At 46.1% G+C, this 57,671-nt stretch carries 48 protein-coding genes (1 of these 48 cut by a window edge); 4 read left to right on the forward strand and 44 right to left on the reverse strand.

The features are described from left to right. The 14 genes from HFE01_RS27335 to HFE01_RS14655 form a co-directional block, all read right to left on the reverse strand. A partial coding sequence (locus tag HFE01_RS27335) for an S-layer homology domain-containing protein (RefSeq protein WP_243208201.1) occupies positions 1–2,009 on the reverse strand: 2,009 nt, incomplete at its 3' end. 844 nt (positions 2,010–2,853) lie between these two features. Continuing rightward, on the reverse strand, positions 2,854–3,099 hold the full coding sequence (locus tag HFE01_RS14595; RefSeq protein ID WP_107734147.1) for a type B 50S ribosomal protein L31: 246 nt from the start codon (positions 3,097–3,099) through the stop codon (positions 2,854–2,856). Positions 3,100–3,275: 176 nt separating this feature from the next. After that, on the reverse strand, positions 3,276–3,404 hold the full coding sequence (locus tag HFE01_RS27625) for a hypothetical protein (protein ID WP_258957352.1): 129 nt from the start codon (positions 3,402–3,404) through the stop codon (positions 3,276–3,278). 205 nt (positions 3,405–3,609) lie between these two features. Then, positions 3,610–3,759, reverse strand: a complete 150-nt coding sequence (gene rpmG, locus HFE01_RS14605; RefSeq protein WP_013370941.1) for a 50S ribosomal protein L33 — start codon at positions 3,757–3,759, stop codon at positions 3,610–3,612. A 69-nt stretch (positions 3,760–3,828) separates the two neighbouring features. Continuing rightward, the gene (locus HFE01_RS14610) at positions 3,829–4,398 is read right to left on the reverse strand and encodes a hypothetical protein (RefSeq protein ID WP_107734148.1); all 570 of its coding nucleotides are present in this window, start codon (positions 4,396–4,398) and stop codon (positions 3,829–3,831) included. Positions 4,399–4,483: 85 nt separating this feature from the next. Beyond that, positions 4,484–5,860: an MFS transporter gene (locus HFE01_RS14615; RefSeq protein WP_107734149.1), complete on the reverse strand. Its 1,377-nt coding sequence runs from the start codon at positions 5,858–5,860 to the stop codon at positions 4,484–4,486. Between the two features lie 91 nt (positions 5,861–5,951). After that, positions 5,952–6,419, reverse strand: a complete 468-nt coding sequence (locus HFE01_RS14620; RefSeq protein ID WP_016821155.1) for a MarR family winged helix-turn-helix transcriptional regulator — start codon at positions 6,417–6,419, stop codon at positions 5,952–5,954. Positions 6,420–6,630: 211 nt separating this feature from the next. Further along, positions 6,631–9,660, reverse strand: coding sequence for a GAP1-N2 domain-containing protein (locus HFE01_RS14625; protein ID WP_167438418.1), 3,030 nt, complete (start codon positions 9,658–9,660; stop codon positions 6,631–6,633). Continuing rightward, positions 9,657–10,922 carry a TRAFAC clade GTPase domain-containing protein gene (locus tag HFE01_RS14630; RefSeq protein WP_017428407.1) on the reverse strand — a complete coding sequence of 422 codons (1,266 nt, stop codon included), beginning with the start codon at positions 10,920–10,922 and terminating at the stop codon, positions 9,657–9,659. Before HFE01_RS14630 ends, HFE01_RS14625 begins: the two co-directional genes overlap by 4 nt. A 16-nt stretch (positions 10,923–10,938) precedes the next feature. Next, positions 10,939–11,580, reverse strand: coding sequence for a beta-mannanase (locus tag HFE01_RS14635; RefSeq protein ID WP_107734151.1), 642 nt, complete (start codon positions 11,578–11,580; stop codon positions 10,939–10,941). An 18-nt stretch (positions 11,581–11,598) separates the two neighbouring features. Further along, positions 11,599–12,888, reverse strand: coding sequence for a vWA domain-containing protein (locus tag HFE01_RS14640; protein WP_107734152.1), 1,290 nt, complete (start codon positions 12,886–12,888; stop codon positions 11,599–11,601). A 45-nt stretch (positions 12,889–12,933) separates the two neighbouring features. After that, positions 12,934–15,300 carry a transcription initiation factor TFIID gene (locus HFE01_RS14645; RefSeq protein ID WP_107734153.1) on the reverse strand — a complete coding sequence of 789 codons (2,367 nt, stop codon included), beginning with the start codon at positions 15,298–15,300 and terminating at the stop codon, positions 12,934–12,936. Between the two features lie 2 nt (positions 15,301–15,302). Beyond that, positions 15,303–18,692, reverse strand: a complete 3,390-nt coding sequence (locus tag HFE01_RS14650) for a tubulin-like doman-containing protein (protein WP_107734154.1) — start codon at positions 18,690–18,692, stop codon at positions 15,303–15,305. A 24-nt stretch (positions 18,693–18,716) separates the two neighbouring features. Next, entirely contained in the window at positions 18,717–20,519 is a 1,803-nt protein-coding gene (locus tag HFE01_RS14655) for a vWA domain-containing protein (protein WP_107734155.1), read from the reverse strand. A 318-nt stretch (positions 20,520–20,837) separates the two neighbouring features. Here HFE01_RS14655 and HFE01_RS27630 point away from each other — a divergent pair, with 318 nt between their 5' ends. Next, positions 20,838–20,972, forward strand: a complete 135-nt coding sequence (locus HFE01_RS27630; RefSeq protein WP_279288082.1) for a hypothetical protein — start codon at positions 20,838–20,840, stop codon at positions 20,970–20,972. Then, the gene (locus HFE01_RS14660) at positions 20,965–21,882 is read left to right on the forward strand and encodes a hypothetical protein (RefSeq protein WP_107734156.1); all 918 of its coding nucleotides are present in this window, start codon (positions 20,965–20,967) and stop codon (positions 21,880–21,882) included. The genes HFE01_RS27630 and HFE01_RS14660 overlap by 8 nt, the downstream gene beginning before the upstream one ends. A 138-nt stretch (positions 21,883–22,020) precedes the next feature. Here HFE01_RS14660 and HFE01_RS14665 read toward each other — a convergent pair whose 3' ends face one another. The 3 genes from HFE01_RS14665 to HFE01_RS14675 all read right to left on the reverse strand — a co-directional run bounded on the left by HFE01_RS14665 (position 22,021) and on the right by HFE01_RS14675 (position 27,027). Further along, a complete protein-coding gene (locus HFE01_RS14665; RefSeq protein ID WP_167438419.1) occupies positions 22,021–24,777 on the reverse strand; it encodes a PHB depolymerase family esterase in 2,757 nt (918 codons plus the stop codon). Between the two features lie 194 nt (positions 24,778–24,971). Next, a complete protein-coding gene (locus HFE01_RS14670) occupies positions 24,972–26,102 on the reverse strand; it encodes a bifunctional cystathionine gamma-lyase/homocysteine desulfhydrase (RefSeq protein ID WP_016821133.1) in 1,131 nt (376 codons plus the stop codon). A gap of 1 nt (position 26,103) precedes the next feature. Further along, positions 26,104–27,027, reverse strand: a complete 924-nt coding sequence (locus HFE01_RS14675) for a PLP-dependent cysteine synthase family protein (protein WP_016821132.1) — start codon at positions 27,025–27,027, stop codon at positions 26,104–26,106. Between the two features lie 253 nt (positions 27,028–27,280). Between HFE01_RS14675 and HFE01_RS14680 the strand changes: the two genes are divergently transcribed. Beyond that, positions 27,281–27,643 carry a hypothetical protein gene (locus HFE01_RS14680; protein ID WP_090886962.1) on the forward strand — a complete coding sequence of 121 codons (363 nt, stop codon included), beginning with the start codon at positions 27,281–27,283 and terminating at the stop codon, positions 27,641–27,643. A gap of 117 nt (positions 27,644–27,760) precedes the next feature. Here HFE01_RS14680 and HFE01_RS14685 read toward each other — a convergent pair whose 3' ends face one another. The 27 genes from HFE01_RS14685 to HFE01_RS14815 form a co-directional block, all read right to left on the reverse strand. Beyond that, positions 27,761–28,060, reverse strand: coding sequence for a DUF6509 family protein (locus HFE01_RS14685; protein WP_019687094.1), 300 nt, complete (start codon positions 28,058–28,060; stop codon positions 27,761–27,763). Continuing rightward, positions 28,054–30,021, reverse strand: a complete 1,968-nt coding sequence (locus HFE01_RS14690) for an ATP-dependent DNA helicase (protein WP_025364739.1) — start codon at positions 30,019–30,021, stop codon at positions 28,054–28,056. The genes HFE01_RS14685 and HFE01_RS14690 overlap by 7 nt, the downstream gene beginning before the upstream one ends. A 223-nt stretch (positions 30,022–30,244) precedes the next feature. Beyond that, entirely contained in the window at positions 30,245–31,249 is a 1,005-nt protein-coding gene (locus tag HFE01_RS14695) for an ABC transporter substrate-binding protein (protein WP_167438420.1), read from the reverse strand. 113 nt (positions 31,250–31,362) lie between these two features. Beyond that, entirely contained in the window at positions 31,363–31,869 is a 507-nt protein-coding gene (locus tag HFE01_RS14700; RefSeq protein ID WP_243208197.1) for an RDD family protein, read from the reverse strand. A gap of 387 nt (positions 31,870–32,256) precedes the next feature. Beyond that, the gene (locus tag HFE01_RS14705) at positions 32,257–33,399 is read right to left on the reverse strand and encodes a glycoside hydrolase family 88 protein (RefSeq protein WP_167438421.1); all 1,143 of its coding nucleotides are present in this window, start codon (positions 33,397–33,399) and stop codon (positions 32,257–32,259) included. Positions 33,400–33,455: 56 nt separating this feature from the next. Next, entirely contained in the window at positions 33,456–35,366 is a 1,911-nt protein-coding gene (locus HFE01_RS14710; protein WP_167438422.1) for a glycosyl hydrolase, read from the reverse strand. Positions 35,367–35,382: 16 nt separating this feature from the next. Further along, on the reverse strand, positions 35,383–37,305 hold the full coding sequence (locus tag HFE01_RS14715; protein ID WP_167438423.1) for a heparinase II/III domain-containing protein: 1,923 nt from the start codon (positions 37,303–37,305) through the stop codon (positions 35,383–35,385). Between the two features lie 201 nt (positions 37,306–37,506). Next, a complete protein-coding gene (locus HFE01_RS14720; protein WP_016821124.1) occupies positions 37,507–38,499 on the reverse strand; it encodes a cation diffusion facilitator family transporter in 993 nt (330 codons plus the stop codon). 230 nt (positions 38,500–38,729) lie between these two features. Continuing rightward, positions 38,730–38,999, reverse strand: a complete 270-nt coding sequence (gene rpsN / locus HFE01_RS14725; RefSeq protein WP_016821123.1) for a 30S ribosomal protein S14 — start codon at positions 38,997–38,999, stop codon at positions 38,730–38,732. A 264-nt stretch (positions 39,000–39,263) separates the two neighbouring features. After that, positions 39,264–40,232 carry an ABC transporter ATP-binding protein gene (locus HFE01_RS14730; RefSeq protein WP_016821122.1) on the reverse strand — a complete coding sequence of 323 codons (969 nt, stop codon included), beginning with the start codon at positions 40,230–40,232 and terminating at the stop codon, positions 39,264–39,266. After that, positions 40,225–41,208, reverse strand: coding sequence for an ABC transporter ATP-binding protein (locus tag HFE01_RS14735; protein WP_167438424.1), 984 nt, complete (start codon positions 41,206–41,208; stop codon positions 40,225–40,227). Before HFE01_RS14735 ends, HFE01_RS14730 begins: the two co-directional genes overlap by 8 nt. Positions 41,209–41,221: 13 nt before the next feature. Continuing rightward, positions 41,222–42,148, reverse strand: coding sequence for an oligopeptide ABC transporter permease (opp4C, locus tag HFE01_RS14740; RefSeq protein WP_107734166.1), 927 nt, complete (start codon positions 42,146–42,148; stop codon positions 41,222–41,224). Between the two features lie 15 nt (positions 42,149–42,163). Next, the gene (locus tag HFE01_RS14745) at positions 42,164–43,117 is read right to left on the reverse strand and encodes an ABC transporter permease (RefSeq protein ID WP_090886983.1); all 954 of its coding nucleotides are present in this window, start codon (positions 43,115–43,117) and stop codon (positions 42,164–42,166) included. A 107-nt stretch (positions 43,118–43,224) separates the two neighbouring features. Next, positions 43,225–44,949: an ABC transporter substrate-binding protein gene (locus HFE01_RS14750; protein WP_167438425.1), complete on the reverse strand. Its 1,725-nt coding sequence runs from the start codon at positions 44,947–44,949 to the stop codon at positions 43,225–43,227. A gap of 220 nt (positions 44,950–45,169) precedes the next feature. Further along, complete coding sequence (locus tag HFE01_RS14755) at positions 45,170–46,084, reverse strand: class I SAM-dependent methyltransferase (RefSeq protein ID WP_016821117.1); 915 nt, start codon at positions 46,082–46,084, stop codon at positions 45,170–45,172. Between the two features lie 127 nt (positions 46,085–46,211). Beyond that, positions 46,212–47,150 (reverse strand): ArsR family transcriptional regulator, encoded by a 939-nt coding sequence (locus HFE01_RS14760; RefSeq protein WP_167438426.1) that lies wholly within the window; start codon positions 47,148–47,150, stop codon positions 46,212–46,214. Between the two features lie 218 nt (positions 47,151–47,368). After that, complete coding sequence (locus HFE01_RS14765; protein WP_017428375.1) at positions 47,369–48,304, reverse strand: hypothetical protein; 936 nt, start codon at positions 48,302–48,304, stop codon at positions 47,369–47,371. Positions 48,305–48,495: 191 nt separating this feature from the next. Next, positions 48,496–49,653 (reverse strand): amidohydrolase, encoded by a 1,158-nt coding sequence (locus HFE01_RS14770; RefSeq protein ID WP_167438427.1) that lies wholly within the window; start codon positions 49,651–49,653, stop codon positions 48,496–48,498. 54 nt (positions 49,654–49,707) lie between these two features. Further along, complete coding sequence (locus HFE01_RS14775; protein WP_167438428.1) at positions 49,708–50,724, reverse strand: LLM class flavin-dependent oxidoreductase; 1,017 nt, start codon at positions 50,722–50,724, stop codon at positions 49,708–49,710. Between the two features lie 14 nt (positions 50,725–50,738). Further along, a complete protein-coding gene (locus HFE01_RS14780; RefSeq protein ID WP_017428372.1) occupies positions 50,739–51,491 on the reverse strand; it encodes an amino acid ABC transporter ATP-binding protein in 753 nt (250 codons plus the stop codon). Continuing rightward, the gene (locus HFE01_RS14785) at positions 51,488–52,198 is read right to left on the reverse strand and encodes an amino acid ABC transporter permease (RefSeq protein ID WP_016821111.1); all 711 of its coding nucleotides are present in this window, start codon (positions 52,196–52,198) and stop codon (positions 51,488–51,490) included. The genes HFE01_RS14780 and HFE01_RS14785 overlap by 4 nt, the downstream gene beginning before the upstream one ends. Beyond that, positions 52,195–52,974 carry an amino acid ABC transporter permease gene (locus tag HFE01_RS14790; RefSeq protein WP_019687081.1) on the reverse strand — a complete coding sequence of 260 codons (780 nt, stop codon included), beginning with the start codon at positions 52,972–52,974 and terminating at the stop codon, positions 52,195–52,197. Before HFE01_RS14790 ends, HFE01_RS14785 begins: the two co-directional genes overlap by 4 nt. Before the next feature lie 76 nt (positions 52,975–53,050). Next, entirely contained in the window at positions 53,051–53,902 is an 852-nt protein-coding gene (locus HFE01_RS14795; RefSeq protein ID WP_016821109.1) for a transporter substrate-binding domain-containing protein, read from the reverse strand. Between the two features lie 160 nt (positions 53,903–54,062). Further along, complete coding sequence (locus HFE01_RS14800; RefSeq protein WP_016821108.1) at positions 54,063–54,953, reverse strand: LysR family transcriptional regulator; 891 nt, start codon at positions 54,951–54,953, stop codon at positions 54,063–54,065. Between the two features lie 107 nt (positions 54,954–55,060). Further along, positions 55,061–55,591 carry an NADPH-dependent FMN reductase gene (gene ssuE / locus HFE01_RS14805; protein ID WP_016821107.1) on the reverse strand — a complete coding sequence of 177 codons (531 nt, stop codon included), beginning with the start codon at positions 55,589–55,591 and terminating at the stop codon, positions 55,061–55,063. 17 nt (positions 55,592–55,608) lie between these two features. Then, complete coding sequence (locus tag HFE01_RS14810; RefSeq protein WP_167438429.1) at positions 55,609–56,949, reverse strand: LLM class flavin-dependent oxidoreductase; 1,341 nt, start codon at positions 56,947–56,949, stop codon at positions 55,609–55,611. 29 nt (positions 56,950–56,978) lie between these two features. Further along, a complete protein-coding gene (locus tag HFE01_RS14815; RefSeq protein ID WP_017428368.1) occupies positions 56,979–57,248 on the reverse strand; it encodes a glutaredoxin family protein in 270 nt (89 codons plus the stop codon). Positions 57,249–57,519: 271 nt separating this feature from the next. Here HFE01_RS14815 and HFE01_RS14820 point away from each other — a divergent pair, with 271 nt between their 5' ends. Next, on the forward strand, positions 57,520–57,671 hold the start of the coding sequence (locus HFE01_RS14820; RefSeq protein ID WP_016821104.1) for a DUF421 domain-containing protein. Its footprint extends 718 nt past the window's final position; 152 of the gene's 870 nt are visible here — the first part of the coding sequence; it begins with the start codon at positions 57,520–57,522; its stop codon lies beyond the right edge, outside the window.

Below are 57,671 nucleotides of genomic sequence, written 5' to 3' on the forward strand. Positions count from 1 at the left end.
ACCGCTACTGTCGCCACGCCCGCATTCGTCGAAGTTGCAGTGAATGTCAGCGCGTCGCTGTCTTCATCTGCGAACACATCTGCAAAGCTCACGGCCTTGATGCCGTCTGCGACTCCTGTCGTTACATTGCTGATCGACGTTTCCACCGTCGGCGCATGGTTCACGGCTTCAGGAATCACCGGTGTGATCGTCACGTTGAACTGCGTATCCACTGTGCCGCCGTTTCCGTCATCTGCCGTTACCGTAATCGTGGTTGTACCGGCGCTCACTGGCGTTATTTTCAGATCACTTCCGTTTACCGCTACTGTCGCCACGCCCGCATTCGTCGAAGTTGCAGTGAATGTCAGCGCGTCGCTGTCTTCATCTGCGAACACACCTGCGAAGCTCACGGTCTTGATGCCGTCTGCGACTCCTGTCGTTACATTGCTGATCGACGTTTCCACCGTCGGCGCATGGTTCACAGCTTCGGGAATCACCGGTGTGATCGTCACGTTGAACTGGCTGTTTATGGTCCCGCCCTTGCCGTCGTTCGCCGTAACCGTGACCTTGGTTGTTCCTGCGCTCACCGGTGTGAGAGTCAGCTGACTTCCATTCACTGATACCGTCGCTACGTTCGTGGCAGAAGATTCTGCTGTGTAAGTCAGAGTGTCTCCATCCGCATCAGTAAAACTATTTGCCAGATTAACCTTTTTAGGCTCATCTGCTGTACTTAACGTAGTGTCAGTAAACCCAGTAGTAACGCCTGGCGCATGGTTAGTCACTGATTTTGTTGAACTTCCACCTCCAGAGGAAAATGTCACGCTGCTCGACGTAACTGTAGTCGGTTCTTGAAACGTTCCGTCAGTCAACTGAATTTGTCCAATCTGCTTTTGTACTTCGTTGTAATTTTGGATAACTTGTGAAACGGATGCATCTTTAGGCAGCTTAATCGTTTCAACTTTAAAATTCGGATTCAATGTCACTTTAGCGTTCGTATTGGCAACTTGAAGCTCCGCAATTGTTCCAGTTCCTTTAATAGAAATACCATTGCCAGAATTCACAGTAAGATGGTTTACGTTGCCATTCAGCTGGATATTAGAAACACCGTCATTAAGATCGATTACTCCTTGGATATCCCCTTTAATCTGAACACCATCACCTGAAATTCGAAGCAGGCTGCTCTCCGGCAGACCATCAGTGTTTAGCACAACATCTTTTTGTACGATCTCCAATTGTTGCAGCCCGTCCACATTACGATTGCGCGAATTAAACTTTAATATAGCTCCTTTTAACGCATCTTTATTGGAGTTTCCGATCAACTCTTTCAACTTTCCTTCTATTAAATAAGGAACATTATCGATCGTTACAATGTCTCCATCAATGCTATTGATCGTAGCTGTTTGCTCTTGAGTTTTGAAAATATCCAAGAGAAAAGGAGCAATATCCTCCCTTTTTACTTTACCTGTGGGATTGAGCTTGCTGTCATGAATGTCAATTAAGCCCAGACGAAGTGCCGTATCTACCGATCCAGCCGCCCATTGGCTTACCAAGGACTGATCTTTGGGCAAAATGCTTGATCCGCCCTCTGCATTAACCCCTCCAACTGCACGAACAAACACGGCTGCCAGCTCTTCACGTGTAACAGGATCGTTCGGACGGAAATTCCCTAATCCATCCCCGGATAGAAATCCAGCTTTTTGTGCGGCCTCTATATATGGCGCAGCAAATTGTTTACTTTGCACATCTTTAAAAGTAGAAGAACTCGAAACAGGGTCCAATTTTAAAGCTCTGACCAATAATACTGCCAGTTCCTGACGAGTTAATGTTGCTGCAGGGCGAAAGGTTCCTTGAGGATCTCCCGATAAAAGCCCCTGGCGTACAGCTTCTTGGATGGCTGCCATTTTATCACTCGTCACATAGGATGTATCTGAAAACAAATTATCGGCAGGCGTTGCAGCGTAAGCAGAAGTACCAAACGTCGCCTGAAGAGCAACAAGAGCGGCTGCCCACTTAAGTGAATAAACCTTCAATGGTTGTACCTCCTAATTTTACTTTTGAGTAAAACGATCCTATTCGATCTTCGAAATGTTTTTACATAATTCAAAATTAATAAGCCTGTTCACTGAATTTATCGATAAATAATGCGTTTATATTAATTTTTATTCATATATTTGTCGAAAAAAAGTGATTTATGTCGTTTCAATTAATATATACGAAAGCTCTGAACCAATTCTGAACAAAAGTTATTATAATGATGCTAGTTGCATTAAGTCCCCAATACTATTCTTCAAATAACTCATTTCCGCGTGTGATTTATCGAAATCCTCTCTTAACCACGACTCTTTTTCTATACAAAATAATCGCAGGCTAGATACCTGCGATTATTTTTAAGTAAGACAATCTTATTCGAAGTATAGAATTACGTTATAAAATGATTAGTTTGCCAAGATTAGCATTGTCGACAATTGTGCGCGTTCATTTTACATTGGAAAGCAGCAGCTTCTCGTACCGTTCCGGGAAAACTGCTGCTTTCATGTTCTTATTACACTTTGGCACTTGCAAAATGAGCATGTTATCAAACAATCAGGATAAGCGGTACCGATTAACAGTGTTGGGATTGGAACAACGTGCAGTTTGAGCAAAACGTGCGTGATGCGATCTACGGCTTTTTCCAGAGGAGAAGTGATCCACATGGCAATGACAAATCGGGTTACTTGATTAAGCTTACTTAAAGCTAGTAAAAGAGTGTTACATTTGAGGCGCAAAATACATTTGTTATTCGCATTGTTTTCGGACGTAATTAGTCCGTAGATAACAAAAAAGCTAGGTTTACGAATTATCAACATAATCCGTAAACCTAGCTTTCGAAGAGTCTTACTTAAGGTTGTATTTTTTGTTAAAGCGATCCACACGTCCACCGATATCCACGTTTCTTTGTTTACCAGTGAAGAACGGGTGGGAAGCGGAGCTAGTATCTACACGGATAACTGGGTATGTGTTGCCATCTTCCCATTCCATCGCTTCTTGCGAATACTTAGTGGAAGCACTCAGGAAAGAGAATCCACAGCTAGGGTCTAAAAAGATAACTTTATTCAATGTTGGATGAATATCTTTTTTCATTTGTTTCACCTAATCTTTCATGTAGTTTTAGTTTCAAACTCAAACGCACTGCAGCAATGCTCTATCAGTTAGCAAAAAGAGCGGTTATGTCTCAGAAAAAAAGACGACAGATCGTAACAGTTGCGCTCAAGGTCGTAAACGACAAGCGAACGATGCCGTATATATCGCATCGCCCATTACACGAACGCTCCGTATCTTTCGTTAGCCTCCATCGTTATATAAGCATATTGTGAATGGTTCTCCGGCTCGTCCTGCATGCTGACATCAGCATAGGAGAACTCGGTGGCCACGTGCTTTCGATTCAAAAGGCAAAGCGTGCCATGTAGCTTAGCATCTATCAAACAACCATGAAAAGAAGCCGTCCTCTTAGGTGCTAGCTTTAACTTTGGACACTCTGTCCACTGGACTAATTCAAGTTTTCGCCGGTTCCATAACGCAGGCTTTATGCAAACTTAACAGGCTCCGCTCATGAAGCAGAATCATTCAGGTTGCTATGCAGCAAACCACAAATTATCTAGTTTCACGATGAATCGTGTACTTTTTCAAACGCGGAGAGTATTTTCTCATTTCAATACGCTCCGGATGATTTCTTTTGTTCTTGGTTGTTGTATAGTTGCGATCACCGGATTCGGTGCATGCCAAGGTAACAATAACGCGCATTTGTTCTTCCTCCTCAATTGGAATACATGGTATACAATTACAATAGTAATTTTTACGATTAGTTCTATTCTATAATTCATGCTCCTCTTTGTCAACCTTGGAGTCGCGGTTTGTTGCTTCTTTTACCGTGTTCCAGCGATTACGGTACTGTACTAGCTTAGGATGAAGTTCCAAGGGTTCACTCGAAAGCACCAACCTGACGTTTCTAATCCATTCTCCAAAGGATGCATAGGAAGCGCACAAATTAGCAGTTTCAGGACTCATATACAAAAAAAGCGGAGTTGCATACTTTTCCGCCAAAAAACGAATGGCTGCTTCAATCGGCGTATACTTTTTTCGCTTACCTTCCCAGTTCTCAATCACAACAGCACTCAAAGCCTGCTCTCGCTGCCACTCTCCCAGCTCGTCGACCCGCTTATAATACGAGCGTACTGGCTGCTTCCACATTCTTCTGACGGTTTCTTCATGTAGTGGATACAGCACCAACTTTGTAAAAGATAGTGCAGCCCCCGTTTCGGCAAAAAGCTCCAGCTCACTGGCTGTAGTCTGCTCAAACGTATCATAGTAGACCATAGTCCCTTTGTGCGTTTCGATTGGTGGTTCATAACCATAGGGTACATATTGAAGGTTTCTTGTCATGCTGGGCACTCCGTCCTTCCATAGAAAATTTCTCCTTCTATATTATACCCTTGTTATGGCATGAGCTTACATAAAATGTTTATCCTTATTCGACAGCAGGCCTATTGCCACGTGCCCCTCGCCGGAACTGCAACGCATAAAGCCCCATCGTCACAAGTGCAATCAGCGCAAGCACCGTAAATATATTGCTAAAATTGAACACCTGGACATTAGATACAACAGGATTCAAATGAAAGGACGAGGAACTATCTACCGTTTTGCCCAAAATACTTGTTGTGATCGCCCCGGCAATGAAATTCAACAGAGATAACAGCCCCATTCCAACACCAATCTGATCTTTCGACAAAGTACGAGAAATTGTGTTGGACATGGCAATCTGCATAAAGGTCTGACCTACATTCCCGAAAATAAGCAAAAACAAAATCAGATACGGAGACGCACCTACAAACGTGGACAAGCTGATAAAGCAGATAAATAATAGCGATACGGCTGTATACACCAGAACTGAATTCCCTTTGCTATCGGCCAAGCGCCCCCCTTTTTTTCCTAATAGAGCTGACGCAATAGCAGCGGGAAACATAATCAGTCCAATCGTTGCTGGTGTAAGCTGGTTGAGACTATTCAGAAACTGTGGTGCCAAGTAAGGCAATCCAAAGCTAATCCCCGTCCCTAAAAAAGCGATAAGAAGCCCATATGAATATTGCTTGTTACGGAACAGTTTCGGCTGGATGAACGGATCGTGGGCAGTATTAATGCGCCATATAAACAGTCCAAATAAAACCACACCGATCAGAAAAAATACCATATTGGCTTGTGAAATGGAAAGCAACAAGAAGGCCACTGTTCCACCCAGCAATAATCCACCCAGAAAATCAAACTTCTGATCCTCTCCTCGCTGATCGTCCAAGTATTTGCGAAAGAACGGCAAAGCGATCAGTGGCAGCATGGAAATGACGAACAGAAAACGCCAGCTCGCAAAGCCTGTAATCAAACCAGAAATAATAGGAGCCAGTGCAGTGCCTAATGCTAAGCCGATTGCTGTGACGCCCAAAGCTCGCCCTCTTTTTTCAGCCGAGAAATAACGAACAGGAACAATCATAGCAGTTGCCGGAATAACAGCAGCCCCTGTGGCCTGGAGCAAACGAGCTACAATTAACATCCAAAATTGATTGGCCAACAGCCCAATAAGCGAGCCTAGTGCAAAAAAGATAATCCCAAATGTCAGCAAATCCTTGAGACGATACTTATCTGCCAGCTTACCGTAGGTCACCGAGCCAACCGCATACACGATCATATAACCCGTCAGCAGCCAGCTTACATCGGAGGCACTAATATGAAATTCCTCCCGGATCACAGGCATTACTACATTAAACATAAAAGCGTTCATCACTGAAAAAACAAGTGTGAAGGCCAAAACATGCATAAGCTTATCCGCATTGGGATAAGTTTGTTCTTTTATCATTTGGTTTCTCCCTCTCTTGTTAACACCTTATCTAGGTGACTTTTTATAGCTTATGGATTCCCTATCCGGGCACATTTTTCTATTTATCCGTTCAAACGCAGGTATTCGCAGGACGGTAATCGTGAAGAATTTTTTTGAGCAAACCGCGCAGCGCCTCTGACTCTCCGACAGATAACGTTTTGCCTACGGAGCTTTTAATTTGCTCAATGGTACGTTCGGCTACCTTGTGAATCTCCAAGCCTTCCTCGGTCAAATAGATTTGCTTCATTCGCGCATCTTCCGGATGACTTTGGCGTACTGCCCAGTTTTTCTTAACGATCCCGTTAACCAGGCTGGTAACACTTGATTTATCAATAAGCAATAGCTTTTCCAAATCCGTATTGGTGACTCCAGGCGACATCGCCAGTATATAGAGCGTCTGCGATTGTGGGGAGGTAAGCCCCAAAGGGCGCAGTGCTGTTTCAATCTCACGCCGGACAGTGGTGAAAATCCATTTAATTAAATACATCGTGCTCTCCTCCTCCCATGGAAGACAAACGGGGTACACCTCACTTCCCATTTCACTGCTAACCTCCATATCTATCGAATTTTAATAGTTTGAATTCCAACTAATTTTAATCAGCCGCCTATTTGGTGTCAATACCTTCGTAAAATGATCGTCTACTAAATACAGTCAGTTTCAAAATAACGAATACATTCTATATATAAACTTATACATAGCAAAAAAACAGGCCCTGAAAGGAACCCGTCTTTTTACTGTCTATAGTTGCTTAGTCCGCAGTTTTCACTTGAACTAGCGGATAATCTTTCCCATCAACGGTAACCGTGCTAGCATCATTTAGCTCTAGCCGTTGCCAAATGGTCAACAAAGTACGATAAGGATACTTGTTGAGGTCATATTCCGTTATTCCTGTACCATTATCGGACGTGCTGGTCGTGGTTTTATCAGTTGCTATACCGCTACCCTCAGTTGATATCTCTGAAGTCGCGCCTCCGTCTGTGTTGTCTGTCACTGCTCCAGTCTGATCAGCGGTTTTTCCGCTGGATGTACCGTTCAGATCTGTAGAACCACCACCTGTGGATTCTCTGTCTGCTGTCTTGCTTTTGGTGGTAGCTCCCTCAGTGTTAACGTCACCGGACGAACCATTGTTAGCTTTACTGGCTGCTTCCTTATCATTCTGTTCAGCAAGCGTAAAATTTTCGTATGAGTGCTCCTGTTGATCCGAGCCGACAATGACGAGTTTTTTAGGCTTAAATTCTGCCTGTTCTGCCGATGTTTGAAACGCAAACAACAGCTTGACCATTTTCGTAGTGGACTTGGTATTAGGTACATGTGTCACTATTGCAGTAGGCTCCTCTTTTACCGGCACTATAGGCTCTACTGGCTTTTGTACAGGCTTTGGAGCAGCGGCAGGCGTTGGTGTGTCAACAGATCCGATTACCCCGGTTGCTTTCAGGCCGCCTAATGTACCTGCAATAATGATTAATACGATCCCGGAAATCACCCCGCCTTTGCGGAAACGACGAAGCGTTTTGACCAAAGGCGTATCTGTCTCACGCTTTGCTGCCAAATAGAAATTTTTAAACACAGGCTTAGCAGGTTCAAAATATTGCCGCCACAGCGTCTTTTTATGCAGTCCCTCTCGTCCTTCCTTTTGGAAGAATAAAAGCAACGCACGCCGATAGGCTGGCTCAAAACCACCACGTGGAGTAGCAAACTCAGCGTGTTCCTCCGACCAGCGGATAAAGCGGTACATCGTATCGTTATCCTTCGCCCATTTGCGGATCGAACTGACCAGGCGAGCAAAATCCAGTATTCCTTCGCCAGTACCATCAGAACGATAGAAAGCTGGCAACAGACGGGCAAAATGGCCTTCTGCAAGCTGCTGGGGCAGCCAACCATAAGCCCAATCTTGCACCTTTTCTACTTCGCTTGGCTCCAGACCGTCTAGCACTGATGGTTCCGGGTGCTCTGTGTTAAACCAATCATAAGCCGCAATCAATCGCACGGCTTGTCCCTTGAGAGGAGCAGGCAACTTTCCAACCCACTGCACCAAATCGGGCCGTGTGAAAAACGGAATCTGTACGACCTGATCAGGTGAAATTTCTTTTAGCTCTACTTCAGTGAGCAAATACCGATCCGCTGCTTCCTGTAAGCGTTCTGTCAATCCGGATTGCTCCAGCGGGGACAGTGTGCCTACGGCAGAACTACTGTCCCATTGACGCAAGCGTTGGTTAATGGCAGCCACAGCCTCTACCGGCTTTCTCTCAGCACGTAGCTTGCCCATCAATGCAGATTCGGCCAAAAGCTGAAAATCGGCATTCGCCGACACTTCGATATACCGACTGCCCCATTCATGCACCACGGCCAACAGGCCCTTTACATCAGGCGTTCTTTTCATCTGACTGTCCATGTAGGGAATGAAAAGCATTTTGGTGAGTGCCGGATTACCCAGTACTTTCGTAAAATAGGCCTTGCCTAATGACGGATTCTCTTCAATCGTATGATAAATATATGTGACTGCTTCCGTATTCCTGGCAGTATAAGCATTGTTTAGCGAACGGATTAAATATTCCACCAGCCGATTTTCGCTGCTGCGTGCATGAACTTTATAATAGTCCTTGAAGCAATCGACCAGCCCTACATCCGGAATATGTCCATCCTTCACCCGATCAAACTCATGATCAAAAAATGAAAGAAACAGATCATTCAGCCGCATTTTACGTGGTAGCGCATCAGATGGCGATAAATAATCAGTTAAGCTTCGTAACACAGCGATTCGTTGCTCGTTGTATAACGCTCGCTCTCCCTGCTCAATTCTGTACAGCGTAATGAGCTCATGATAGCTGGAGGGCAATAGTTCACGTCCTGCCTCCATGCCTGTCAGCATTTGCTCGGCAAATTTGAGAAAATCGTCCGCAGCCCCGCCATTCAATAGCGTACGGACAATCCAGTCAAAATAAGGCTGTTTCACCTGCTCTGCATCCACATTCAGTATTCGACTATTGTTAGAGAGGTCAAATACAAAGTCCTTTTCTACATTCCGATCACCGGGACGCAAGCTGAAAGGCTCAACGAACATTAAGTGAATGCCTTTTCTGCTGTTCGGTTCCTGCGCATATGTAAGAAATCCGAGTCTGTTGCGAAATGCATAAGGCAGTGCCGCGTACAACACACCCAGCAGTTGCTTGGCTGAGGATGCTACCACTTCTGCTGGCACATTCAGCGCTACATATACCTTTTTGCGACCCGCGGCTGACATCATGACTGCGTACAAGAGCTGCTTGAACACTTCTTCGCTCAGCTGCAATTGAGCCAGCACTGCAGACGGGTCAACAGCGGGGAATACACTACCACCAGGTAGACGCTCTAATTCCGGTAATTCCGTTCCCTGCTCAATATCATAGGTATCGACAAACGAAGTGTTCAGCCACTGCTTATAATCAGATGGAGACTCACCATGTCCGGCCGGAATCACATAGTTATGCGTAAAAAATGCGCTCCGCAGCCCAGTGAAATCCGCTGCTTTATAAATACTGCGTCCGAGCACTACATCCCCGGACTCTGTCCGTACCAGATGTAAAGCTTCCGGATAGACACTCTCCTGCTTCTCACCACGCGCTGTCAAAGCCGCAGGCGCATCATACACACATAAAGGATGCAACACCTTTTTAATAAATGAAGTATCCAGTCCTTTGGAATTAGCCACGGTATCAAAGCCTTCGGTAGAACGGAAAATACCACGCCGTTCCCGTGTGTACATCTGCTGCTGTATCATACGAGAGGTAGGATAACTCACTGTGATTCTCTCCCCTCGATGTACTTCAACTTGTATAGCAGCCAAATGAATGGCTCATCTACACGGATCGGACTAACCAACCCTTGCAGCTTTTGCTCCACCGGATTGCTACCTAGAGCAGAAACCGCGAAATAGGCTGTATCTGTAAAATATACATCCATTGTGCCCTTGAACGGCTTATCCACCTTCTCGATAAAGCGCCGAACTTCGCCATCTATGTTCGAGAACTCATCCAAATCCATGTATTTGCGATGTTCCATTGGATTAAAAATATTGCTGTTCGTCTTGATATACGTGCCTTCTTCATCTGCCAGCGCAGTAAGCATGTCGCTTTTGGTCAGGACCACAGCGGTTGGAATGTCCGTCTTGCCTTTTTCCTGGTATGCGATAAAGTCACCGAACATCGTAAGTACGACATCACGCGGCTCATCATATTGCGAGACCCATTCACCAGGCTTATCGCCAAGATTAATCTTAATACGTTCCCGGATAGAACGGATTTGCAGTGGATCGACCATAAAAAGAATACCCGCAGAATTTTTAATATGCTGTCCATGCAGTCCCAGATAGTCCTGATCGACCATCCCCTCACCAGCTACATCAAAAAATACCAAAGTCAGTGGTGGCTTTTCCTCATCCTTAAATACAAACTGGAAAATAAAAGGCTCCTGCATCTTTTCTTTTTGCGTCGATGTAAGCAGATCGCCACGTTCAAACAGTGGTTCCTCATACATCGTGCGGAACTTGCGGCTGATCTCTGCATTGAGCGGCATGCAAGCCGCGTCAAAATGGTCGGCCGTCACATGCTGCAGCGTGTGAATCAGGGAGGTCATATATACAGATTTCCCCGCCTGTGAAGCTCCAATAATCGAAATGATATTACTCGGCACCTTGCCTGCGGTTACAGGCAGCTCGTTATGGCAGTGTGGGCACAGTCGGTGACGCGTCAGCTCACCGTAACGGTCCGTCAGACCTGTCAGCACATGATCTGAATACAAGCGATGCTCCTCAGGTACATCATAGGGATGAAGAATGGCCTCCATATCATGCACACTATCCAAGCCAAAACGCTCCCGATATTTGTTCAACAGCTCATCTTCACCCAAAGCGTAATCCTCATCATCTTCGCGGTGATGAGAAGCACGGAATACCACTTCCTCTGGTGAAAATTTACTAAAGCAATAAGGGCACACAATATCATAGAATAACGGCCGTGGCTCGGCCTGTGGCTTTCTTCTGAATAAATTGCTAAGAAAACTCATCGGTTGTGGCCTCCTTTCATTCAGGGACTAATTCATATATCGTGCCATACTTCTGACCGTTCGTAAAAAACAGCCGCACATACTCATCTCCCCCCACTTCAATAGAGGGTAAAACATTCCGTCCTGCGGCAAAGGGTGCCGTGAACGCATACAAGGTTCCATCGTCCCGGTCTGCCGGATAGCCACCGCGCTTCTTCACGTAGCAAAGCGCCTCCTGCGGAACAGGAACTTCGGCTGTCACCTGAATCTGGACTGTTTTGCGGCTGCGAAACCAGCTTTTTTTATGGTGAACCGCATATTTGATTTTAGCCCTACCTGTGCTCAACTCCAGTTGGTTGGCTCCGTCTTGCTGGCGGATTACAAAGGTTTCTCCAGCCTCCCGAACAGCTGGATACACGGTATACCGCACACGTCCAATGCCTTCAATTCGGTCACGATAGCTGCCAGCGGCCTTATATTCCTCGCGTGTAAAAAGCTTCAGTTCAGAAGTCGGTGCTTCATTCTGTCCATTCGCACCTGTATCAGCTGATTGTTTGGCAATATAGACCACGGCTGCGCCTTCAGGCCACTGCCAGCGTAACACAACCCGGTTGTCGTCAATTTTGTGGCTCAGCTCCGAAATCACAGGATCATCGGGCTGTGCATCCCTATACTGCATAAGTTCCCGCCTCCCGTTCTAAAACCCACTGTTGCGTCGATTGCGCGTCGGGCCTTCTGGTGTCCCTCTCCGGTGGCCTGACGGTCCCCCCTGGCTCCCACCACCAGAAGATCGGCGAGTATTTTCCGCAATCGGCAGAACAAGCGAAAAGACAGCAATAAGGGCCGCAAGTATGAGCGCTGCCAGCAAACGTATCATCAAGTCACCTATAGGCGAGCCAGATAACCCTCTTTCCAAAATCAAGCCAGCGAGCAAGCCGGCTGGAACTCCACCAATTGCGAAATTCCTCGCGAGAAAACGGTTATCAAACATCAATCCAAGAGCCAACCCTAATAGAACCCCAATGATAACCAGAGCCGTTACGCGATAAATGGCAAAATACAGACTGTCGGCATACTCACCTGTCCGCTCCGTTACCAGCGTGCGATCACCAATTTGGTTATATATTTTACCGAACGCCTGAGTAAGTCCTTGGGCATTAGCTACATTAGAATAAGTTCCGCCCGTTAGGCTGGCAATATTTTGCAACAAAGCTATACCTTCCGATTCTGCCAGTTTCAGGCCGATCGTATTAATCGGAATCTGGCGGGCAATGTAAGGAGCCAATGCGGTCTGAGTATCCAGTTCGCTAAAGCCGTCAGAGAGCATAATAACGAGTGAACCTTTTTCCGCATTGCCTTGGGTTTCAATCTCCTTGATCGTCTCGTCCAGAGCAAGCCCAATGTCTGTACCGGCTGACATTATAGTCTGCATACTATCGATTTTGGAATAAACCGCTTGCTTCTCTGCGTCTGTGCCAACGGGAGTAAATGGCTGCACCAACTGCGCAGTGGATTCAAATGAAACAATGGCTACGCGCTTATCACCATCCATTTGCCCAATTAGACTCTTGGCAGCCGTTAGGCGTTCATTATCGGGATCTGTTTGCTGCATACTCCCAGAATTATCAATCACAAGCACGAGGTCCTGTACACTCTTGCGCCCTTCAGGGTTAACCTGATAACCTAGTTCTAATAGCAGACCTGCCACGAACAACATGACGAGTGTAGCAGGTACTAGTAATTTCCAGGACAATCCGGAGTATCGTTGTCGCCATGAATGCCCATTTAACTGTGGCGAAATCAGTTCGCCGATAAGACAACCTAGACCAATGCACAGCGCCATGATGCCAAAATACAGCCCGATCACGATGATATGTGGCCAGTGGCCTATCAATTTGTGAAGAATAAGCTCTCCCAAGATGAAGCCTACTACAGCGCCCAGCAAGCCGAACACCAACAGGAGAACGTTAAATTTACGTTGCTTCATAAGATTCGTTGCTTCCTTCCATCATTAAAGTAGGATAATATGTGGCTACCGCAATTCCGGCAACCGGTCCACGTCGATTCCATGAAACACGAAACCATTCGCAGTATATGTCTCATAATACGTTTTGCCGTTGCGGTAAACCATCAGATCTTCCAGATGGAAGCCGCCCATCAAATGCAGTTTTTCCACCCCGCTGCTGCGACGCTCATGCACAAAACCCAGCTTGTAAATTCGCGAAGTAATGTCCACTTCCATCGCATAAGGAAGAAACTCGCCTTCGTAATCACCAAAGAAGTACTTTTCTTCATACCGATGCTCATGGGTGTAGTCGAGCAAACGTACATTAATTCCGCCATGCTCTTCTAACGTTTGATACAGTTTTTTAAACAGTTCATCCTTTGGAACGACCAGCCGATTTTCATATGCAGCAGCTACATTGGCACGACGTAATAATTCTTCTTCGAATGTCTGATTAAATGGCTGTGAGCTGAGAATCAAGGTACGGCAGGTCTGTGTAAGTCTATCCACCAGCGCGGATAAACCTCCATCCAGCAATCCAGATACAGGTCCCATATGCCGGGTGTCAAAGAATATAGATTTTCCCCGCTTGCTTTCTAGCTCACGCATGACATCCTCTGTCACACGCTCATAGTACTCGAACAGGTTTTGGCCTGTGTAACTGTCAGCCTGCCGAATACTGTCCGTTGCAGTTTGATGCAGGTCACGCTCTAGGTTGGCAAGCTGTACTGTAATATGCTTGGCCTGTGCATGCCATTTTTCCAATGCCAGCTCATAGCGGCGAAGTAGCTCCAAATCCACTTGAATCCGCAACATGTGCAATTTATGTCCGTAGACTGTCTCGGTCAGATAACGGATCAAGCTGCGCACATTATGTTTATCCATAAGTGGCAGTCGTTGAAAGGGCTGATCCTCCACTCGTCCGCTATACAGCGCATCCAGTTCGGCTGCACTAATCTGCAAATCATTGGACGTATCACGAATCAGTCCCCGAATAGCCGTAAGCACATTTCCTGTTTGATTTTCATCTGTCCAATCTGTCAGCTCGAAAAAGCCGATATGAGGATGTTCTTTAGCAGCTGCGTTCACAGCCGTCTGCAAACGCAAATCCGCCTGAAAATCTCCCAAGCGTTTATGTACGATCCGTTCGCAGTTGTCACGGAAAAAGGCTTCGCAGCCCTGACCAAACAAGGCTTCCTCTGCTTCACGTAATGTCATTCGTTTCAACGAGCCGTAACTGGCTCCGCTGGTCATTAGTGCGCTCATGTCCATGATCGCCTCATTGTCAGGAACTAGATCATTTCGCGTGCGGCCACGCTCGGCAGCATCTAAACCAAAATAATTTAGCTTATCACGTATGTCCCACTCTTGCTCGGTTCTCATACGCTCTAACAACTTCACATAAAAGTGATACAGCACTGTAAGCGCAATCGACTGATTAGGGCGGTTAACCCGGGAAAATCCGGCCGACACATAACCCTGCCGCCCGGATTCCGTCATGATGTTGTTCTTAAACGATGTATTATTGTAGCCCCCATCCTGTGACCGATAGGAATCTCCTGCCTGATAACGGTTTTTTAGAAGCTGAATGTGACAAATAATATCACAGCTCTCGCGCAGACTATTCGCCACCGTTACGCCGCGCTCATTTTTGTCGGACAGCACATAGACAAGATCAAACAACGGAGATGGAGCATGGGATACCGGGATGGTCAATTTGTCCTCGGTCATATGCAGCGGTGCTGTAAACGTATATGCTGGGCTCTGGATATAATCCAACTCCCGCATAAAAGCAACGGATGTTGCACTCCTGTAGCCGAATTGGGCAGCCTGATCGCTTTCGCTCACCAACACATACAAATCCATTTGTACCGATTTAAAAGATTGCGCAAAAATATACTCTGCCAACAGCGTAATTTCAGGAATTAATACGTTCATGGGATCATCCGCTGTTGTCAAGATCGACAAATGTACACGCTCGAACGAGGAATACAACCGTCCGTAATCAGCCAGATGTCCACTAGCACGGCGCAACGCGGTGTTAAGTTCAATTAACTTCGATTCATGGGTATAAAAAGCCTGGTGCAAGTCACGGCGTAGCGTTTGGTGGCTACTTTCTTCCGGTACTGCTATCGTATGAACGATGGCATCCACCGAGCGGTCTACAGCCGCATGTTCTTCCTGTGAGCGAATCTGAATATAGGTTACCCCTGTGCTGTTATCCCACTTGGTCCGGTTGATATCTGCAATTGTGTTCATCACCGGGCTCATGCGATCGCCGATAAAAAGAAACACGGACGGGAAATGGATGCTGCTGCGTCCATCCCCGCTTCCGATTAATTGGTCCTCTGCGGCTGCATAGTCAGCCGCATAACGTAACAGCTGCTCTCTCATACTTACTTCAACTTTCTGCGGATGTCGTTTAATTTTCCAGCCATTTGAGCATAGAATGCATAAAGTTCCGCTCCATTAGCCAGCTCTACCTTTTCATATTCCAATTGATTGCGAGCCTCTGTGTAAGTTGCAGCCAATTCATCCAACTTCGCCAGCAGTGGTGTAATATCCTCAGATGAAGTCAATACAGCATCACGGCGATCCGCCTTGCGCATTAGAGCTGCAAATTTCTTCTCTTCCAAACCACGGAAGTTTGTGAAGACTTCAAACTCCACATAATTGCGGCTTTTCATGACGTTGGCAAACGGCTCCCACGCTTCTTCCTCTTCATCACGATCATAGACGTACAAAGCGCCTTTTTTCGTAATTGTGTCCGTGTAGAGTGCCTGAATGAACTGATCCAACCATTTTTCTTCATCCTGATATTTGCCCAGCAAAGCTTCCAGTTCAGCGGCTTTTGCTTCGATTTGTATATATTTCGCCAGCTCATCACGAACCACCTGCGTTAGCTCTGGTGAACGGATCAGGTTTTCCTTCGCCATCTCTTCATTGATGCTGCCAAAAATATCCTTGCTTCCGGCCTGATCAAGCCCTTCAGCTAGTAGACGCTTCAGCTCAGACCATGCTCTTTTCACCTCACCCAAATTCGGCTTGGATTCCTGCAATCGCATATCGTAGGCTGCCAGTAGCGCATTCAGATCTAGCGCTTTTGAGCGAATTACAGTAAAGCGGCTGCTTGTATTTTGATCAACATCCTTCTCACGAATCACGCCGAGTGACTTGGCTCGGTCGAAGTCATTGCGAATGCGGGCGTTGTGGGCTTGCACACGGGAGTTGACGTAAGTTTCTCCCCATGACTTTTCAGGAATCGGCGACGGCAAATTCGTCCAGTTGTTCTGACCTGTCTGCACCAGATGTCGGCCAATACCTTCGCGGTCAAGAATGGTTTTCTCATAGCTCTCTTCATACACTTTGAGCGGCGTATATACAAACAGAGGAACACCATTACGCGTATTGAGCCAGAAAATCCGGTTACGGACTTCACTTTCTTTAATAGTAAAGTGCGATTTGCCAATTGCATTATTTTGATAATTGCGAACGCCCTTCAGGATATTAGGCGACTGTACAGGTACCGAAACGAATCCCCATGACGGGAAGTACAAATTGCCAGAACTATTGCTCAAATGGAAGACAGGTACAGCCTCCTCATCCAGCTTGCTTGCAATGTAACGCTCCACAAATTTTTCAATTGCTTCGTCCTGTCCGTATTTCATGACCAGGAAATCTTCCATGGAACGGGTAATGAGATCACCGAATTTGTCAGTCAAGAAATTAGAAATCGAGCTGATGATATCCATATCCTGATCTTTCACCCATTGATCTGAATTTTCCAGCAATTCTTGGGCAAAATCACGGATCAAATCGTCACCATTGCGATTATCCAGCAGCTTGGTCACAACTTCTGAGATATCCGGTACACTTACCAGATTCCAATAGTACGTCTTGTTTCCTTTGTGATCGGATTGTTCCTCGCCGTTAATCAGCAGATCGCCGTTCTTCTCGAAAATGGCACTCAGTGCATTCAAAATTTCAGTAAATACATTATAAATGCGATTATTTTCTTTATTTAGTAGGTCATACAGATCTTCATAAAATTCAATGAGCTGCTCTGTACGTTCCACATCAGCCCGCAGCCAATATTCATTAATTTTTGCTTCAATATATGCATTTTTCTTCTTATCCTTGGATACAAACGCGCTCTTGGCATCACCCAGCTTCTCATTCGCTTGCTCACGCGCCCATTCAATGTCCGTTGGAATACGGTGCAGCGATTCACGCAGCGTTTCAACATAGGAAAGCAGCATTTTCAGCAAGCTAAATCCTTTTTCAGTATAAATCATGCGAGATACATAAAACGGTCCTTGCTCGGGATGCAGGAACATTCGGCGGATTTGGTCTGTAAACTGTCCTGTAATTTCACCGGGAAGTTGTTTCTTCGCTTTGATATACTCTTCGCGGGCACGCGTCAGGAACGTTTGCTCCAGCTCAGTGTCCATATTGACTACTTGCATTTTAACAACATTGTTATAACTTAACCGTTCACTGTTCTCAAAACCCGGAAGCGGCTCAGGTACACGAGATTCAAAGTTTTTGATCATGCTATCCAGATCGACACCCAGCTTGCGGGCAAACTTCTCTACATCCTCCTGATTCGGCGCTTGTTCAAACATTTTGGACATTTTACCAAACATCCGGTAAGCCAGATATGTCGTCATTTCCTCCATGGGCAGCACTGCCGAAGAAGCTCCGATAATATTGTAATCATAGTTTGCTGGATACGCCTTATTCATTTGCGCGATATTGGTACGAATGTTGCTGATATAGTCATGAATGGCGAACTCTTCGCCTGACTGTTTTTCCTCACTCGCCATAAAGTTGGTGATGTTCTCAGCGGTGACATTCATGCAGTAATCATAAGCATTTTCCAGCAGCTTGCCTTCCGTATTCGTAGCCGAAATAAGGTGACACAGATTAAATGGCGGCAGCGGCGAGTTTACAGTCAAAATGTTACCGTACTGTTGCTTAAAGCGTTCGCCACGACTGTCCACATTCATCCAGTAGTCCAGTTCTTTCAATGCAGCATAGCCGTTCTTTTTAATATATTCACGCGTATGCTCGCTCAGGCTTTTATTCGCCAGATTAATATCCGGCGTGAACAGATAACCCAGTGTGTTAACACGGTCTACACCAGCGGAACCATAATCGCGCTCAATGATGCCTCGGACGATATATGAGATATCGAGGAAAGTACCACTCCCTGTACCGCCGGACAATCCAGACAGCAAAAACACCATAAGCTTCTTGTTAGTGCCTTCAGACAGGGTTTTAATTTTTTTGTCAATACTTTGTACGACCTGATTGATTTTGGTGAACAATAGTAATCGCCCAGCCTGACGTACCCCTGCCGCCCCGTTCATACCATCGGTAATGCTCAGTTCGGGAGACAGCCAGTCAGTGATGTACGGCTCCAAAATACTACGGTTTTGCAGCAATCCGCCGATTTCTGCATTGGACAGTAGTACAAACTCATTGATGGGATCCAAGCCAATCCCTTTGTATTTTTTGTTACGGTCTTGTTCATTCGTTTCAAAAGCGAGAAATTCTACATTATCCGGCTTCTCGCTCTTTTTCTTGGAAACCGGGTCTGCCGGCAGCTTGAATCTGCGGTTTATTTGATATTTCAAGCGGAGAAGGGCGTCAATCCCCGTTCCCCCAAGTCCGATAATTAAAATAGGATTATCAATGGTATCTACTCTGATCTTATCGCTTACGATCCCTCCGCCGAGTGATACGTCTAATTGTTGGATATGCTCTCTAACTACTGGTTTCATAGATATGACCTCCTAAGGGTTCGTTTAGCTGTTTACTGAAATAAACTCCAGTAAAATGGTTTTGTCCACACTAGCCAGCGGGATCGTCAGACGATCACCGTTTTTCAGTTCAAGACCGTTGCCTGTGTCTACAGCACGCCCGGATTTTTCAATCGTAATCTCCGGAGTGCTACGCACCACGATCCGATCCTGATTCGCTGGCGTGAACACGACCTTATCGGTTCCGGCAAATTCCGGCGCCAGTTGCAGCAACTGGTGTAAATTGAATTTGCCCCGGAAGGTGTTCAGCTTCTTATACTGTGGGTATGTCTTTTCGCCGGTATTTTCATCCCGGATTTCCAGTACGATCTGGCCGACAAAGCCACGATTAGCTTTTTTGACAGCCTTCCAGATGAAATATGCCGCTACCAGCAGAACGAGCAGTCCCACCCCTAAAAGAATGAGTGGCAGCAGCTTAGACTTTTCAGCAGGTGTCGCAGGCTGGGTTGTGCCAGTATTCGTACCACTCGCCGCCCCAGCTTTGGCGCTGATGGTTATAGGCTGCGTTTCACGGTAAAAGCTCTTCTCCTCTGCTCTGACGGTTAGTTCATAGTCATGCTCATCTGGAATCGTATAAGAGCCGGTAAAAGCATCCCCTGCGTTAGTTAGGGGCACTTCATTCGTTGTACCCGTATCAAGGTCGTTGACCTTCAGGACAGCATTCATATTCGCATACAATTCCTGATCCTGATAGTGCTGGTTATTGCTCGTCAGATAGGAACGAATCTGTACCGTGTCACCTTTTTTGTATGATTTGGCAGGCGGCGCGTCCAGCTTCAACTCCAAATCATAGTTAAATACCAGATTAATATCAATCTTATCCTGCTGCACTCCCTTGACTTGAAGCTTCCAGTCGCCAGCTACAGGCTTGAGCAATTTAATCAGCGAGTAGCTTTTGGACTTGGACAGCAGTACATCGCTCGAAGGGATCGGCTTCGTATTGCCCGACGGGTCTATTAATCTCGCGTCCACTGGTTTCGAGGAAATAATTGAAATATTGGCTTCCAGCACGCTATCGTTTGGTACGGTTACCGTAACGTCCTGATAGTCGCCGTTGGCCGTAATGGACTGCAAAGGCACCACTTTCAATTTCAGATTGCTGGCGAAAATTTCACTCAAAATATTCGGCAGATCGTCCGCCGAGCTTGTAATAAAGGACTTGCCGCCCGTTTGCTGCGCGATGTCGGCGAGTTTATTCTTATTTAGCTTTCCATCTGCATTCAAACCGATGGTATAGATCGGCACACCGCTTTTTTTAGCCTCGGCTACAGCCTGCGCCATATCCTGAGTGGATTGGCTTTCAGTTCGACCTGTCGTCTTATTAAAATCGTTGTTACCATCAGCTAACATAACGATCATAGGCGCATGTCCGGCTGTTTTGCCATCCTGCAAAATACGGATCGCTTCCTTGACACCTACGGAGGTGTCAGTATACGCTCCCCGGTTCAGCCCGTCAATAAATGTCTTCAGTTCCTGCTTATCCGCTTCGGATGAAATATTAAGCAAGGCTTTCTCGCGTTGTACGACATCCGTATACGCTACAATCCCAACCTTGTCATTTTGCGTTGACAACATATCAATAAACATTTTCATGGCTTCATTGCCAATCTTCCCAGGATCACTGGTGTTCATCGAATTACTTACATCGACTACCAACACCGCATCCACTTTAGAAGCTGAGGGTGAAGCGGCATTCGCCGTCTGTGGCTGCCAGGCCGAAATCGAAGTCATGATCATTGTACATATGATTCCGATGACCAAAAACCATTTTCTGTCTCTACTAAACATCGCTTGTACCCCTTTGCCGATTAATTCTCATTCTAAATTACAGTTGTACTCCACTACTATTAAATTATAATGAGTTTTACATGAGCGCTAGCTGAAAATCCTGCCCGAACGGCCTGAATGCGACCAAAAAGCCTATTATATCGCGAGATTTTACCAATATCCTGCAGTAATGATATAATTATACCCCAACAAGGGCAATCGGGCACCAGTCTTCTCCTTTATACGACAAAAATAACCCTAGCGAAACCCACTCATGTAAAACAGTAAAATAAAAATCTAAGCAGAAAGAGGAAGTACACTATGATCTCATACGGATGTTTGGCGATTATGTTTCTTTTTGTCGCCATTAAATCACTAATTTACTATATACATAAAAAACGCGCCCCGTCGATTGCACAAATCGACACCGAGCTTCTTGCGCTGCTGAATCGGAGAAGTGAGCACAATGAATAGTTCCAAGCAGGCTGTGCAATTTCGCCCCTTTACCCGCACAGAGCATGCCTTCCAAAAGCTGAGAGTCTGCAAGCGTTGCGGACAATTCACCGCCCTTTGGGAAGAGAAATGTACAGCATGTGGTCGGGATACGCTGGTTCCTGTAGAGCAATATGCTAAACTCAGAGCCAAACGTTATTTTCATAAAGACCTTGCTGTCGGCATTGCGTTGCTGGGTGCTTCTATCTTTTTCGCTCACTCGTCACAGCAAATGCTACTGTGCGGTATCGTCGGTGCGTTTCTCCTCGTGCCCTTGGTCCTTCTACAGCACCGCATTGTTCTTTATGAACAGCGTAGGCAGCTTATACGCCTATTCAGAGGCCGTATAGGACAGATCCAGGAAGGATTGGGCGTGAATCATAAGAACGCAGTTGCCCTGCGGCAGCTTAGTGAGCGTGTCTGCTATGAAATGCTACGCGAGATTGCCGTACTCATTCACAATGATCGGATAAGGCTCCAGCAGGTCGCTTTGCTGCAATCTTTTGTTCTCCGCAAAGATATGGAATTAACGCTCGATCCTCTTCTGATCAAAAGCTTTGAACCCCTTATGGTCAGATACATTGGAGAGGTTGCCAGACTCAATCGTGAGCTGATTAAGGATCGGACATTCCGATATGTGGTTTTTTATGAGCGTCGTATTTTGGAAATGGCCGGGGGAGAAGATATTCTCGTTCGCGTAGCCAGCGCAGCAGTCCGTAAAAAACGCTACGTAGTCACCCATGCCGCTTTCATCTCCAGATATGTTCGGAAGCTACCAAAGGAACGAATCCAACGTTTATATCATATCATTCAGGAGAATCCGTTAGAACCCTTTGGAGATTTGGCCGATGAAGTGAAGATCATGTACCTGATGGAGCAGTATAAAAGCTGACTGCCATAATGCCCTTTTATATATGACGTATCCCAATCAATAAATCACTGCAATGAAGCAGTAAAAAAACCGTCAGAATCGGCCAATATGCCTCCAGACGGTTTTTTAATATGGATTATGATAACACACTTGAATCTTTCATTGGCCTTGTAGCTTATGCTGAGCATGCCTAATGGAAGTAAAGTTAAATGCTCGTACTCCCTTGCTATCATACACAATAATCTCTTTATTCAAATACGGGTGTAGACCATTAAAATATCCGGGCATAATCAGTCTGCGCATAAAAAGGTTTTTACCCAGCAGACGGGGTGAATTGGTCGCTACGACAAGCATCTGCTGGGTTGCAGACCATGGACTAGGCTGAATATATGACAAACAGTAATCGCCTGCCGTAAAATCGTCACCCCATGCATACCCGTCCTCGGTACATGCAATTTGAAGATGAGCTTGATACTTCTGAAGCAGCTCATGTCTGGACAAGCCTGAAGTGATACAAATCACGTTGCTATCAGCCATCTCTTTCTCTGAAATATCTTTAGAAGAGACCACAGGATAATGAACACCAATGTACGGATTCCAAGTCGCTGTTCGTGGGCTAGCCAAGGCGTTCGCCGTCCGTCTCACCGCCTGCTCCTCCTCCGGTGTAGCATAGCTGGATGGAAGGACAATGTGAAGTCGATCCATATAAACGTCAAGTACACCCATACCGTGACTAGCACCATTTCTTCCCACGCTTTGCAAACCCGCAATACTCTTAGCTGCATCCGCATTTTTGGTGGAGTCTTCACTGCTCCCTCCCTCCCGTTCAGCAATCAAACGGTATTCGGGTGAGGGGCGTTTGTGCGAGTGTGTTTTAACAAAGCGAAAGCGGCTGTATTCTCGTAAATCCAACATGAAAATGCGGGCTCCAATACGAACCTGAGCGAGTTCCAAGGACATGTCCTCTTGCGAGAGATGAATCACAAATTCTTCTGCGTGAACAGCCTCAATATCCAATTCACCAGTGGAGCTCATTTCGCCATACAACTCCGCATATTCCTCGTTTTCATCCATGCGCGTCAGTTCCAGCCAGTAAGCCCGATTATGTCTGCCCCGTTCCGTCCGATAGGCAATACGCTGAGGCACAACATCTCTTTTCCATTGCATAAGCCAACCCAGTATGCCGTCCAAAAGTCTTAACTCATGCGTATCCCAATGATTAGACTGCCGCTCTATCACACCTTTAAAATGGTTCGATGAAAGCTCTGTTACAGGAGCTGTGTATGCTTGGGCAAATAAATAATCCTGGTCACCACATACATCTAATATTGGCATATTGATCAAATTTTTCAGATGCTTGGGATGTGGTGCCCCTGAGATTACTGCAATAGCTGCAAACCGAGAAGGATAAGCCTGTGCCATCGCCCAGGCAGCATATGCGCCGTTCGAATACCCCGTTAGATAGATACGTTCTTCGTCCACTCGGTACGCTTGCAGTATGACATCTAGTCCCTCCAAAAAAGCTGCTTCTCCAATATAACTGCCCAGCGTAACGCCACGACACGAAAAAGTAACAAATATAGCTTCGTCTTCCCAGCCCTGCCCAAAACCTCTATTCTGAAAATCTGGTAGCCCCAGCTCATATCGCTTGCCAGGCATTAGAACGATCAGAGGATACCGTCGCTCAGCCGTGTAGTTGCTGGGAAGCTGGATTGTATACCGTTGTAAACTATTGTCCAAACGGGAGACAAAAAAACCTTCGCCAATGCCGTCAGCCGTCAAAAAAATATGTTCTTTCTGGAGCACCGATGGGTGCTGTGACTGTTCGGTATGTCCATGCATAAAAATTTGTTTTAATAGCTTGATATATTCACGCACCACCCGTGAATCCCAGATTTCAAAAGGATCTTCCGGCAAATCCGTTAATCTTTTTAATTCCTCAAGCAGGCCCTCTATTTGTATTTTCTGCGCAGAATGAAGAACATCTTTGGCGCAGGCTTGAATGAGATGATCATACTCTTCCTGTAAGCACTCCACGACGACTGACAAAGGCCGCACAAGTACCGAATACACAAAATGATGTTCTACGGCCTCATGATCCCGATATGTAACGGTGAAGTGCAGCATTCCCGTCTTCCTGGCCTTCTCCTCATCCCAGGCGTAGCTTTGCTCCTGCTCCCAATGGGCTGTAAACCGATCCAGCTTCATACCCTCATCATTCGTTACCTCGACCCATAACGTTTGATCTGAGGGAAGAAGTATCCGATCCTTACGCAGCAAGTAAAATAGGATCGGGCTGTTTTCTCCTTCCCTGCCAGCACTTTGCTCAACTTCTAACCAAGCCATATGATTACGTATATTACGCTCTACGAATTCACGATGCAGTTCTATCACATCTGGTTCATCGCATACCTGATTTCCACTGATACGAATAGAACGAGCCTCATCAGGAATAAACGCAGCAATGATAACGACCGTGTGGTCACCTTCCTCCAGATATAAGCGAAAGGGTCCAGATTCTGCATATACCAATGTTCCATCTATCCAAATTTGTCCAGTTCCTTCAAACGGTCTGAAAATCACTTCCTGTGCTGTCATACAACGTAGATTTGAAACCAGCAAAAGTCTTTCTTGTTCAGCCAAAGGCGGAAAAACACCTAGATTCAGTTCAGAGGTCCGGGGATCAAGCTCGGTCAATAACCGGCATGCTGCCCTTCCCCCTGCTGAAAGCTCAATTCCATCTTCACTACAAGCCTTTTCCAAATTCCATTCCTCATGCGTAAAATGACTAGACCATTCCCTGCCCACACCACAATTTTCCGGAAGCTCGACTGGACCGACTGCATAAGCAGACGCCAGACGTACCGGATGATCCAACAGCACAGTAGTTGCCTTTTCCAGATGTGTGAACCTCATAACATTCCCCCTCCAGGTTTTTGTTTCCTCAGAGACGTAGCCGCGTTATATTCGGTTTAACCTTCAAATGAACTATATAAAACTATTCGTTGTCACCTCTATGTACTCCTTTGTGCTTTCCAAAAAAGAAGCTATTCTCACAACAAAAAAAGAGGCAGCTTCTGCCACCTCTCTGGATCATTATGCTTATTTTCTTACAATGCTGATTGCAAGTCTTCGATCAAATCCTCCAGATCTTCAATCCCAACCGAAATCCGTACCAAGCCCTCGGTAATACCTAGCTCTGCGCGACGTTCTGCGGGAATGGAGGCATGCGTCATACGTGCCGGAACGCTAATCAGACTTTCAACCGCTCCCAGGCTCTCAGCCAGTGTAAAATACTGCACTTTTTTCAGGAGGGCAACCGCGTTGGCATCGCTACCTACATCAAACGAAATGATGCCGCCAAAGCCTTCAGCTTGAGTTTTGGACAGCTCGTGCTGTGCATGGCTTTCCAACCCAGGGTAGTACACCTTACTAACCTTCGGATGCTTTTCCAAAAAGGCTGCAATTTCCTTTGCATTTTTCTCGATTGCTTCCATACGCAGACCCAAGGTTTTGATACCGCGGATCAATAACCAGGAATCCTGCGGGCCGAGAATACCGCCAATGGCGTTTTGTAGAAAATGAAGCTGCTCGCCCAGCTCTTCACTGTTGACTACAGCCAAACCGGCTACAACATCGCTGTGTCCACCCAAATATTTGGTTGCCGAGTGAACGACGATATCAGCCCCGAGTGTAATTGGCGTCTGCCAGTAAGGGGTAGCAAATGTATTGTCCACAATCAATAAAAGCTCATGCTTTTTCACCAGCTCTGAAACCGCGCGGATATCAGTAACTTTCAACAGCGGGTTGGTTGGTGTTTCGACATACAATGCCTTCGTATTGGGACGGATTGCTTGGGAAATAGCCTCCAGATCAGTTGTATCCACAAATGTGGACTCAATCCCGATCCGACTAAGCACCTTGCTTACAATACGATAAGTGCCCCCGTATACATCATCGGTCAACAAAATATGATCCCCTGCTTTAAACAAGGAAAATACTGCATGAATCGCTGCCATACCGGAACCGAAAGCAAAACCACGTTTGCCTTCCTCCAGTTCCTTGATCAGCTCTTCCAGTGCAAACCGGGTCGGGTTGCCTGTACGCGAATATTCGTATCCCTTATGAACGCCGATTTCCTCTTGCTCATAAGTACTTACCTGATAAATAGGAACGTTAACCGCACCAGTATGAGGATCGGTAGGGAGTCCACCGTGAATCAGTTTTGTTTTGCGTCTCATTTTAAATCCCGCCTTCATATATTTTTTTACTCAGATAACGTTCACTGCTATCTGGGAAAATGGTGACAATATGTGCACCATCCGGTGCGCTCTCTGCTTCCAGTAAAGCAGCGTGCAGGGCTGAACCGGAGGAACTGCCGACGAGAATACCCTCACGTTCCGCCAGTTCCTTGACGCGGTTGAATGCGTCCACATCGCTAATGGTATGAATGGCATTAAAAAAGCCTTTGTCCACAAACTCAGGGATTAATTCCATGCCGATCCCTTCTGTTTTATGAGGGCCTGACTCGCCACCATTCAGAATGGACCCTTCAGGCTCTACGATGACCGTTTTAATGGCTGCATTCTGCTCCTTAAGATAACGCGAGGTTCCCATAAATGTGCCCCCCGAGCCTGCTCCTGCCACAAATACGTCCACTTTACCGTCCAGATCGTTCCAAATTTCAGGTCCCATTGTCGTATAATAAGCCTCTGGATTATCAGGATTGCTAAATTGCTGTGGCAAGTATGCGTCTTTGATTTCAGCAGCCAATTGCTTTGTCTTTTCAATGGCTCCCTTCATCCCCTCACTTGTCGGGGTATGAACGATCCGTGCTCCCAATGCCTTCATCAGGTCCTGCTTCTCCTGGCTGAACTTCTCTGGCACAGCAAAAATAACCGAGATATCATAATGAAGCGCGGCCATCGCAAGACCAATACCTGCATTGCCTGCTGTTGCTTCTATTAAAGTCCCGCCCGGCTTCAACTGGCCTGTCTTTAATGCTTTTTCAATTAGAGCCTTTCCCACCCGGTCCTTCACGCTGCCGCCGGGATTCATAAACTCCAGCTTGGCGAACAGGCGAATTCCTCTGGGTAGAGAATAGCTATTCAGCTCCACTAATGGCGTGCGCCCGATGAGTTCAAGGGTATTGCGATATACATTCATAATTTCAAGCTCCTTTTAATGGCGAATCCAAAATAAACCAACGGTCAAAAATTAGCGCCCATTGTCGGAGAAATTCGCTATCTTCTCCAAAAACATAGTAATGCGGTAAGTATTTATGCAATAAGATTTTATGTGTATTTGAAGCTTTTGTCAAATGGACCAGTCACAACACCCACACCCTTGATATCCTGCCTCGATATGATGGAGAATAATCTCTCAAAATTCCCTTTTCTAACATAGGAGGATGCTATCTATGGGTAAGCAATGCTTAAAGATAGCTGCCGTATATTTTGCCCTCGGTGCGCTGCTTAGTGCAATCATTGGCGTGTCGGGTGATTATAGCCTGTCCCCTATTCAGTCCCATATCCATTTACTGGGTTGGACGACTCTTGGGATCATAGGTCTAATCTATGTGGCCTTTCCTGCACTTTCAGTTACGATTTTGGCACGTATCCATTTTTGGATACATAACATCAGTCTGCCAGTGTTGATATTGGCGATTATAGGTAAAAATTACGCGATTGTAGAGGCTGGAGTGTGGAGCGTCATAGGATGGGTCTTACTGGCAGCGGGTATTATGCTATTTATGGTGAATATGTGGGACAGACTGCGTTAGAGCACGTAGGTTCACTTCACTGGTCATAGAAAAAAGGAGCCTGGTCATTGCCAAGGCTCCTTAATATTCTCATTATAGGTTGCAATATATAGCTGTGCTAGCTATGTGCCCTTACTGTTAATTTACTGCTCCATCCTGTACATGTTCTTTACAGAAGTTTTCAACTGCTTGCAGCTCATCCTCTTCAAGTTCAAGCTCGATGTAACGATCCGTTGCTTTTTCAAACAATTCATACTTCAGTAGTCCTGTCTTTCCTTCGTCTACTAAATAAAGAGCACGGATATATATTCCGTTTTCAGTGTATAGCTCGTCGTCTTCCTCTACCTCTATCTCAATGATAAATTCATAACGCTGTCCACTCAAAATACCAAAAGCATCTTTAATTTGATCTACTGTATATGCTGTAAAATTCAACATGTTTTTATTCCCTCCGGTTTTCCTTCAATTACGGTGCATTCTACGCCCGCAGGCAGTAGTTGTTCAACTTGTGTGCGTACTTCTGGACGATTCAAATCGTGACCCATGATCGAGATCCAGCCCTGATCATTACGCGAGCGGATTAAACGCCCTATGCCCTGTCGGAGCCTAAGTGCCATGTGAGGCATATCTATCTCATTGAACGGATCTGCTGCATCCTTGCGCAAAGCCGTAAAAACCGGATCGTTCGGAGGAAATGGCAGCGACCAGATGATAACATGTGACAGGGATGGTCCAGGGATGTCCAATCCTTCCCATAATGTAACAGCGCACAACACACTCTCCACATCATTCTGAAAAGCGGAGATCAGATGGCTGATTTCAGCCGAACCTTCATACAGAAAACGATAGGCAGATGCCTCTGGGTAAGCAGCGAGTCCCCTTTGGAAGGCAGTCAGTTCCTCCTGAGAAGGAAACAGGATAAGCGCTCTTCCCTGCGATTTCTTCAGTAGCGTCAGCGCTCTCTGGATTGGATTATGTCCCGCTTGCAACGGGTACAATGCCGCTTGCATCTGATCACTGTAGTCATAAGGTGAAGCGACGGAAAACGTTAACGGGTTTTCAATACCCAGACTCTGCGCCATATAGTCAAATGAACCCTCCACGGAAAGTGTAGCCGAAGAGAATACGATTGGAATATGCTGCGCAAATACTCGTTCTTTGAGAATCTCTTTTACCATCTTCGGCATAACCACAAGCGTTAATCCATCCTGGTCCTCCGTCACCCACGAGATGAGAAGTTCAGGACGCTTAAACAAAGCCAAAGCAGTTTGAATCATTTCCAAATGTTCTTCTACAATTTTGACTTGATACTCATCCAGAGAGAATAACCCGCTTTCAAACACAAGCTCTTCCTCGATCGTGCCGATCAGTTCACCAAAACGGTTCACCTCCCGAATCAACGATTCATTCAGGATAAACTCCTTGCGATTAGACCCCTGTACTGGCTGACTGTTCTTATTGAGCGCGGCGAACAATGCCTCGCTTTGGGAGATTGCATCTTCGATCGTCATAGCCAGAGATTCCCGCACTTCCCCCTCTAGCAGTCGGGTAATAATAGACTCAAATTGAGTGTGCTTAAGCTTGTAAGTAAGCGCATTTTGTGCTGCTGTCTCCAGCAAATGCCCTTCATCAAAAACAACAGAGCTGTGCTCTGGCAGCAACGGCAGCTGACCCTCGCGCTTTCGCGCTTCGTAGGTCCATACATGCTCCATGTAAAAGTCGTGAGAGCAGATGACCAGATCTGCCGCTTTGCGGTAATGATCACGAGACAACGTCTGTCCGCAACGATGGCGCTGATGACAAACGAGACAGTCTTGAAATACATCCCATCCCAGTCTGCTCCACTGTCCATCTGTTAGCTCGGGATACTCTTTCCGGTTCCCGTATGGAGTGAAGGACTGTAACGTATCTGGAAAATGAACAAAATCAGGCAGACCCTGATAAATATCGCGGAAAACATCTGCGTCCTCATCCAGTCCGCTTCGCCCCTCATCCAGCTTGTTCAGGCAAATATATTGATCCGGTGACTTCCCCAATCGAGCATCAATCGTCAAGCTTAAGTGCCGTGCCAGCTTGGCGATATCTCCTTCTGGCTTCACCAGTTGTTCAATCAATGATTCATCCGCACAGGCGATAATCGCCGGTTTTCTCATGTATCTGGCATATGCAATAGCGTACAGCAGGTATACCAGCGTTTTGCCAGTGCCTACACCTGCTTCTGCAAAAATGGTCTTTTTTTCCTTATAGGCACGTTCCAGCTGGAATGCCATATAAATTTGTTCATCCCGAACCTCAAAGCCGACTTCAGGCAAAACTTCATAAAATACATCTGCAATCCAGTCACTTGCCTGCTCAATAAACGGCTTGGACGGATCAAAGGCAAAAGGGTAAGTAGTCAATCGGGCTGTGCCTCCAATTCGTTCATAATGTGCATCCTTTCATTATAACGCAAAACAAGCTAAAAAGAACATGTAAACTGTAAGAATAACTTACATTTTTTATTTTTCATGAAATTCTATAAAAGATAGGACATCGAGGGGTTCGTTCGTGAGGACGTAACACTGCCATAATGAAAAAACAAAGGAACCAGCAAATGCTTTCAGGCACTGGCTGGTTCCTTATTTACTTTTGCTTCATCAAATCTGGAATTTGTTCCAGCAATCGTTCTCTCGTAATGGCATCATCAAAATTCCACGAGCTGTCAAGCGTATAAACCCGTTTATTCTGAACGGCAGGAATCGTTTTCCACACTTCACTATTCATCAGGTTTCTGGTCGTTGCAATTGTTTCTTCACTCTGATCCGACAGAATAAAGAGTTCATCCCCGATAAATGAAGGAAGTACCTCGTTAGAAATGGTAGCAAAGCGCTCTTTTTTATCAATCAAGTCTGTCTGTACCTTGGAAGCTGGTATAAAACCGAGCATATCATACAACGACACGGATATACCCTGATGTCCCATAACATACAGGTTATCCCCCATAACTAACAGCACTGTTGCTGTCTCTCCCGGCTTAATATCAACATCCAGCTTGGCCTTCATTTGTTTGGCCTTCTCGTCATATAAGGTTTTAAACCGATCTGCCTCTTTAGTTTTCCCAAGAAGTTTACCTAGCTCCTGCATACGTTCAAAATTTGCCAATTCGGAATTAAGAACCACGGTAGGTGCAATTTTAGCTAACGTGTCAATCGTCTTTACATCCCAATTATCGAAAAGAATAAGGTCTGGTTTCAGCATCGTCAGCTTTTCCAGATTCACCGGGTAGCCTATATCGATAATATCCTTGGTAAGGTCTGCGTACACTATTTGTGACTGAATGACACTCAGACTCGCACCTGCTGGTCGTACACCCAAGGCAAGCAAATCCCCTGGATCACTGCCTACATAAACAATTTTCTGCGGATTTACCGGAATCGTGACTTTACGTTTTTGAAAGTCTGTATATTCCCGGGTGGTCGGCGTTGTAGATGCCGTTTCCTTTTGCTCCGTGCTGTTTGTAGCCTGTCCTGCCGTAAGGGAAGTTTGGGCACCATTTTCTTGTGAGCTACAAGCTGAAAGTACAATGGCTATAATGAGCATTACACTCGTCAGCACGGGGCAACGAGGCGATATTTTTATATGTTGCATATGATGTATCCTCCAAGTTATGTATTTTCATAGAAAATGATAATCATTATCATTCACTTTATATTACATAATAGTCCCATCTTCTGCAACGGCGATTTCCTTAATTCATCATATTAGAAGCTAACTGAAGGCAAGGACGATTGCTGTTCATGTCGCTGCAACTCTTTTTTATTTACAACTAAGGTGCTGGCACAAAGATCGTGGACTCCCTGTTTTTTCGCAGTAAAAGCGACCACAATGTAAATAAGACGTAAAATCACAAAAGAAATGGCTTTAATCCAGTAACGCCCTGAGGCATGTAAGAATCCAAGACGCTTTCCTTCCTTATCTACAACAACTAAAGAGAACACAAGCTTACCTGGTGTTGCTCTTACCTTCGACGACTCCCATAATACACAGTACAGCCATGGCACCATGAGCCAAAAGATTAGCGGCCACCACAAAAGCAGCATTTGTATGAACACCGTCTCCTTTATACCCAAAATATCTGGGATGATGTAAATTGCTCCCCCTATTGAAAGGATTATGGCAGTAAGGATGATCAGATCAATCACAAACGCTGCCGTTCTCACCCAAAATCCTCCGTAAATCTTTCTTACACTATCACTTGTTACTGTCATAATGATGCATAACTCCTTTGCATTCGTTAAAATCCATTTTATCCCTTTACCCAAAGAGATATCATAGGTTCACTTCCCTAATTTGTCAATTTAAGAAGAAACGCTATATACAAGTGAAAAGACCTATTTCCATGCATTAAAGTGGACATTTTTATAGGATTTAAGAGCTTATATACCGTGATTTTACTCTGATTAGGCACGAAATAAGCGCTGCTACAGTCTCTTATCTACCTACACGTAGTACTTTGGCATCGAATTAAAATCAGCCTTTTCACGCATAAAAAAACAGCGTATGTGTAAATGAGTTTACACATACGCTGCCTCACTATTTATTATATCGATTTGACAAGCAACAACTCAGCTCGAATGAGCTTGTTCCTGCCCATCTTACTCACTATATTTTTTGCCCTCCACACTAAACAAACCTTCCTCACCACGCAGCTTTGCCAATGCTTCGACAAAGAAATAATCGCCGTAGATGATGGGCACATTGATGTGTTTTTGCTCAGGATAATGTACGGTTCCGTTCATCAGCAATCCCTCATGTTCTTCGCCCCATGCCGTACACGTTTGATGCAAACCCTGAAGGATGGACTCTGCAGCTTTGGTAAATGGCTCAGCACGTGTCGAATATTTTGCCAGTTCCAGCAAACCACTGGCGGCAATGGCCGCTGCCGACGAATCCCATGCTTGGCAGTGCCCTTCTACTGCTCTAAAGTCCCATACTGGCAGACAAGCATCGCCCAACTGGGACAGGAAAAAGTCAGCCGTGTTCTCGGCCACCTTTAAATAACGCGGATCGCGTGTGTATCCATACGAAAGCGTAAAACCGTACAAAGCCCAAGACGTGCCACGTGCCCAGGCGGAACCGGGAGCAAATCCCTGTCCGCCATGCTCAGCGACCTTTTTTCCAATCTCCGGATCGAACTCAACCACATGCGCAATGGAGCCGTCCGAACGGACGAACTCACGTGCCACGGTATCTGCATGCTGGACAGCGAGAGCCGCAAAGCGTGGATCTCCACTTTCCTCCGAGGCCCAATAGAGCAAGGGTAAATTCATCATACTGTCTATAATCGCAACACCCCGTGTATCCATATCCTTCGAGTGGAAGTTCCACGCGCGAATAAAGCGGCCATTTACGTTAAAACGGGCAGCCAGCAAATTAGCAGCCAATAACCCCCGTCTTCTGGACTCTGAATCTCCAGTCAACCGATGGGCGGCCACACCGCTGAGCAGCCAAATAAAACCGAGATCATGGTCTACAGCTTCGCTATTGTAGAGTATTTTTTCCAACCGGGCCTCACACCGTTGTGCAATTTTGGCAGACTCCCAATCAGGACGTGCTCGATGGGCCAGCCATAGCAGTCCCGGATAAAAGCCTGCTGTCCACCACGCTTCCTCACGATTATCATAACGTCCACCCTCTGCAACATGTGGAAAGGCGTCCCCCAGTCTTGCCGCCAAGGCAAGCGTTTTATCCAATGCCAGCTCCCACGATTGCTCCAGCCACGCTTCTGATTTTATCATTCCTTTTTCCCTCTCCCTTTCCACATGATTGAAGATAACTATGGCTCCCGAACTATCTATTCAGGTAACCGAATGATAAAGGAAATGCGACTGCCGCCACACTCTAGACGCGCTCCCTTAAGTAAACCATTTCGGCAGGCTACGGCAGTCAATTCATCCGGCCATACGACGTTTGTTCCTTCCGTCGTGGGGATGACTTCAAGACTTGCGCCTGCGTATTCTACGCGAATGCTTTCGGTTTCTTCCCCGGCTGCCATCACATGATGAATCACACTTCGTTCCCGACCGTCATACGCCATCAATGGAATAAGTGCTCCCACATTCTGAATATTGCCCTGAAGCTCATACGACACTTCAATTTTGCCGGGCACCTGACGATAATGCGTTCGGATTTCCCTCACCCCCGGGAATGGACCTTCCCACAGCAGAGTGAAATCTGTCTCTCCATCAGACGCTGAGCTGCGCTCCATCTGTACGTTTCCTCCGCCATCCTGCGGATCAATCCCTCCATCACGATCGAACTCCAATGTACCGGGGATTCCTTCTGACAAGCTGTGCCACTTTCCGTCTTCGGTTTGCCAGGCTGGTGTATAGCTCAGCGGGAAAATATCTCCCTCCGCGAAACCCGTAAAGCCGCGATCTGCGTGTCCTGCTGAGGATGGGCCGATCAGAGACGGCAGCGCAGAACGTTGAATACGTACGATGCCCGGAATATTGTACGGATCGTTGATTGAGGTCTGAACAAGCATTTGCTGCCCGTCTACAGCTGCAATGACGGTCTGAAACCAGCCGTCCGTTGCCAACACCCGACTGCCGATCTCCGCCGGGATAGAGGTCGGAGGAATACGATCAATCTCCTTCCCATGTAGGAGGGTATGGGCCAGCACCGCTGCCGTCCACAGACTGTAGCAGGTATGATTCGAGTACACCTCAAAGCCATGGCGTGCCTCAGACGAATAATGGTTGCGGACGATATGCAGCTTGCCATCATCGGTCTGCCATCGGCTAATGGATTGCCAGCATAGATCTGCTGCCCGCCGAAATGCACCTGCAAGCCCATGCTCGCCTGCTGTATACGCCTGCTGCGCATGTGTTGTAAAAACAAAGGCCGCAGCCGCTTCGTTCCATTGGTGTTGCGCGCTTCTTCCACGCGGAGGAATTTCCCCATGCGGGGATAAAGTCAGCAATGAGCTGAGTGCTCCCCTGCGAAGGTAGTCACGCACTTCGAGAGCACAGCCGCCATTATATCCGTTCTCCAGCATCACGCCCAGATGAAACCGTGTGACAATATCGTAGGCGAATGGGCTATTGGGCCGATCCAGCGGACCATCTTGGTACAGCCCCAAACTGGTAAAGCGAGGTAAGTGGTAGTTGCGGATATACGTCTCCATCCACTCAGAATCGGCTGCAATCCCTTCAGTGGCACGTAAAAACTCGCCGGAAATCATGATCGCATTCCAGTTGATCATCCGGTTTGGATTTTTCATTTTGCTCATCGTAAAAATGTAAGTCTGCTCAGGCTGAATCCTGCTCAATTGCTGTTTCCAAGCCGTGGCCTGCTCTGGCAGCAGATTTTTAAGGATACGATACGCCCCCATCATCATAATTGGAAAAAAGTCCGGGTGATGATCTGGCGCTTTTTCCTCGACTACACAGGCTATGCTATGCGTCAAGGCCGCAGCAGCAGACTCAAGTAAATCATGCCGGCCTTCTTTGACCAGCACAGCCGCAGCCAACGCATAGGATGGAGTGGAGTAATACCGTTCACTTTCAGAATGAGGGTCAATGATAGCTCCGTTTTCATCTTGATACAAGGCATATGCACGAACCAGCTTTTCCAGCACAGCCAGCTTACGTTCGTGTGTCCATCCATCATTTTCTCGATTTGGTGCGCTTTCCACCTGTTCTATAAATCTCTCCAGTTCCGTCTGCCAAGGGTATACGCTGCCTGTTTGAAGCTTATTCATTCTGTATGCCTCCCATTCAACATGAAGATTGATGTATGGTAAAAAATAGATTGCAATCGACACTTGCTGAGCCGTTCCCGTTCCAGCGATTGGAATCCAGTTGCAGCGATGTCTTATAAAATACAAAGGGCACTCCGTCATGATCTATATGCTTCACGGCCTCCAGCCTCTGCCTCAGCGCGCCAGCATCATAATTTAGCCTAACCACTGCATTCGTTCCCTTCCATTCCACGAAGCCTGCTCCTGTATTAGGCTGAATACGGCTGATCAAAAGCTCCTCCACATCCCACGGCTTCACGTTCATATCAGACGTTTCAAACTCAAAATGATCTGTGACAGTAAGCCTTGCTCCCTCGTTTCCCTCCAGTACACTCCAGGTAAAGGAACGGGTGAAAACAGCCATTTCATCAACAGCATAAGCAGATGTCAAGTCGAGCTTAAAGCTTGTGACTGTCTGTGCCCCCTCCTGCTCATCCATAGCAACATCCAGCACAACCGCCCTTGCCTTTGCTCCGGATTTCTGTGTGGTCCCATTGATGATAGGCACGGAATGGCCGCTGGAGGAAATATTGATAATCGACTCCCGTCCGGGCGAAAAATAGGCTTTCGTGTACAAGCCTGCTCCCAGATCACAGAGTAGATTTTCGCCGCCGCCATGGAGGATGAAATGTCCAAGATCATTATGATTGTGCGGCTCATTGTTATGCCCACCCTTGGCTGAAAAAGCAAGTACGGCATCTGAATGATCCTGCTGCCCCCCAGATCCATGATGACTAGAACTGAGGCTACGGCACATCAACCAGCCGAGTTGCGGCAAATAATCGATTTCGGCTTCACCGCATCCATACACCAAGGGATTCGTCCAGACTAGGTTACGCAATACATGAGCCCAGCGGCGACACGGATCTTCCAACAAACCAGGTACGCGAAAAGGAAGTGTAGATGGGCGTCCTAGCAAATAATTCACATGAGAGATGAGTCCGGAAGGTAACCGTTCAGTTTCACTACTATCTGAATAATTAGCGAAAATACCGTCCGACAAATGGACCCGTTCTGCGAAGGCTGCGATTTGCCTTACCTTTTCCGAGTTCAAAATATCCACAGCTCCCTCGGTAAACTCACGTAGCATATCGGCAAAATATATAAAGTACCCAAAGCCATACACCCAATAACCTACGCCTTCGGGACATCCCCCGTCCTCTCTGTACCCTGCCAAAAAACAATCCAGTGCGCCCAGCATACGCTCGATGGCTACCGCTTTGGAAAAGTCGTCTTTTGCCAGCAGCAATGCAGCAATTCCGCAACCCGAAGCGCATACTGCCGACCAGTTATGCTCTGCCGTTTCCCAATCATAATGATGAGGCTGCCAAAAAACAGGTTCCAGTACACGGTGTTCAACCTCTTTGTGCACCTGAACGACTACGTGATCAGCCAGCTTTTCTCCAAGCAGCAATAAAATTTCAACCAGCATTTGCGCTGTTTCGGACGCGAATAAATCCACCTGCTGCCAAGGCGGTGTTACAGTGTCCTCTTCGTTGACATGTGCAGGAAGCGCCCAAGTGTACTCGCTGCATATGTCCAGCAGTCCGCTTTCCACCTCTTTCATCTTCCGAGGCACCGGATCGGCAACAGCTGCCAGCACGATAGCAACTAGTCGTCCGCGCCGTTCGAAGTATACATCCTCATACGGCTTGCGCTCCCCTGTATTAGCAAATTGCCGGAACAGAGACAATGGTAGTTCAGGCCAAGGCGCTTCCCGAACATCATTGCAGATGCGTTCGATGTCCTTCCAAAGCTCGGCGAATGCCGGTTTATCGACAGTTGCCCGTAGCCTTTGGGTCCAATTGCTCCATAACCGTTGTCTTGCTGAACCCTGCACTCCGCCAGCCAGCGCGTTGACGAGCCGCGAAGCAGGCCAAGCCTCCTTCAGAAGACTCATTCGCATTTCCTCCCCATGAGAAGCATTCGTTTCACCCTCTTTTTGTTAACGCTTTCATTGTATCTAACAATCAGCCTAAATTCAAAGGGGTAGGAATACAATTGGAAAAATATAAAAGAACCTCCACGCCACGTTGTCGTGGTCATGAAGGTTCTTATTTACATTCTTAAGCTCCGTCCAGGTTCGCTTTGGTCCATTTTTCTAAGCTTTAGGCTTCTCTTGTTTCCAGTTTCTAATCCCGTCATCCTCTAGAATCCCCAATGCGGCATCTGAAATATTAGGATCACGCAGCAGAGCATCCTCGACTCTAAATTTGATATCATCAGCATCGGCCAGCGTCATGCCCGAAGTAAGCTCAATTACCCCTTCGACGTGATAGTAACGCCCCTCCTGCAAAATACGCATTTGAGAAATATCGGTCACATGTGTATCTGCCAGGATAATGGAAGCCACACGTTCTTCGATATCGGGAGGTGCTGATACACCAATCAAGCCCACCATGTTGTCATAACCGACCCGGAACGCTACACCGACCATCAGACAGCCGATGAGAATACTCGAAATTCCGTCCAGCAACTTAAAATCTGTCAGCGATGTGACCACTACAGCTAGCAGGGCGAGTACCCCACCTGTCGTTGCAACCAAATCCTCATAGAACACCAAACGGGTTGGTGGCGCAGCACGTCCCACATGACGAAAGGCAGAGGTAAAAATACTTAGCCCCTTCGCTTCCACTCTGGATTCATGCAGCACTTCTTTCATCGCTTTGCTCCATACAAATCCGTCAACCGCCAATGACAAAACCAGCACCACTACATTAATCCAAAATCCTTGTGCAGATTCAGCCGGATGCTGTAGCAAATGAATTCCTTCCAATGCAGTTTCGTAGGCCATAATCGTTACGACAATAACGGCAACCATACAAAAAAGATTAATTACCCGTCCGAAGCCAGTAGGAAACCGTTTCGTAGGTTTTTTCTCTGCCAATACACTGCCTGCAAATACAAACATTTGGTTCACTGCATCCGCTATGGAATGCATCATTGTAGCAAACATAGAGCCGCTGCCTGTCAAGGCAAAAGCAATCCCCTTAATCAGGGCAATGCCGGTATTACCCAACGCTGCCGAGCCTGAAGATTTATTTCCTTTTTTGACCATACTCCAAAAGGAGTCCTCTCTCTGTTTCACTTCCATCTTGTAACTCCTCCTGAGGTATACATAATCTGACATATCCACATTATGTAATCGCTTGTTATGTATTATTTTTAACCCGTCCATATTCTACCTAACCAGCTGAGGAGAATCAATACAAATGATAATATATTCCTTCTAAAAAGAATGCTCCACGCCACCCTACTGGCATGAAGCATTCTCGTTACAACCTGCTATCAGATAAACATACAAATAATTAATCGGTTTCTAAATTACCAGCTAGATTTCGTAATACCTGGAATTTGGCCTTTATGGGCCAGCTCGCGGAACGCAATTCTGGACAGCTTGAATTTGCGCAGGTATCCTCTCGGTCTGCCTGTCAGCTCGCAACGGTTTTTCAAGCGGGTTGGGGATGAGTCCCGAGGAAGCTTTTGCAAAGCTTCATAGTCCCCTTTTGCTTTTAATTCACGTCTCAAATCCGCATATTTCGCTACAATTTCCTGACGTTTCTTCTCTTTTACGACTTTCGATTTCTTGGCCATGTACAATTCCTCCTTGTTATATATGCCAATCATAAAGGTTCCCCATCGCGATCGCGGGACGGAAGGGCACAAATATGGACATGCTTTTGCATTTTAATAGTAATAATTACGATTAATGTTTAATATACCTCTGCTTCAAGTAGATTGTCAACTCAAACATTTCAAAACACTATACAGCAAAAAGCCGTTGCTCTAGCAGAACCGTTTCATTGCGGTGAACGGTCTGCCGTGACAACGGCACAAAACTTGCTGAGTTAACTTCGTTCATTCAGCCAAATGGCAAGCCACCCAGTGATCTGGGCGAGCTTCACGATAGAATGGAATCTCTTGAGAACAGCGGTCGATTGCAAAGGGGCAGCGCGTATGAAACTTGCAGCCCGAAGGCGGATTCACCGGACTCGGAATATCCCCTTTGAGCAAAATACGTTCTCTTTTTAGCTTCGGCACTGGTATAGGCACAGCCGACAGCAACGCCTTCGTATACGGATGCAGCGGATTGCCGAATAACTCGTCACGCGAAGCTGTTTCGACCATAGAGCCTAGGTACATCACGCCAATACGAGAACATAAATGTTCAACTACGCTCAAATCGTGGGAGATGAACAAATATGTCAGACCCCGCTCGGCCTGCAATTTGGCAAAAAGGTTAATAATCTGCGCCTGTATGGACACATCCAGCGCCGACACCGGCTCATCAGCGATGATCAGATCCGGTTGAAGCGCCAGCGCGCGGGCAATGCCAATCCGTTGACGCTGACCTCCCGAAAATTCATGCGGGAAACGGTCGATATGATATTCCGACAATCCGCACAGCTTAAGTACGTCCAGCACGATCTGCCGGACCTCCTCTTTGGTAGCTATACCGTGGTCGAGCAGCGCCTCACCAATGGCATCTCCGATCCGTACACGCGGATTCAGCGAGCTGTACGGGTCTTGAAAGATCAGCTGAATTTTAGGACGAAGTTCCTGCATCCCTTTGGCCGACAAGCTGTGGAGATCCACCCCTTTGTATTTTACGGTACCATCTGTTTTATCCGTCAATCTGACAATTGTGCGGCCCACCGTGCTTTTACCGCTCCCCGATTCCCCCACCAGACCGAAGGTTTCACCCTGGCGGATCGTAAAGCTTATATCGTCTACTGCCCGCACGTGCCCTGTAGTACGATTCATAAAACCGGACTTCACCGGGAAGTATGTTTTTAAACGGTCTATTTCCAACAACGGTTCAGCCATAAACAACCGCCTCCTCATACAACCAGCAGGATGCTTTCTGCTGAGCTGAAACTTCTTTTAATGTAGGCTCCTTTACACGACAAATGTCCATGCAATGCCCGCAGCGGTCATGAAAATAACAGGAAGTCGTCAGCACCAGTGGATTAGGTACCTGTCCGGGGATGGAATACAGCTCCTTTTGGCGCTGATTAAGCACCGGTTTGGACTTGAGCAACCCCTGTGTATAGGGATGCTTGGGGTGATTGAATAGCTGCACCACTTCGCCTTCCTCGACGATCTTGCCCGCATACATCACGATTACATAATCGGCCATCTCCGCAACAACACCCAGATCATGAGTGATTAGCATGAGCGACATATTGGATTGGGCTTTAAATTCACGCAGCATGTCGAGAATCTGTGCCTGAATTGTTACATCTAGTGCCGTGGTCGGCTCATCCGCAATAAGCAGCTTGGGTCCGCAAGAAACAGCAATAGCAATCATAATTCGCTGCAGCATCCCTCCGCTCAGTTCATGGGGGTAGCTTTTTAAAATCTGCTCCGGTCGGGATATGCCGACCTGTTCAATCAGCTCTAGCGCCCGCTTGCGAGCTTGCTTTCGGCCCATCTTTAAGTGCTCAATCAGTGGCTCAGACAGTTGTTCACCAATGGTCATCACCGGATTTAATGAAGACATCGGCTCCTGAAAAATCATGGAGATTTCATGTCCGCGAATCGTGCGCATCTCATTTCTACTAAGCTCTAGCAGATCGGTTTCCTCAAAACGGATACTTCCACCTGCCACTTTACCACCGGGACTCTGAATCAGGCCCATGATCGACATGGCGGTAATACTTTTGCCGCAGCCCGATTCACCGACAATGCATACCGTCTCCCCCGGCTTCACGCGAAAGCTGATATCATCCACCGCTTTGACCGTTCCTTCTTCTGTATAAAAATGAGTGCTTAAATGTTCAATGGAAAGTAAATTGTCCATGGTGCATGATCACCTACCTCTTATGTTTCGGGTCGAGTACATCCCGCAGCCCGTCACCAAAAATATTAATAGCGATGACTGTTGCAAAAATAGACAGGCCTGGTGGTATCCACAACCAAGGTCGTTGCTGAAAATCCAGTACATTGTTGGCGGCATCAATCATATTGCCCCAAGTCGGTGTCGTGGGCAACACGCCAAGACCAAAGAAGCTGAGTACAGATTCACTCAGGATGGCTCCGCCAATGTTCAATGTAGCGATAACGATCAACAATGGCAAAATATTCGGCAGCAGATGCTTAAAAAGCTTTCGGCGATTCGATAGTCCTAGTACCGTCGCTGCCTGCATAAATTCACGTTCTCGCAAACTAAGCATCTGACCTCTCACCATCCGTGCAATCCCCGGCCAGTTGACCAGACTCAGCATCAACATGACGATATACATCCGTTGATCAGGCGGAACCTTCCAGTCAGATAACAGCGCACCCATAATAAATAGCAATGGCAAACTGGGTATAGTCAGCAGCAAATCGGCAATGCGCATAATGATTTGATCCGCAATTCCGCGAAAATAGGCGGATATAACCCCCAGCGTTGCTCCTAAAAAGACAGACAACACCATAGAAGCCAAACCCACAGTAAGAGAAATTTGACCTGCCTGCATCACACGTGTCAGCACATCCCGTCCCAGCTTGTCTGTTCCTAGCCAGTGATGGATATTCGGCGCCTTGTTCATTATTAATATGTTCGTTTTGTTATCGGAATAAGGAGAAAATAACGGACCGATAAAACAGAGCAAAAACATAAATACCACGACGAGCAGCCCAGCCATAGCAAGCTTGTTTCTGAACAGCTGCCGGAGCGCTTGCTGCCACATTGAAGATTTGGCATTTAATCGCAGTCTGCGGTTGCTCTTGCTCAAATTACTGCTCACGGATGACATTCCATAGCCTCCTTCTTACACTTTCACACGCGGGTCAGCAATGCGATACAAAATATCGGATAACAGCGTCCCGATCACGCTCAATATGGCAATCAGCATCGTAAAGCCCATCAGCAGCGGATAATCCCGAAGCGAAAAAGACTGCATGTACAGCTGACCGATCCCGGGCCAGTTAAAAATCTTTTCGATAATCAGAGATCCGCCAAACAGCGCAGGCAATTCAAAGCCAACGAGCGTAATGGCAGGCAATAGTGCATTTCTCAATGCGTGTGTAAAAAGCACCTTTCTTTCCTTTAAGCCCTTTGCACGAGCTGTACGGATATAATCCTGCTGGATCACGTCGATCATATTGCTGCGGAAGTAACGGGTCAGCGACCCCAAGCCCAGCAGTGTCATCACGATCACCGGCAAGGTCATATGCTGGAGAACCTCCTTCACATACTCCATGCCTGTAGCGTTACTGCCCGTATTGAGCATCCCGCCCGGTGGCAGCCATTTCAGATCGACCGCCGCAATTTTGATCAGATACAGTCCGATAAAAAAAGAGGGAACAGACATCGCGGCAAAAATCACCACCATGACCAGCGTATCGAACCATGAATACTGCTTGTAAGCAGCAACCACACCAATAATGACTGCAATCAGCCAGGTCAGGAAGGTGGATACAATGGCCAACAAGAATGAATTCCAGATATATTCATTAAATAAGGTTAGCACCGGTTTCTGTTGAGCGAGCGAATAGCCGAAATTACCATGCAGCGCATTGCCTAGCCAGTTTCCGTAGCGCTCAAGAATAGGCTTATTCAACCCGTAAATTTCCCTCAGCTCCGCTTTTCTCTCCGGCGACAGCTTCAGATTACCGCTAATGAAATCTCCCGGTGTCATGGCATACAGAAAAAAAATCATCATCGAAGCGGCCAACAAAATAATAATCATGTACGTCAGTCTTTTCGTTAAAAACGAGCTCATGACAGACTCCTTTCAATTCATGGTCGGGCTACTCATTACGCGTCCTCCATTTGGCAGACCCCTTGATCCGAACCTGAAGTTCTTCACAAGGGGCCCGCAAAGGTGGCTTATTTGAGGGACCACTCGAACAGATTACCAGACAAACCAATGAATGGGCTGACCTTTACATGTTCCATTCGACCATTGTAAGCATATACGGTCTTCTTGTAGTTGGTGAAAATAACGGGTAGTTCATCATTTAGCAGTACATATAATTCCTTATATATTTTCTTACGCTCTTCCATATTCGTCGTAGCCAAACCTTTTTCATAGAGCTCTTTGAGATTCGGATTGTTATATCCCTTGATTTCACCATTGACGAACGGCTCGATTCCATCAGATGGGTCTGTCAGCATGGCTGTCGAGAAGGCGGCGAGATCATAATCTTTACCTTCCACTTTGGCGACCATTGCATTAAAGTCTGCAAAGATTTCCGGTTGCAAGTCAACGCCAATCGCTTTATAGTTTTCAGCCGCAAGCGCGATAAAGGTGTCTGTTTCTGGACGTTTGGAGGTCAGCAAGTGAATGGTTAGCTTCTGGCCGTTTTTCTCACGAATGCCATCACTGCCTTCTACCCAGCCCGCTTCATCCAGCAGCTTTTTCGCTTGCTCCGGGTCATAGTTGTATGGATTGATTCCATCGGTCGTGTATGACCAGAATATAGGAGAAGCTGGAATGTTGGCGACCGCCCCTGCTCCCTGTGCTGCGTCAACATAAATGCTTTTGCGATCCAATCCATAGGTCAACGCTTGACGAACCTTTTTATCCTTCAGCTTTTCATTTTCCAGATTGACTTGCAAATATCCATAGGTGCTCGGTGTATAAGGCAAAATATTCAAAAAGCCGAGTCCTTTCAGCTTGTCGATATTTTCTTGCGTTGCGGTAAAGGAAGCAAAATCGGTATCCCCTGTTTCGATGAATTGCCAAGCATCGCCTTCCGCTGTTTTATATATGAAGTGTTTCGTTTTCGGTTTGCCTTTAAAAAAGTGATCGTTTGCCTCCAGACGAACTTCTTGCCCTGGAATGAATTTTTCCAACTTATATGCCCCATTCCCCAGTGGGCTACCATGCAAATTTTTAAAATAATCCAGCTGTCCGAACTTATAATCCTTGCCGTAGTAAGCTTTGGACAATACATATTCACCGAGAATAGTCAGAGCCAGCGCGTTTGGCTTTTCCAATGTCACAGAAATAGTCTGTGGATCTATTACCTTAATTCCATCAATTTGTTGTGCCTTGCCTTCCGTATAGGCTTTGCCGCCTTTAATGTTCAGCTTTCGGATTTGGCTATCGCCCGGATAGGCTTTGTCATAGATTAACGTCCAGGTAAAAGCGACATCCTCTGCTGTCAAAGGTGAGCCATCGCTGAATTGGGTATTGGAAACCAGATGAAACGTATATGTTAAATTATCCTTGGAAATATCCCAGCTCTTCGCCAGATTGGGCAGCGGAAGTCCCTTCTCATCTACCGTAACCAGCGGAGTCCATAACTGCGAAATGACGTTGCCGTCATAACCGCTTTGGTTAAAATACGGCGTGAATACTCCGGCCGGGTCAGTCAGGCCTACAATAATGGTGTCGTTTCTTTTTTTGGACACTTCCGGCAATTTGGACATATCAGAAGCCTTTACCAGACTTGTTAATGGCTGCGCTGTAGCAGTTGTCTGTGTGTCCCCATTATTTTGGGCAGTAGTATTGTTGTTGCTTTCCGATCCACCGTTAGAGCAAGCTGCCAGCAAGGTAGAGCTCGCCAGAAGTAGACTGCTAAGTAAAATAATACCCTTTTTCAACATAATCCCCCCGAGTTAAATGATTAAATTCCGATAGAACAAGTTGTGATTAAGAAGATAAACCTCATTATAGGAATTTATTAGGGTTCTGTAAAGGGAGAACTGCATTTTTTTATATAAAAACTCTGCTCATCAATATCTATCCGAATTCTTGTACAAATATAAATAAAACCTCTCAATCCCTAATAGTAGATTGAGAGGCTGTCTCTTATTTATTGTTATATTATTTTTTTATAGCATGGATATAATGAATCGTTTCGAATGCGGACAAATAATCTGCCCTCTCACCAAAGAAAAGGCTATTTATTGTATCCGGGGATAGATGTTCATAAATTAGTAAATCTGAAGCTTCTAACATTCCCTCAATTTCATCATAAGCAAAGCATGATTTCATGGGTTCTCCACTTACTGAAGCCATTTTTACCATATTTTCAACTCGATTAGACATGCCTTTCTCTTTAAAAAGGTTTTCATCTGCATAGTCAAAAACGATCGAACTCCCCGACGGGACCTTGGTAAACAAATGATTTATTAATCTTGAAATTTCCTCCTTAGTTAAATAATAAGAAACACCCAGAAGGCTAAAGAATGTTTTTTTATTAGCAAACCCTTCATCCAATAGATTGGAATACGAAAATGGATGGGCAAAGTCCATAGAAACCAGATGAAGATTGCTCGGTATTTTTAAATTTGCATGAGCTAACCTTTTCTTTTTAGATTCCTGTGTTGCTGGATGATCCATTTCAAATATTTCTAAGCTATTTTTCAATTCTGGATGTCGGAAACAAAACGTATCTAACCCGGCCCCTAGTATGACATACTGCTGTAATCCTAACCTAACTTCATTAAGTAATACTTTTTCACAATATGCAGCACGTGCTAAGGTCGTTGGAGAAAGTTGAACTTGTGTAATCCATTTTAAAATTTCATCCGGATCATCTTTGAACCTTTGCGCAATATCTTTATTGAAAAACGCTATTCCTTTAATCATATTCTCTCTGATATCTGAAAACTCATTTTGGGAAATTAAATCTTTAGCCATAAAATCATCAAAAATTTTGGGTGTGTCATGTTGACTATGATATGCTCGGCCAAAAGCTGATATTAAGGAAGTTAAACTAGACTCATTTGGCTTCATACATTGATCCTCCTATAAAAACAATAATAAGATTCCCCTGGCCAGGAGAATCTTATTATAATATCAATAGGATTAATTGTAAATTATAGCACAAATAAATATTTTTGTCAATAATTAATATTGCGATCTACTTTCGCTCCATATAACCAAGGATACTCCAATGCATCTCATCCACAGCCGTAAGCCGTGCACTGTAGCCAAGCAATGTTTCGCCATCAAAATGTGCATGAATAAAGCCAGCGGCACGGAGCTTAAATATATGATCATGCGTGATTCCCTTGGATAGCTTGAGATGACGGACAATCTCAATAAAGGTTCGCGGAGACTGGCTTTGGTACAAATATTTTAAAATCTTGAGCCTGCTCTTCTCTCCCAAACTTCGAATCATTCGGTATTCCTGTGGTGATAAAAAATCATCCTCCTGAACATATACTCCTGCGGAATAATGACATAACAAAAGTGACCCAAATCGATAAATAATATTCATCGGCTGAAAATGATATTGCGGTACCAGCAACACTTGCGTCAGTCCAGCGGAAGGCTCGAATCGGAAGCCATTAGTTATACGATCCACCCGCTCCATAGAGCTATATGCGTTCTCCTCCCGTTTTCTGCATTCAGCTTCCAGTTCCAGGCCGCTAAGGATACTTGTATCCACGTGACGAAAATACTCCTCGTTCCAGCCGGATAGCAGTTGCAAAGCAAGTTTACGGAGGTTCTCCATGTCGTCAGACAGCGGAATCCCATAGGCTGATGCCTGTTGCTTTAGTTCCTGTAAAGACTGGCTTTCCAAACGATCCACGACCTCTTCAACGCCCCCCTGATCAGAAAGCATACATACAAGTCCATAAATAATTTTCCAGTCTGCATTGATTTCCATGGACTCCAGTAACGCGGACAGCCTCGGAGACAGCGTTCCACGCACTTGGTCCGCCCATCTGGATGCTATTAAATCTGTCTTCTTATACGCTTTACGACAAATAAAAGTGTGTAAGCTGCTGAGCAGCTCAAACACTGGTCCATATGCTACATGTACATCATAAGGAGCATTCACGTCGTGACTCATCGCTTTCTGTCCTCTTTTCTTTCATATCTGATGTCCATTATACATACTATCGTACATCCGTTCATTCTTAGTGATTCATTCATACGAAAATGAAGGCACAATACTGATGCAAAGCCAAAGTCAGTCCCATCCGAGTCAAACTGTTTATCTATAAAATAAAAAAGGTTGTCTCCCACCAAAAATCGCAGGAGACAACCTTTGAATACATACATTTTCTTTTAACGGGTGGGAAAACGAGAGGTGTCCTTCTTGACCTGGCTCCAGGTATAACGCAACATCCAGGTATCCCACTCCGTAATTTTAGGAGAATTTCCGGCCCACATAATCGTAGGCACAGGGAACCCGCCAGGTGGACGCTCGTGCTCTTCATAGAAATCAGGCAAGCCGAATCCATGCCCCATCTCATGCTCTGTGATCTGAACTTCATCCGAATTCAAGGTGCTCAGGATATAATCATCAGGCATACGTTGTCCCCAGTCACCACCGGCTCCACCCTGAAAATTAGACGTTCCCCATAAGTACATATCAAATCGCTTGTCCAGTCCCCCCGGATACGTATAGTTAGGGTCCATAAAATGTTCAAATCTCGACAGTGCATTAGGAGCAACCGGAAGTTTTGCCGGAATATTGGGGTCTGTTTTACTCAAGTCATCGGTAATCGTATCCGTGTAAACGATTTCATTCGATTGTTTGTTAAGGATCTGCGACGGATTTGCAACGGCCCAGCCTACTATTTTTACAGTAATATAATCATACGGCCAGCCGTCATATCCTTTTAGCTGCTTATTCCAGTTATTTATTTGGCGACTTAGCATGGAAGCCATATCTTTACGTTGCTGAAGAGTGATATTTTTAGAGGATTGCCAGCGCACTACATAATTTATCGTTCCTTTTCCCGCATAAATTTGATCAAAAATCAAATTTTTACGGTTGGTCGAGCCTTCTTTGACTATCCTATTCTTCCAAACCCATTCTACCGAAGGCTTAAATCTAGCAGGTATTTCAGCGGCAGCCAAGCTATTACTGGTTATTTCTATATTCGAGGTGCTTTCATAATCTGAGGCTGCTGAACCGACATTAGCTCCGCCAACCAGTAAAGAAGCAGCCATTACCAATGAAAAAGAAGCCATGATCATTCCTTTTTTCTTCGGCATTTTTTCAACCTCCGTACCTGTTATTTTTACGAGCACATTCAAAATAACAAACGTTTATCTCTCACCTACACCCACTCTCAATTTTGAATTAAATAACAATTTTATATTATCATTGGAATAATATACCGTCAAACAAAAAGATCCCCTCTTCATAGAGAGGGGATCAGCATCCATAGAGTAGCGTTGTGTTCCTACTCTATGGATTTCAACGCCGATTCAGCCAGTGAAGCTAGCAGCTTCGCTGTTCCCGGCAGCGCGCGTTCGTCCAGATCAAAGGCAGGATGATGCCATTCCTGGCTTCCCGCAGTGCCGACAAAGACAAACACACCTGGGACGTTCTTCTGATAAAATCCAAAGTCCTCGCTTGCCGAGGAAGGTATGGGACGAACGACCTCCAGACCAACCGCTTCGGCCGCCTGCACCGCGATTACAGCCAACTTACCGTCGTTCAGTACAGGTGGCGGACCCTCGATCCAGCGAATGGTCGCTTTCGTGCCAAAAGCATCGGCTACGCCCTTGACGACCTGCTCGAAGCGTTCAGCCACCTGGGCTCGAACATTCTCGTCAAATGTGCGGATGGTTCCGTCCAAATGAGCGCGGTCTGGGATGATGTTCCAAGCATTGCCACTGTGCAGCTTCGTGACACTGATGACCGCGCTATCGAGCGGGTTAACGCTCCTGCTCACAATCGATTGCAGTGCCGTAATGATATGCGACGATACCACAATGGGGTCAATCCCTGCATGCGGAACTGCCGCATGTGTGCTCTGACCCTCCACCTCAATGTAAAATCCGTCTGCCGCTGCCATTAGCGGTCCTTCTTTGATACCGACCGTGCCTACGGGCAGGTCTGGTTTGTTATGCAGGCCGAAGATGGCCTGCACCCCTGCCAGCGCACCGCTGTCCAGCACTTGGGCAGCGCCTTTGGCTTTCTCCTCAGCTGGCTGGAACACCAGTCGAACCGTCCCTTTCAGCTTTTGCTCCCGCTGCTTCAGCAATGCGGCTGCACCTAACAGGGATGCCGTATGAAAATCATGCCCACAGGCATGCATCTTGCCAGGATGTAGCGAAGCATAGGGTAATCCCGTCTCCTCCTGGATGGGCAGTGCATCAATGTCTGCACGAAGCGCAACCGTTGGACCTTCCTGCTGTCCGCCGATTTCCGCTACCAATCCGGTACGCAGCGGCACATCCAAAATCGTTATATCCTGTTCTTTGAGCAGGCGGCGAATATAGGCGGTAGTTTCAACCTCCTCGTTAGACAGCTCGGGATAACGGTGCAGATGACGGCGAATCTCCACCAATTTCTGCTCCAAAACCTGCTCCTTCGTCCCGGTTGATCCACTCATCCCTATTCCTCCTTCTTGAATCCATATTGGTTACAATTTTTATGTCAATAGTATCTAGGACTGCACAGGCAACCCGGCAAAAGCTTCATGCAACAACTCGAATGAGCGCACACGCTTGCCGATATCCCGTATGCCTGTCGTTACAATCAGCTCATCTGCCTGATACTTCGCTTGTATTTCAGTCAGCGCAGTATAAATTTCATCTTTATTTCCTTTGTTAATTTGTGCTTGTGTGACTTCAATTGTATATTTTTCACCCGATTGCTTACCGAATTCCTCTGCACTTTCCAGCGCCCCCACTGTAGCCGTTTTGCCACTGGCCAGATGAATCTTGTACAGCTTCTGCTCACCTGCCAACTCCGCTGCTTCCTCGGAAGTGTCTGCCACAATAACCGATAGCGCAAAAAGTGCCTTTGGTTCACGCCCATAACTGTAATCGAAAGACTCCCGATACGTACGGAATGAATCCAGTGCAACCTGCTCACTACTGTTAATAAATTGCGAAAAAACATAGGGCAACCCCAAACGCGCAGCAATTCCAGCGCTGTCTGTACTTGTACCCAAAACATAAATCTCTGCTGGGATTTCTGGAATCGGATTCGCCTGTAATCCGGCCAGCGGTCCTTCTTCAATCGGGATATTATGAATATAGCGGCTTACTTCATCAATTTTCTCTTCAAGAGAAGGCGCATCATGCACGTTACGTTGTAACGCCTGTGTAGATTTCGGCAACCCGCCTGGCGCACGTCCGATACCTAAATCTACACGCCCCGGTGCAAGAGAGGCTAGCACATTAAAGTTTTCAGCCACTTTATATGGACTGTAATGCTGAAGCATTACCCCGCCAGACCCGATGGTAATACGCTCGGTACGTGCTAATAGATGGGAAATAAGCACCTCTGGTGATGAGCCTGCAACCTGCTCGGAATCATGATGTTCTGATACCCAAAAGCGTGTGAATCCCAGCTCTTCTACACGCTGCGCCAGCTTAATTGTGTTGCGAAGGGCCTGTGCCGCCGTTTCACCCTCGTGTATAGGGCTTTGATCCAATACTCCGATTTTTATGCTCATGTCTCCCTCTCCCGTCAAATGGAATAGTTATATTCTGGTGTAATTCGCTTCAGAAATTGCTGAGTACGTTCCTCTTTGGGGTGATTAAAAATAGCGTCCGGTGTGCCTTCCTCGATAATATGACCACCATCCATAAAAACCACATGATTAGAAACATCACGCGCAAAGCCCATCTCATGTGTCACAACAATCATTGTTATGCCTTCCTTTGCGATTTTGCGGATCACCGACAGAACCTCACCCACCAGTTCAGGATCTAATGCCGAAGTCGGCTCATCGAACAAAATCACCTCCGGGTTCAGCGCCAAAGCGCGCGCGATGCCGACACGCTGCTGCTGCCCGCCGGATAGCTGGCTCGGATAATGATTCAGTTTTTCGCCGAGGCCAACCTTTTCCAGCACTTCAATACTGATTTTTTTCGCTTCCTCCTGCTTAACCTTGCGGACAACAATGAGTCCCTCCATGACATTTTCCAGCGCAGTTTTATGCTTGAACAAATGATATTGCTGGAACACCATAGCCGTCTTTTTACGCAAGGCCAAAACATCCTTCTTCGCAGGTCGCTTGCAGTTCACGGTAAAATCGCCAATGCGGACTTCTCCGTCATTCGGCTTTTCCAGATAATTAATGCAGCGTAGCAAGGTTGTTTTTCCTGAACCGCTTGGTCCTAAGATAACAACGACCTCGCCTTTGTTTACCGTCAAATCAATGCCTTTGAGCACTTCATGTTTGCCGAACGACTTTGTAATATTTTGCAGACGGATCATGATGCTCGACCTCCATTAAACACATTGATTTTTTTCTCCACCAAGCCGGATATTCGCTCAATCAATACCGTCAAGCCCCAAAATAGCAGTGCTGCCGCAATATACACCTCTAAATATTTCCAGTTGGTGGATGCCAGAATTTCAGCCTGTGCCTGGATTTCCGTGACCGAAACCGTGAAGGCCAAGGTAGAGCCATGCAGCATCCCAATAACCGAATTCGTCAGGTTCGGCAAACTCACCACAAACGCCTGTGGAAATACGATGCGTCTCAATACTTGCCATGTCGTCATACCAACCGCATAAGCCGCCTCAATTTGGCCCTTGTTGACCGACTGGATTCCGGAACGGACGACCTCAGACATATAGGCGCCACTGGTAATGGAGAACGAAATGAGTGCAAATACCATATAAGGAACGTCTTTGGATTGCAGTGACCAACCGAAATGCTTCGCTCCTGCATCAATCAACAAAGGCAAACTGAAATAAATAAGCAGCAGATGCATCAGCATCGGTGTACCTCGGATAAAAGTAACGTAAGCGTGAGAGATTTGCGACAACACAGGAACGTTATAAATTCGTGCCAACGCCGTTATAATCCCGATGACCAACCCTGCCAGCACGGAAACCACTGTAATGATTAAAGTGTTGGGCAACGCCGAGAACAATCCTAAAAAGGCGGTGTATACAAATCCAAAGTCCAGACTCATATGCCTTTACCTCCTTTACTCAGACGAGGACTTCTCAGGTAACGCACCACAAAACCTTTTCGTTTTGCGGGCTCTTTCTGTACTGAATCTCTATGCTCATGCCGGAGAAGCGTATTTTCCAGCACCTTGAATAATTTTTGTACAATCAGACTGATCACCAGATAGATAAGAGACAACGCGATATACGTTTCAACAAAATGCTGGGTAGCCGAGCCTAATGTTTGCGATTTTCCTGTCATCTCCATCGCACCGATGGTAAACGCCAGCGAAGTATCCTTCAAATTACCAATGACCAGATTGGAAAATACGGGAACCACCACAGCCAGCGCTTGTGGCAAGATGATACGTGTAAAAGTCTGATAGCCTGACATGCCGACTGACTGTGCAGCCTCGATTTGTCCCCGATCTACAGCTCCTACACCAGACCTGATAATTTCAGAAATAAAGGCTCCACTGTTGAGCGCATAGGTCGCTACAGCAAACCACAGCACATCCCACCTGGAGGAATTGATATCCACCAGCTTTAGTAACTCTGGCAGGCCGTAATACACCAGAAACAATTGAATTAGAATAGGGGTTCCACGGAAAAAAGAAACATACACCTGAGAAACACGTTTGAGAAATGGAATGTTATACATGCGAGGCAGCGCAACCAACAGACCAATGATCAGTCCCAACACAAGCGAGCTTGCCACAATAAACAAGGTGATGTGCAAATAGGACAGCATTTTCGGGATAAAGCTAAAAACATAATCAATATTGAACTCTCTGCTCATATGCCTGCCTCCTTTCTATACATCAGCGGTCAGAATACATAAAGTACCCTGACCGCTGAAATGTCCAAGTCTGTCCTTACTTCTTACTGCTGGAACCTTCTTTTTTCACATCCTCCAGGGACTTTGTGAAGTCCTCTCCAAGCCATTTGATGCTCAGCTTCGACAACGTGCCGTCGTCCTTCACTTCCTGAATGGCTTTGTCCAGGTCATCCGCCAATCCTTGCTCATTTTTGTTCAGTACATACAGCACATCCGATTGAGTCAAAGGATCACCGACGGTTTTCAGAGCTACTTCTCCTTTTTCATCGGTGTTAAAACGGTTCGCAAAGTCTGTCGTAATGGTCGCATCTATACGGCCGCTCGTAATTTGTTGCACCGTATCATTGGCTGCACCACTCGTATATACGATATTCAGAGCATCCCCGTGGGTTTTGTTATACTCTTTCAGCACATACGCCGCATTACTGGTTGGACTGGTAAGTACCTTTTTCCCTTTTAAATCATCAATGGAATGAATGCTATTATTATCCTTCGCTACAGCCACCCTGTTCAGAAAAATGCTATACGGATTTTTGTTGAACAGATACTTGGCTTCGCGTTCCGGGTTTTTCTCCATTTGATGCGATACCAGATCAATCTTGCCGGCATCGAGACTGAGCAGCAGATTTCCAAAATCCATCGTTTTGAATTCAAACTCGTATTGAGGCAGGCGCTTGTCCAGCTCCTTAATCAGCTCCACATCAAAGCCTGTTAAATTTCCATTTTCGTCAATAAAGCATACATTTTTAAATTGAGTACCTGTGCCTACGATAATTTTCTTCACGTCTCCGCTTGAACCTGACGCACTAGACGTGTCATCTGAGGAACCGCAGCCTGCCAACACCAGAATGATTGCCATAACAGACAATATTGCAAACCACTTTTTCATATGAATCCCCCTCATCTCTTTGCATATCAGCAGTTTGCGACATACATGGTAGCTATAACATTTGATATTTTACAATTCCTATAAACTTAATTGGTTTTAGGATGTGATTAATTTAACACTTGGAAATCAATACGTCAATCCACCAACCTATAGAACTTTTCTATAACAAAACAGCCTCCCGGAAGCCTTCTGTCAGTGCATCTGCAAAATCCGAGGTCACTGCGCAGTCTTCTTTGGTCGCGATTATGCTAATCTGCATAGATACCCCAGCCACCTCTGGAACATGAATGCGGAACAGCTTTTGATCCTTCACTTCACGGTTCACACAGACATCCGGTAAAAAGGCAATGCCCGCCTCTTGCAATACCAGCTTTTTGGCCGTGACCACATTGTCTACCTGAAAAGCTATATCCGGTGGCTGCTCCAGTGATTCAAAAGATCGATGAATCCTCATCCAATCTAATGATCCGCATTCAAAAAACACCAGTGTTTCACGTTGGATATCCTGTATGCTAGCCTTACCTGTCTTCGTAAACGGGTGGCCTTCATATACATACAGGGAAATCGGGTCTTCATAAAAGGCAAGCGTACGAATAGCCGGATGCATCACTTTACGGACAAAACTAATGTCTACCTCACGGTTCAACAGCTTATGTACCAGTTGATCCGTCGTAGCCGTCACAATTTTGTAGTTGATTTCCGGATACCGAGCACGAAGCTGCTTTAATATTTCAGGAATAATGTAGTTCGACACCGATATCGTGCAGCCGATTCGAATTTGCTGAGGGGCTTTCTTGCGCTGTTGAAGCTTTTGCTTCCCTTTTTGCAGCACTTGGAGCATCTGCTCCGCATAAGGAAGGAACTTTCGTCCATCCTCCGTTAGAATCGTTTGTTTGCTTTGACGGTCGAATAACTTACACTCAAGCTCGCGTTCCAGCGTCTGAATCCGGGCTGTGACAGAGGGCTGTGACAAGAACAACGCTTCTGCCGCCTTATTAAAACTTCCATAATGATTCACGTATACAAAGGCTTCCATATTCTCGATATTCATACGCAAGTCCCCCAGTAAGTTTTATATACATTTATCCAATGAGTTAACTTGGTTTTTTGTATCATAAAACTCACTGAACGACCTGTCAATGGAAATATTGAAAATATCTATAACTTTAACAGTTCATTTAGTTCTTTAACCGAACGGTCCAATCGTACAACCAACTCTTCGGACAATCCATATGCTCCACCCGGCAGGCGCTCGACCCACTGATCCACCGCATACACCCCACCAAGAATATGTCTTCCCCCCAGCGCGTTGAGCACCGGCTTCAGGGCGTAGTCAATGACCAGCAGATGGGCCAGTGTACCGCCGATAAATAAAGGCAAGACAGGCTTCTCTCTCAGACCTTCCTGCGGAACCAGATCCAGAAATATTTTCAATAGCCCTGAATAGGCGGCTTTATATACTGGCGAAGCCACAATGACGGCATCTGCGTCTGCAAGCAACGCAAGCGATGCTGTGACGTCGGGACTATTAAAGTTAGCTTTGATCAAATCCTCAGCTGGCAAGTCGACCACATTCAGTAATGTAACCTCTGCTCCAGCCTCCCGTAACTGCTCAGTTGCATAGTGAATCAAGCCGTACAAACGGGATTGTGTAGATGGACTGCCTGATAGGATGACAACCTTGGACATCTCATTCTCTCCTTCTGTTATGCGTCAACTTTCACTTTGGATCTGGCTGCTGTATAACGATTCTCAGGAATCGGTACGCCCAGGTTTTCACGCAATGTGCTAAATTCATAATCCTGACGGTAAATACCGCGCTCCTGCAAAATAGGCACAACTAGATTTACGAAATCATGTAGGCCCGTTGGCACGTCGGAACCGATAATGAATCCGTCTGCGCCTTTTCCTTCAAACCACTCTTGCACTCGATCCGCCACCTGCTCAGCAGTCCCAATAAAAGAGGTTCTCGGCGTAGCTGAACGTAATGCAACCTCACGCAGGGTCAAATTCTGCTCTTTGGCTGTTCGTTTGATTTTATCTGTACCACTGCGGAATGAATTACTGCCAATACCCTCAAGCTCAGGGAATGGCTCATCCAGCGGATATTGTGAGAAATCATGATGATCGAAGAAACGCCCCAAATATTTTAACGCAGCCTCGATCGTTACTAGATTGGTAATCGCCTCATACTTGCGTTCCGCTTCCTCTGGGGTACTGCCAATAATCGGCGAAATGCCTGGCAAAATGACAATATCCTCTTCTGATCTGCCATAGCGTACCGCACGTTCCTTCACATCACGGTAAAACTGCTGTGCTTCCTCCAAGGTTTCATGTCCTGTAAATACAGCATCCGCTTCCTTGGCAGCCAGGTTTTTGCCATCTTCTGAGGAACCCGCCTGGAAAATGACCGGCTGTCCCTGCTTGGATCGTCCAATGTTCAGCGGGCCCTGCACAGAGAAAAACTCACCTTTGTGGTTCAGTGTATGCAGCTTGTCGGGATCAAAGAATACGCCGGCTTCCTTATCCCGAACGAACGCATCCTCTTCCCACGAGTCCCACAGTCCTTTGGTCACCTGCAAATATTCATCGGCAATTTTATAGCGCTGTGGATGCGATGGATGCTCCCCTTTGTTAAAGTTAAGAGCAGAACCTTCCAGCGGGGAAGTCACTACATTCCAGCCTGCACGACCTCCACTAATATGATCAATGGAAGAAAACTGGCGTGCTACCGTGAACGGTTCGCTATAGGAAGTCGACAATGTGCCGACCAGTCCGATATGCTTCGTCACCCCAGCCAAAGCAGACAAAATCGTAATTGGCTCAAAACGGTTCAGAAAGTGAGGAATGGATTTTTCGTTAATAAACAAACCGTCTGCGATAAATACGAGATCAAACTTCCCTTCCTCTGCCTTTTGCGCCTGCGTTTTATAAAATTCAAAATTAACACTGGCATCCGCCGGTACATCAGGGTGGCGCCAAGTCGTCATGCTTCCCCCAACACCGTGAATTATCGCACCCAATTTAATCTGTCTATTCTTAGCCATGGCTCTTCCACCTCTCCTGAATATAATTGTTATACCGCTTGATTATAACTTTCCAGCACTTTACCCAGCTCTTCCAGATCCGGGTTAAGAAGTGCTTCATATTTGTTATCTCCGCCTACCTCTACGACAGGAACATAGCGAATACCATATTTGGTCTCCAACACATCACGCAGTGCATCATTACCGTCCACTTGGATATTTTCATACGGCTGATTTTGGGATTCTAGGTACGATTTGATCTCTCCACAAAAATGACAGCCGGTTTTGCTCCACACTACAACTTTAGGTTTGGATGACATATACATACCTCCGCGAGTTTAATGTTTATAATCCCGATTGATTAAATATGAATTATATCTATAATGTATCCTGCTCCCTTCTTTCCGTCAATCGCTTGACTAATAGACAATGGTAATTAAACGATAGAAAATTTTAATTTTATATTGCATTGAATCGGATAGGTGACAGCCTGTTATTTAAATTTGGGTAGATTAGAGTTTAAATGGGACTTGGCGCGGACATCCTTGGAATAGTAGCGCCCTTATGGCGAAATGAAATGAGGTTGGACAAATGCAGGAATGGACCATTGTAGCTTTACGTACGTTATTAGCCATCGTTATTCTTTTTGTGATTACCAAGATTCTCGGAAAACGTCAGGTATCACAGCTTTCCTTGTTCGAATATATAACTGGAATCACCATCGGTAACTTGGCTGCTTCTAT

This window comes from Paenibacillus sp. EKM10P (genome assembly GCF_011800655.1).
In the GTDB taxonomy this organism is placed as follows: domain Bacteria; phylum Bacillota; class Bacilli; order Paenibacillales; family Paenibacillaceae; genus Paenibacillus; species Paenibacillus polymyxa.

Excerpts from the sequence above, each read along its gene's own strand:
- HFE01_RS14765 (WP_017428375.1), bottom strand. The coding sequence starts at position 48,304 with ATGCCGAAGAAAAAAGGAATGATCATGGCTTCTTTTTCATTGGTAATG.
- HFE01_RS14715 (WP_167438423.1), bottom strand. The coding sequence starts at position 37,305 with ATGAGTCTTCTGAAGGAGGCTTGGCCTGCTTCGCGGCTCGTCAACGCG.
- HFE01_RS14635 (WP_107734151.1), bottom strand. The coding sequence starts at position 11,580 with ATGCAGTATAGGGATGCACAGCCCGATGATCCTGTGATTTCGGAGCTG.
- HFE01_RS14595 (WP_107734147.1), bottom strand. The coding sequence starts at position 3,099 with ATGAAAAAAGATATTCATCCAACATTGAATAAAGTTATCTTTTTAGAC.
- HFE01_RS14675 (WP_016821132.1), bottom strand. The coding sequence starts at position 27,027 with ATGAATGTATATCGCAATACCCTTGAACTCATCGGGCGCACGCCATTA.
- HFE01_RS14730 (WP_016821122.1), bottom strand. The coding sequence starts at position 40,232 with ATGGCTGAACCGTTGTTGGAAATAGACCGTTTAAAAACATACTTCCCG.
- HFE01_RS14650 (WP_107734154.1), bottom strand. The coding sequence starts at position 18,692 with ATGAAACCAGTAGTTAGAGAGCATATCCAACAATTAGACGTATCACTC.
- HFE01_RS14815 (WP_017428368.1), bottom strand. The coding sequence starts at position 57,248 with ATGTCATCCAAACCTAAAGTTGTAGTGTGGAGCAAAACCGGCTGTCAT.
- HFE01_RS14800 (WP_016821108.1), bottom strand. The coding sequence starts at position 54,953 with ATGAATATCGAGAATATGGAAGCCTTTGTATACGTGAATCATTATGGA.
- HFE01_RS14780 (WP_017428372.1), bottom strand. The coding sequence starts at position 51,491 with ATGATCCGTCTGCAAAATATTACAAAGTCGTTCGGCAAACATGAAGTG.
- HFE01_RS14760 (WP_167438426.1), bottom strand. The coding sequence starts at position 47,150 with ATGAGTCACGACGTGAATGCTCCTTATGATGTACATGTAGCATATGGA.
- HFE01_RS14630 (WP_017428407.1), bottom strand. The coding sequence starts at position 10,922 with ATGAGTTTTCTTAGCAATTTATTCAGAAGAAAGCCACAGGCCGAGCCA.
- HFE01_RS14700 (WP_243208197.1), bottom strand. The coding sequence starts at position 31,869 with ATGACAGTAACAAGTGATAGTGTAAGAAAGATTTACGGAGGATTTTGG.
- HFE01_RS14785 (WP_016821111.1), bottom strand. The coding sequence starts at position 52,198 with ATGAGTCTGGACTTTGGATTTGTATACACCGCCTTTTTAGGATTGTTC.
- rpsN (WP_016821123.1), bottom strand. The coding sequence starts at position 38,999 with ATGGCCAAGAAATCGAAAGTCGTAAAAGAGAAGAAACGTCAGGAAATT.
- HFE01_RS14750 (WP_167438425.1), bottom strand. The coding sequence starts at position 44,949 with ATGTTGAAAAAGGGTATTATTTTACTTAGCAGTCTACTTCTGGCGAGC.
- HFE01_RS14710 (WP_167438422.1), bottom strand. The coding sequence starts at position 35,366 with ATGAATAAGCTTCAAACAGGCAGCGTATACCCTTGGCAGACGGAACTG.
- HFE01_RS14670 (WP_016821133.1), bottom strand. The coding sequence starts at position 26,102 with ATGAGACGCAAAACAAAACTGATTCACGGTGGACTCCCTACCGATCCT.
- HFE01_RS14770 (WP_167438427.1), bottom strand. The coding sequence starts at position 49,653 with ATGAGTGGATCAACCGGGACGAAGGAGCAGGTTTTGGAGCAGAAATTG.
- HFE01_RS14695 (WP_167438420.1), bottom strand. The coding sequence starts at position 31,249 with ATGCAACATATAAAAATATCGCCTCGTTGCCCCGTGCTGACGAGTGTA.
- HFE01_RS14615 (WP_107734149.1), bottom strand. The coding sequence starts at position 5,860 with ATGATAAAAGAACAAACTTATCCCAATGCGGATAAGCTTATGCATGTT.
- rpmG (WP_013370941.1), bottom strand. The coding sequence starts at position 3,759 with ATGCGCGTTATTGTTACCTTGGCATGCACCGAATCCGGTGATCGCAAC.
- HFE01_RS14655 (WP_107734155.1), bottom strand. The coding sequence starts at position 20,519 with ATGTTTAGTAGAGACAGAAAATGGTTTTTGGTCATCGGAATCATATGT.
- HFE01_RS14745 (WP_090886983.1), bottom strand. The coding sequence starts at position 43,117 with ATGAGCTCGTTTTTAACGAAAAGACTGACGTACATGATTATTATTTTG.
- HFE01_RS14665 (WP_167438419.1), bottom strand. The coding sequence starts at position 24,777 with ATGAGGTTCACACATCTGGAAAAGGCAACTACTGTGCTGTTGGATCAT.
- HFE01_RS14790 (WP_019687081.1), bottom strand. The coding sequence starts at position 52,974 with ATGAGCAGAGAGTTCAATATTGATTATGTTTTTAGCTTTATCCCGAAA.
- HFE01_RS14705 (WP_167438421.1), bottom strand. The coding sequence starts at position 33,399 with ATGATAAAATCAGAAGCGTGGCTGGAGCAATCGTGGGAGCTGGCATTG.
- HFE01_RS14720 (WP_016821124.1), bottom strand. The coding sequence starts at position 38,499 with ATGGAAGTGAAACAGAGAGAGGACTCCTTTTGGAGTATGGTCAAAAAA.
- HFE01_RS14810 (WP_167438429.1), bottom strand. The coding sequence starts at position 56,949 with ATGGCTAAGAATAGACAGATTAAATTGGGTGCGATAATTCACGGTGTT.
- HFE01_RS14755 (WP_016821117.1), bottom strand. The coding sequence starts at position 46,084 with ATGAAGCCAAATGAGTCTAGTTTAACTTCCTTAATATCAGCTTTTGGC.
- HFE01_RS14680 (WP_090886962.1), top strand. The coding sequence starts at position 27,281 with ATGGGTAAGCAATGCTTAAAGATAGCTGCCGTATATTTTGCCCTCGGT.
- opp4C (WP_107734166.1), bottom strand. The coding sequence starts at position 42,148 with ATGTCATCCGTGAGCAGTAATTTGAGCAAGAGCAACCGCAGACTGCGA.
- HFE01_RS14685 (WP_019687094.1), bottom strand. The coding sequence starts at position 28,060 with ATGTTGAATTTTACAGCATATACAGTAGATCAAATTAAAGATGCTTTT.
- HFE01_RS14620 (WP_016821155.1), bottom strand. The coding sequence starts at position 6,419 with ATGGGAAGTGAGGTGTACCCCGTTTGTCTTCCATGGGAGGAGGAGAGC.
- HFE01_RS14610 (WP_107734148.1), bottom strand. The coding sequence starts at position 4,398 with ATGACAAGAAACCTTCAATATGTACCCTATGGTTATGAACCACCAATC.
- HFE01_RS14660 (WP_107734156.1), top strand. The coding sequence starts at position 20,965 with ATGAATAGTTCCAAGCAGGCTGTGCAATTTCGCCCCTTTACCCGCACA.
- HFE01_RS14640 (WP_107734152.1), bottom strand. The coding sequence starts at position 12,888 with ATGAAGCAACGTAAATTTAACGTTCTCCTGTTGGTGTTCGGCTTGCTG.
- HFE01_RS14645 (WP_107734153.1), bottom strand. The coding sequence starts at position 15,300 with ATGAGAGAGCAGCTGTTACGTTATGCGGCTGACTATGCAGCCGCAGAG.
- HFE01_RS14775 (WP_167438428.1), bottom strand. The coding sequence starts at position 50,724 with ATGAGCATAAAAATCGGAGTATTGGATCAAAGCCCTATACACGAGGGT.
- ssuE (WP_016821107.1), bottom strand. The coding sequence starts at position 55,591 with ATGTCCAAGGTTGTCATCCTATCAGGCAGTCCATCTACACAATCCCGT.
- HFE01_RS14795 (WP_016821109.1), bottom strand. The coding sequence starts at position 53,902 with ATGAAAAAGTGGTTTGCAATATTGTCTGTTATGGCAATCATTCTGGTG.
- HFE01_RS14735 (WP_167438424.1), bottom strand. The coding sequence starts at position 41,208 with ATGGACAATTTACTTTCCATTGAACATTTAAGCACTCATTTTTATACA.